Origin of the sequence: Streptosporangium sp. NPDC006930 (genome assembly GCF_040635605.1) — a bacterium.
GTDB lineage: Bacteria > Actinomycetota > Actinomycetes > Streptosporangiales > Streptosporangiaceae > Streptosporangium.
The window spans coordinates 115,344-173,014 of sequence record NZ_JBEYID010000006.1 but is presented as its reverse complement, the minus strand read 5'-3'; the positions used below and the strand labels follow the sequence as shown (position 1 = coordinate 173,014).

Here is a 57,671-nt window from a genome sequence, read left to right as displayed (position 1 = left end):
AGCACGAGCATCTTGCGGTTGGGCAGCCCGGTCAGCACGTCGTGCGTCGCCTGGTGGTCGCGGCGGACCGACATGGTGGCGGTGAAGTACACCGCCACCATCGGCGCCAGGAAAAGCGGCACCAGGGCCGGTGAGTGGTTCATCACCACCACGACGAGCGGGGCCAGGCCGAGCAGCCCCGTGTAGACGAGGCTCTGGTGGCCGATGGTGGTCCTGATCACCCGGTAGATCGACCTGCGCTCGTGCAGCGCCACCGCGCCGGAGACCAGCAGGGCCCGGACCACGAAGTACGCGAGCCCGGCCAGCCCGATCGCGAGCAGGTCGGAGCCCGTCGGCACCCAGGCGGTCACCGTGACGGCCCGGTCGCCGAACAGCCCGAGCACCAGCCCGGCCGCGCCGCAGGCCATCGTCACCTGCGCGATGTTGAACATGATCCGATGGATCGCCTTGCGGGTGACGGCCCCGTTGACAATCATGGCGACCGCCTGCAGCAGTACGGCGACCGGCAGGCCGTAGTGGAGCAGCGCGGCGAAGGTGAACATGGTCGACGGGTAGGTGCCCCCCACCGTCATCGACGACGACAGGACCACCGGCCGCAGCTCGCCCAGCACGATGAGGGCCGCGAGCATCCAGAACAGCGGGCTGCGGACGAGCTCCGCGCTCTCGGCCACGTTCGTGCCCAGCAGGGATACGACGAGCGCGGTGAACCCCATCGTGATGACGGCGGCGAGATAGGCCCACAGGGGCGTTCCCGGTCGCGGTCCGGTGTCGCGAGTGTCGATTGGGTCGGCCATGAGTAAAAAACCCCCATTAGTTCACTATGGGAGAGTACGGCCTACGGGCCACTTCGCGAAACCGATTGCGCACGTTCTGTCACTGACAATTCACACGTTTTTGAGACACAAGTCTGGGGTGACCCCTACTCCTCGGGCTTCACCGTGAGCTCCGACGCCGCCTCGGGCCCCTCGCTCAGCAGGACCCGCAGACCCGCCTCGTCGAGGATCGGCACACCGAGCTTGACCGCCTTGTCGAACTTGGAACCGGCGTTCTCCCCCACCACCACGAAGGAGGTCTTCTTCGACACCGACGCCGAGACCTTGCCGCCGCGGGCGGCCAGGGCCTCGCCCGCCTCGTCACGGGTGAAGTCGGTGAGTGTGCCGGTCACCACGAAGGTGAGACCGGCCAGGGTCTGCGGGAGCTGCTCGGCCGGGGGGTCGTCGACCATCCGGACTCCGGCCGCGGCCCACCTGTCGACGATCTCCCGATGCCAGTCGACCGTGAACCAGTCGTGAATCGCCGCGGCCACGCGCGGGCCGACGCCCTCGACGGCGGCGAGCTCCTCCTCCGACGCCTCCGCGATCGCGGGGATCGAGCGGAACTCGTCGGCGATCGCCTGGGCCGTCGGAGGGCCGACATGCCGGATGGAGAGCGCGACGAGCACCCGCCAGACCGGCTGGGTCTTCGCCTTCTCCAACTGCTCCAGCATCTTCTCCGCGTTCTTGCTCGGCTCGCCGCTCTGGTTGGCGAAGAAGGTGACGACCTTCGGCTCCCCGCTCTCCGCATCGGTTTTGGGCAGGCCGGTGTCGGGGTCGCGGACCACCGACCTGATCGGCAGCAGCCGCTCCATCGTCAGGTCGAACAGGTCGGCCTCGGTGCGGACCGGCGGCTCCTGCGGCGGCAACGGCTGGGTCAGCGCGGTGGCCGCCACGTAGCCCAGCCCTTCGACGTCGAACGCCCTGCGCCCGGCCGCGAAGAAGATGCGCTCGCGGAGCTGGGCGGGGCACGCCCTGGTGTTGGGGCAGCGCAGGTCGGCGTCGCCCTCCTTCTCGTACGCCAGCAGGGTGCCGCACTCCGGGCAGTGCTCCGGCATCACGAACTCGCGCTCGGCGCCGTCACGCAGGTCCACGACCGGGCCGACGATCTCGGGAATGACGTCGCCCGCCTTGCGCAGCACCACGGTGTCACCGATCAGCACGCCCTTGCGCGCCACCTCCGAGGCGTTGTGCAGCGTGGCCCGCTCGACCGTGGAACCCGCCACGACGATCGGCTCCATGACGCCGTACGGGGTGACCCTGCCGGTGCGGCCCACCGCGACCTGGATGTCGCGGAGCTTCGTGTTGACCTCCTCCGGCGGGTATTTGTAGGCGATCGCCCAGCGCGGGGCCCTGCTGGTCGAGCCCAGGTTGTTCTGCAGCTCGATGCGGTTGACCTTGACCACGACGCCGTCGATCTCGTAGGCCGGGTCGTGACGGTGCTCGCGGTAGAACTCGATGAAGGCGTTGATGCCGTCGAGATCGTCGACGACCCGGTAGAGGTCGCTGACCGGCAGGCCGAACCCCCCGAGCCGTTCGTAGATCTCCGACTGGGTGCGGGGGGCGGTGGCGCCCTCCCACCTGCCGACCCCGTGAACGATCATGTAGAGCGGCCGCTGGGCGGTGATGCGCGGGTCCTTCTGCCGCAGGGAGCCCGCCGCGGAGTTACGCGGGTTGGCGAACGGCGCCTTGCCCGCCTCGACCAGCTGCTCGTTGAGCTTCTCGAACTCCTCGACGGGGATGTAGACCTCGCCCCTCACCTCCACCACGTCGGGCACCTCGTCGCCGGTCAGGCGGTGGGGGATGTTGGCGATCGTGCGGACGTTGGCCGTCACGTCGTCGCCGACGCGGCCGTCACCCCTGGTCGCGCCCCTGGTGAGGCGCCCCTTCTCGTAGAGCAGCGCGATCGCCAGGCCGTCGATCTTCAGCTCGCACAGGTAGGGCGCGGGGTCGCGCTCGGCCAGCCGCTCGGCCCTCGCCCGCCAGGAGGCGAGGTCGTCGGCGTTGAAGGCGTTGTCGAGGCTCTCCATGCGCTGCAGGTGACTGACCGGGGTGAAGTCGCTGGAGATCGGCGCGCCGATCTTCTGGGTGGGCGAGTCGGGCGTGCGAAGGCTCGGGCTCCGCTCCTCCAGCTCGCGCAGCTCACGCATCCATCCGTCGTACTGCGCGTCGCTCACGGTCGGCGAGTCGAGCACGTGGTAACGCCAGTTGGCCTCCTCGACCAGCTCGGTCAGCTCCGCGTGCCGCTCCAGCGCCGACACCGGCACACCCTCGACCTCAGCGCCCATCGCCCGCTTCTCCCATCGTCGTGACCCGAGACAGTCGTGGCCCATGACAAACGTATCTTCGGGCACCGACAACGCGACCCCGTCATTGCTCCGAGTTGGACAAGCCCGCGCCGCTCCCGTCCGGGCGCCCGCGCGAGATCACTCGCCGGGGTCGTCCCGCAGCACGGCGGCGGCCTTGCGGCAGGTGGCCAGGGCCGCCCTGGCGTAGGCGGGCGAGGCCCCGGCCAGCCCGCAGGCGGGGGTGAGCACGACCTGCGAGGCGAGGGTCGAGGAGGGGAAGCCGAGGCGGTGCCAGAGCCCGACGGCGGGTTCGGCGACCGCGCCGACGTCCGGGATCGCGGAGTCCACGCCCGGTACGACACCGAGGAACAGGGCGGTCCCGGCCTCGACGGTCTCGCCGATCGCGTCCTCGTCGCGTCTCCTCATGAGGTGGGCGTCCAGCGAGACCCCTCCCACGCCCGCCGTGCGCAGGACCCCGAAGGGCACGCCGGGTGCGCAGCAGTGCACGACCGTGAACGTCTCCGCGGGGAGCACCGCCCCGAGCCGGTCGGCGACGATCTGGCGGTCGACGGCGGCGAGCCGCCCGAAGCCCGAGGCCGTCGGCACCGTACCCCGCAGGACGCCGGGCAGCCCGGGCTCGTCGATCTGCACCACGATCCGCGAGGCGCCCGGCACCCTGCCGCGCACGTCGGCGACGTGCGCGGCGAGCCCTTCCGCCAGGGATTCCACCAGGTCGCGCACCGCCCCCGGGTCGGCGAGCGTCTTGTCGCCGTACCGAAGCTCGATCGCCCCCGCCAGCGTCCACGGCCCGCACACCTGGATCTTGAAGGGCCCCTCGTATCCCTGGGCCACCTCCTCCAGTCCGTCGAGGTCGCGTACGAGATGGTCGCGGGCGCGCTTGAAGTCGCGCCCCGGCCGGTCGGCGAACCGCCAGCCGGACGGCTGCACCTCGACGGGCAGGTCCAGCAGGAGTGACGCGGTGCGCCCGATCATGTCGGCGCCGACACCGCGGGCCGGGAGTTCCGGCAGGTACGGCAGCGCGGGTGACTCCCCGAAGGCGACCCTGACCGCCTCGGCGTGATCCTCACCCGGATGCGACCCGATGCCGGTCGCGGTGGCCTCGCCCCATGGGTACTGGCTCAAGACTGCTCCTGGTTTCGCGTGGGGACGTGGGCGGGAACCCACCGGCGCCTGCTCGGCTCCCCCGCCCAGGCCAGCCTATGGCCGCCGGATCGCGCCTCCGGCCGTGGCGATCCCGCCGCACCGTGACGGCGTGCGATCAAGCTGAGTAGGGTGCTGCCCGGTATTCACCCTTTTCTGGGGCCTTATCGCTCCAGAAGCGTCTCGGTGCGGGGCCGTTTCGCTCGGGGGGCCGTTCGTGCTGGTTCGTTCTGGGGGCGTTTCGTGATCGGTCGGATGCTCGTCACGGTGCTGGTGCTGGCGGCGGTCGCCGCGCCACCGGCCGTGGCGAAGGGTACGGAGGCCAAGGGTACGGAGGCGGAGACCGCGGTGCGGACCACCTCGACAGCGGGGACGGCCTCGGCGGGCAGCGCGGGTACGGCGACCGCGGGGGGTGCTTCGACGGCGAGGGGCGGGGCGGGAACCTCGGGGACGTCCGCGCCCGCCAGGTGCAACCCCCGGCGCGGCACGACCAGCATCGGGGAGTCCTGGGCCCAGCGCAGGCTCAGCCTCCCCGAGGTGTGGGAGCTGACCAAGGGGGCCGGGGTGACCGTCGCGGTCGTCGACAGCGGGGTGGACACCAGGCATCCCCAGTTGAGGAGGGTCAGGTCGATCGACCTGACCGCGACCGGTGCCCGCGACTGTCTCGGCCACGGCACCGCGGTGGCGGGCATCATCGCGGCGGCCGAGATGAAGGGGGTGCCCTTCACCGGGGTCGCGCCGCAGGCGAAGCTGATCTCCATCAAGCAGACCTCGGACGGTACCGGCGACGTGGGCCGGCTGGCCGCGGCCATCGTGCGGGCCGCCGAACTGGGCGCCGACGTGATCAACGTGTCGGTCCAGGCGGGCGACCAGGCCGACCTGCGCGACGCGGTCGCCTACGCCCTCGCCATGGACGCGGTCGTGGTGGCCGCGGCCGGCAACGTGCAGAAGGAGGACGGCACCCCCGCGCCCGCCTACCCGGCCGCCTACGAGGGGGTCCTCTCGGTCGGGGCCGCCGGTCCCGACGGCGCGAGGGCCGACTCCTCCAACGCCGTCACCCCCGTCTCCGTCCTGGCTCCTGGCCGGAACGTGACGAGCACCTGGGCAGGGCGGACCTACCGCGAGGACCTGGAGGGGACCAGCTTCGCCGCCCCGTATGTGGCCGGGGTGGTCGCGCTGGTCCGGGCCCGCCACCCTGGACTGGACAACGTGCGGGTGCGGCGGCGCGTCGAGTTGACCGCCGACGGCGGCGCGGGGGCGGGCACCGGGGCGGGGATGGTCAACCCGCTGCTGGCGGTCTCGGCGATCCTGCCGTCCGAGCAGGTGGCGCTCGCGCCGCGCCTCGCCGCCCCGCTGCCGGGGAACGTGGTGCGGCCCGCGCCTCCCGAGGATTCCCGGGCAATCTCGATCTCGATCTGGGTCGCGCTGGGAGCGCTCGTCGTCGGCGTTCTGGTCACCGTGGCGGGCATCGCGATACCGATGGGGCGCCGCAGGGGTTGGCGACCAGGAACCATTGACCATCAAACGTAACGAACAGGACTAAAAATACGATCTGGTGCGACAAATTTGGTTGGATGGTGCCCGATTAGCTTAAAGCGGCTTTATTGACAGCTGTGCTGAAAGGAATGCAATGGGGCATTTGTACCCATTACTGGCTGAAGATCCCAAGCGCATCGGTGTGTACATCCTGGTCGGCCGGCTCGCCCAGGATCCAGGACACGCCGCCTACCTGGGACATCTTCCCGACGACGACATCATCCGCGTCATCCGCCTCCTCCCCGCCGAACCCGGGGCCCCCGCCCCCCGGACACGGGAGCGGATCACCAACGAACTGCACGCCGCCAAGCGCGCGTCCGGAGCCCACGCCGCGAGACTGCTGGAGGTCGGCTGGTTCGACGACCGCCCGTACGTGGTCCGCGAGCACATCGAGGGACCCACGCTGCGGCAGGCGGTGGCCGAGGGCGGGCCGCTCACCGGGGACGCGCTGGAGCGGTTCGCCGCCGGCACGCTCACCGCGCTGACCGCCCTCCACCTGTCCGGCCTCGCCCACGGGTCCCTCACCCCCGACACCGTGCTGCTCGGCCCGGACGGTCCCCGCGTCTTCGACATCGGGCTCGAACCCGTCACGGGCGAGCGGGAGCCGGACTACCGGGCCCCCGAGCACATTCGCGAGGAGGCCACCTCCGCGCCGGAGGCGAGCAAGCCCGCCGACCTCTTCGCCTGGGCGGCCACGGTCGTCCACGCCGCGACCGGGCGGCCGCCCTTCGGCGGGCTTCCCGAGAAGGTCCTGGAAGGACACGCGGACCTGACCGGCGTGCCCGCGGAGCTGAGGCCACTCCTCGCCTCCTGCCTGGACGGGCGGGCTCGGGAGCGCCCGGACGCCAAGGCCGCCATGCTGCGCCTGCTGGGCGAGCCGGAGGTCCCGGACGCGCCGGCTCCCCTCCCCGACATCGCCACCGGTCCCGCGACCCCCCCTCCTCCCGGCCCTGTCTCCGGCGTCCTGGGGCTCCCCGGCGTCCCCGGCACCGCCTCGGACATCGGAACGGAGATCGGGGCACCGGGTATCGGTGTGGGGGCGCGGCCGGGCACGGGGATCACGGGGGAAGACGACTCATCACGGGGCGAGAAGGTTCCCGGTGCCGCCGCACCGCGACAGGTGGAGCCCGCGACGTCGGTCTGGGGAGCTCCGCAGCTTCCCCAGGTCGCGTCGGCCGCTCCCGGAGCCTCGGACCCGGCACCCGCGAAGGCGGTCAAGGACCGTCCGAGGACGGGCAACTTCTCGATGGCGCTCGCCGCCTGCGTCGGTGTGATCGTCCTGCTCTCCGGGCTCGGGATCTGGGCCGCCGGACGGTACACCGCCCTGAGCGAGCAGCGGGCCTCCGCCGACGGCGCGCTCCCCGAGGTCTCGCTCGGGCTGGTGGACCGGTCACGGAACGAGCCGCAGGGGCAGGACCCCGTACAGAACACCGGCGAGAACCCCTCGGGCAAGGTGACCGTACCCTGGGGTACGACGCCAGAGCCCGAGGTCGCCGAGGTGGGGCCGCTGCAACTGCCGAGCGACGCCCCCGCCGAGCCGCCTCAGGTGCCGGACATCGGCATGTACACCAACCCTCCGCCCGTGCCGACGGCGCCGCTCACCGAGGCTCCGAACGTGCCCGGGGTGCCGAGCCCCACGGCCGGACTGCCCTCGGAGGCGGAGACGTCCGCCCCCGCGGCCCAGCCGACCCCGGCGCCGACACCGACCCCGTCGTTGACCGTCGAGCCGGAGGGACCCCCGACCGGAACGCCGACCCCTGAGCCGAGCCCCACCCCCACCCCGGCCCCGCCCGGCACCCCCGAACCGACGCCGACCGCGCCCCAGGCGACCCCCACCCTCACGCCGACCCATCCGGCCGCGAGGCCGACGTCGTCCCCGACCCCGCCGTCCCGGAAGCCCTCGCACACGGCACGGCCCTCGTGGACGTTCAGGCCCTCCCAGACGGCCAGGCCCTCGTGGACGTTCTCGCCCCCGAGTCCTTCGTCGTCCGCGCCGGCGCGGCGCGCCAACCCCCACACGCCGGAGAAGGTCTGCGGGCCGGGCTTCGTCGTGCAGCGGCAGTCCCCGTTCACGGGCGGGACGGTCTACCAGCTCTTCAACGCCGCCACGAAGAACACCTGCGTGGTCACCCTGAAGAACGAGAACGTGGGGGTCGCGTCCCCGCTCTGGGCCACCCTTGAGGTCCAGGGCAGCCGGGCCAAGACCGAACGAGGCAGCCACGAGTACTACATCGGCCCGATCATCGTCTCCGCCCAGGGCAAGTGCGTGCGCTTCGGCGGCGGTGGATCCGCCGGCTCCGCCTCCGTCGACTGGGGGAACTGCCGGTAATGCGCGGCCAGCGGGAGAGCATGCCGGGCATGTCCGACGAACCGTACTCGCCGACCGGGGATCCGGAGGCGGACCGGCTCCTCACGGTGATCGGGGAGCAGACGACCCGGATGGAGGAGGTCGGCCGGAGCCTGGCCGACGCCAGGGGCCACGGCCGGGCGGCCGACGGCCACGTGTCGGTGGAGGTGCTGGCCAGCGGCGCGCTGGCCGCCCTCCGCATCGACCCGCGTGCTCTCCGCCTGGGCTCCGAGGCCCTCGCGGAGGCGATCCTGGAGGCCTCGGGCGAGGCCGTCAGGGACGCGGCCGAACAGAGCGGCGCGCTGCTGAACTCCCTCCTGGAGGACCCCTTCAGGAACCAACCCCTCTGACCAGGTGACCGGTCGGCCCCGGTTCACCCTGGTCGTGGATCCGGCCCCGGGCTTTGTCCGGGGCCGGATCCATGAGGGGACCAGGGCAGGTCCGGCCGGACCGTGGCGGGGCCACGGCAGAGCCATGGCCGAACCGCGGCGGGACCATGGCAGGTCCGACCGAACCGCGGTCGAAACCAGCGGGACCACCGCAGGTCCGACCGAAACGCGGCGGGGCCACGGCGATGCCCGAACGAGGCCCGACGAGGCTACGGCCCCGCTCAGGCCGGTGGCTTGGCCGCGCGGGAGCCGTGCACGATCACCTTGGAGACCCACTGCTCCCAGGTTGGGAGGGCGGGATCCCCCTGGACCGTGTTGTCCGCCACGGTGTACGTCCCCGAGCCCACCAGCCGGGACATCAGGTTGCCCGCCGCGTCGTTGGGGAACGCCCTGCCCCATGGGCCGATCTTGGTCAGGTCGAAGGCGGCGTTGAAGGCCATGTTGCTGACGAAGCCCCGGCCGAACTGCTTGGTGTTCTCACCCTCTCCGGTGACGTCGTTGCCGGTGAGGTCCTTCTTCACCCCGGCGAGCTCGAAGATGCTCCACTGCAGCACCTGCTGGCCGCCCGCGTAGCCCACGCTGTCACCCAGGTAGTAGAACGAGTTATAGATGATCTTCTCGACACTGATCTTGAAGATCTTCATCTGCAGGATCGCGCGCCCCTTGAAGAACCTGTCCATGATCTGCTTCTGCACGGCCGCCCCGATGCCCGCCGTGGCCCAGCCCCAGGCCACCGTGTAGACCATGTTCATCCACGCCTGGACGGCGAGCACGATCAGCACGTACCGGGTGATCTCCACGGCCTGGGCGTAGTCGCGGCAGGCTTTCGCGATCGCCCGGCAGAACGTGGCGACCTCACCGGGATAGGGCCGGAAGGTGCCGGTCCACAGCGTGCTGAACTCCCGCACGGCCGCGCCGCCGTTGTTCTTCCAGACCTGCTCGGCGACACCGTTCGCGTCGGTGCCGGAGCCTTCGATGGTGTTGGCAAGGTTGTCCCAGATATCCGCTGCCGTGCGTAGCTTGTCCGGATCACCTTCCGGCCAGCCCACGCCGAGCATGGACGTGACGAACGCGGCGGCCCCGAGGGAGCCCGCCCCCATCGCGGTCTTGACCGGGTTGGCCTTGGCGAACGCCCCCACCGCCCCCAGGGGACCCGCGGGCAGGCCCAGGCCGCTCATTCGAGCTCGGCCTTGCCGCCGGGAGCACTGATCTCGGGGCCGACGACCGCCTTGACCATCTCCCCGACCGTCGCCCAGTTGGCCCCGGTGACGTTCTCGCCGACCAGACCCAGGTTGTCGCCGATCTTGCGGTAGCCGTTCCCGATGCCCTCGACATGGCTCTTCGCCTCGTCGCGGGCGGCGAGGTAGCCGGTGCCGCCCGCGGCACCCGCGAACTTCCGGCCGACCTCGTCGTTGCCCCAGAAGGCGCCCAGGGCGTCGAGGTCGGCCATCGCCTTGGCGAAGGCCGTGGCGAGCTCGTCGCTCTCGGTGTGAAAGTCTTCCTTACGTCTTTTCAGATCGGCCGGACTGATATCCGTCGGCTCCGGAGGAAATGACAAGAGAGCCCCCTGAACGTTACGCACGTTTTCGGGGTGAAACTATTCATCCATTGTTACGCGAGATGTTACGCGGAATGTTCTCCTTTGTTTCTTCCCGTTCACTTATCCGTATCGGGCTGTGAGACGAACGCGGTCTGGATGAGGCGCACACCGTTCCTCCGGTCGGAGAGATAGGCGCGTCCCGGCGGCAGCGCGTGGGGACGCACCCCGAACAGCACGCCCTCGTCCTTGTGGCCCGACATCATCACGGCCGGGGTGGCCATGTCCTTGAGCCGCTGGAGCACCGGGTCGAACATGGCGCGTCCCGCGCCGCCCATCGCGCGGGCCAGCACCAGGTGCAGGCCGATGTCGCGGGCCTGGGGCAGCAGATCGAGCAGCCCGCCGAGCGGGTTGGCGCCCGAGGCCACCACGTCGTAGTCGTCGACGACGATGTAGATGTCCGCCCCCTTCCACCAGCCGCGCGAACGCAGTTCCTCCGGCGAGAGGTTCGCCGGGGGGAGCCGCTTGATCAGCGAATCCCTGAGCTCGCCGATGAACTCGGTGGCGGCCGTCGAGGAGGCCGCGTACCCGATGCGGTGCTCGGTGTAGGCGGCGTCCAGTAGCGAGCGGCGGTAGTCGATCACGACGAGGCGGGCCTTCGAGGGCTCGTGGCGGGCCACGACCCCCTCGGCCACCAGGCGCAGCAGGTTGGACTTGCCGCTCTCGTTGTCGCCGATCACGACCAGGTGCGGATCCGCGTCGAAGTCGGCGAGCACCGGCGAGAGGGTGCTCTCGTCGATGCCCAGCGGGATGCGCGCACCGGTCTCCTCGGGGCCCGGCAGGCTCTCGGGCGCCAGGACGGCGGGCAGCAGCCGCACCCTGGGAGCGGGTGGACCCTGCCAGGCGGCGGCGACGGACTCGACCATCGCCCGGGTGGCGGTGGGCAGGTCCTCGCTCTGGTCGCCGCCGTCGACGCGGGGCAGCGCGCTCAGGAAGTGCAGGCCCTCGCGGGTGAGGCCGCGCCCCGGCACGCCCTCGGGAACGGCCATCGCGGTCCTGCGGTTCACCTCCGACTCGTAGGCGTCACCCAGCCTCAGCTCCACCCGGGAACCGAACAGGTCGCGGATGGAGGGCCGGAACTCCGACCACTTGTTGGTCGCGGCGACCACGTGGATGCCGTAGCCGAGACCTCGGGCGGCCAGCTCGGTGATCGTGGGCTCCAGCGACTCGAACTCCTGGCGGACCGTGAGCCAGCCGTCGACCACGAGGAACACGTCCCCGAAACCGCCGGGATCCACGGTCCCCGCGGCGAGCAGGCGCCGGTAGGCGGCGATCGAGTCGACGCCCAGCTCGGCGAACTCCCGCTCCCGCCGCGCGAGCAGCGCGGTGACCTCGGCGACGGTACGGCGGACCCGGTCGGTGTCCATCCGGTTGGCCACCCCGCCGACGTGCGGCAGGCCCTCCAGCGAGGCGAGCGCGCCGCCGCCGAAGTCCAGGCAGTAGAACTGCACCTCGGCGGGGGTGTGGGTGAGGGCGAGACCGGCGATCAGCGTACGAAGCACGGTGCTCTTGCCGCTCTGCGGCCCCCCTGCCACGGCCAGATGCCCGGCGGCACCCGACAGGTCGAGCCAGTACGGGTCGCGCCGCTGCTCGAAGGGGCGGTCGACGACGCCGAGCAGCGCGTGCAGCCCTCCGCGCCCCTGCCAGTGCGCGGTCGTCAGCCCGTGCCGCGGGGTGACGGACAGCGGCGGCAGGAGCTGGTCCAGCGAGGGCGGCTCGGCCAGCGGCGGCAGCCAGATCCGGTGCGCGGGCGGACCCTGCCCGCCCAGCCTGCGGACCACGACGTCGAGCAGCGTGTCGCGCCCCGTGGCGACGCTCTCCGGTTCCTCCTCCGGCTCGGCCTGGAGGGGAGGCGCGATGTAGGCGGGACCGTAGGGGACGATCTGCCGCCCCTCGGCGCGCTCGCGCCGCACGACCCGTCGCTCGGGGGTGTAGGGCCCGGAGACGTACGCGGCCTTGAAACGGACCATCCCCGTGGTGTCGAACTTCAGGAAGGCGTTGCCCGGCGCCGAGGGCAGCTCGTAGGCGTCGGTCACGCCGAGGACCACCCTGCTCTCCATCGCCGAGAAGGTCCGCAGGCCGATCCGGTACGACAGGTGGGTGTCCAGGCCGCGCAGCCTGCCCTCCTCCAGCCGCTGCGAGGCCAGCAGCAGGTGAACCCCCAGGGACCTGCCGAGGCGGCCGATCATCACGAAGAGCTCGATGAACTCGGGCTTGGCCGACAGAAGCTCGCTGAACTCGTCCAGCACCACGAAGAGCGTGGGCATCGGGCTCAGGTCGGCCCCCTGCTCCCTGGCCTGCTCGTAGTCGCGCAGCGAGGCGTAGTTTCCCGCGGCGCGGAGCAGTTCCTGGCGCCGTACCATCTCGCCGTGCAGGGCGGCGTGCATGCGGTCGACGAGCGGCAGCTCGTCGGCGAGGTTGGTGATGACGGCCGAGACGTGCGGCAGGGAGTCCATGCCCAGGAAGGTCGCGCCGCCCTTGAAGTCGACGAGCACGAAGTTCAGGACCTCCGACGAGTGCGCGACGGCCAGTCCGAGCACCAGCGTGCGCAGCAGCTCGCTCTTTCCCGAGCCGGTGGCGCCGATGACGAGGCCGTGCGGGCCCATGCCGCCCTGCGCGGACTCCTTGATGTCCAGCTCGACCGGGCGCCCGTCGGTACCGACGCCGATCGGCACCCGCAGCCGGTTGCGCGGCGCCCTGGGACGCCAGAGCAGCGCCGGGTCCAGCCCCGCGGGGTCGCCGAGTCCCAGCAGCTCGGCCAGCGTGGTGTCGGCGGCGAGCGCGTCGCCGCCCCCGGCTCCGGCCGGTGAGCCGCGCAGCGGGGCGAGCCGCCTGGCGAGCCCGTCCGCCTGCAGGTACGAGAACCTGTCGGGCCTGCCGAGCGGGGTGACGACCTCCTTGCCCGCCTGGTCGGTGGTGACCCGGCTGAACAGGTCCTCGGTGACGCGCAGCCTGAGCATCGTCTTCTCGCCCGCCGGCGTGGTGGTGCCGTCGAGGTCGATGAGGGTGACCCCCTCGATCGCGTCCGCGCCCAGCGGGGAGTCCTGCGGGACGTGCCCGCCGTCGATGATCACGATGTGGTACGGGAGCGCGTCGGGGGAGATGCCCGGCTTGAACCGTGCCCGGTTCTTGAAGTCGGCGCCCAGCAGCCTGTCCAGCTCGCCCAGGTCCTCGGTCATGAGGCGGACGGGCCCCGCCGCGTCGGTCTCGTGCGGGTGGAGGGCGTGCGGGAGCCACTTGACCCACTCCCAGTGGGCCATCCACTCCCTGGACGCGCACACCGCGATCCTGAGCTCGTCCGGCGAGTGGAAGACGGCGAGCTGGCCGACGAGCGCCCTGACCATGTCGCGGACGGCCGCCTCGGGACCGGTGAGCCTCACCCTGGCGAAGGAGTGCAGGGAGATGGCGATGGGCAGGTCGGCCACCGTCGAATGGGCTCGGACGAAGCGGCGCAGCGCCCCGGCGGACATGGCGTCCAGGTCCTCGACCGGCTTGGACTCCGGTGGTATGAGCTGGATCGCGAGGCGCTGGGAGCCGGTGCCCACCCTGACGGCGCCGAAGTCGGCGTCCGAGGGGCGCCGCTCCCACAGGCGGGCGCTCAGCGCGATCGCCCAGAGGGCGTCGGGGGCGGGGCCGTTCCAGTCGAGCGCCTCGCGCTGCCTGGCGGCCGCGCGCCTCACCTTGGCGCGGGTCTGGGACAGGTAGCGGAAGTAGTCGCGGCGCTGGCCGTTGATCCGCTGCTTGCGCTCCCCGCCCGCCCTGCCCATCTGACCGACGGTCATACCGACCATGGAGAGCGCGAACATGCCGCTCGCCACGTACATGATCGGGTTTCCGCCGCCGCCCCCGGCGAACATCAGCCCCATCGCGGCGCCGCCCGCCACCATCGGCAGGTACATGAGCACCTGCGTGAACCCCGCCGAGGTGGTCTCCGGGATCTCCGGCGGCGACTCCAGGAGGATCTCGCCCCGCGGTGGTGCCGGAGGTGGGCGCCGCTCGGGACGCCGGACGACCACTATGCCCACTTCGCCCCCGATGTGAGTTAAGCAAATATCGTGCAGTCCGGATCACCTTGACGCGCTCCCCTGCCTGAAGGCCGGGGATTCAGCCCGCGCCGCGCGTTCACGCGGCACCTCTGAGGCTTCCTGCTTCGTCGACCTGAGCCACCGCGAGCGGTGGTCTTACCGGGCCTCCACAGTCGTTTAGCGTCTCCGCCCGCCCGGCGGCGACTCGAACACATTACCGCATCGCCCCTGATCTGACGGCGAAACCACTCAGGTCAGGGCACGCTCGCACCCTAGCGGGCACTCCCGCGCGAGCCTTCGCCTCCGGCCTGAAGGCCGGAGCACTGGCCCGCATTCCGGTAGCTCACCACCCCGCCGGGTGCCGGATGATCGCGGAGGTGGCTAGCATGCGCCCTGTGAACCAGGTGACCGCAATCTCCCTGTGCCGCATCACCGTCGTCACCCCGCGCCGCCGGGTCGACCTGGCGGTGCCCTCGGACCTCCCCCTCTCCCATCTGCTGCCCGACCTGCTCGCCGCCACCGGCGAGAGCGCCGAGGAGGTCGCGCCGGTCGGAGGATGGGGACTCCAGCGGATCGGCGCGGCACCCATGCCCTCTGGCGCGGGCCTGAACGAGCTGGGCATCAGGGACGGCGAGGTCCTCTACCTGCTGCCCCGCTCGTCCCAGCTGCCCGAGGCGGTCTTCGACGACGTCGCCGACACCGTGGCGACCGGCGTCAAGGAAAGGACCGGGCGCTGGCGGCCCGCGCACACCAGGGGCGTGGGGCTGGGCACCGCGGCGCTGTCGATGGTCGCCGCGGCCGTGGTGCTCGCGGTGAGCGGCCCTCCCTGGGGCCCGGTCGTCGCCTTCGCCGGAGCGTGCGCGATCCTCGCCGTCGTGGCGGGCGCCGCGCTCTCCAGAGCCCTGGGCGACGGACGTGCCGGCGCGATCATCGGCTACACCGCGCTGCCCCACGCCTTCCTCGCCGGGGCCTGCGCGCCCGCTCCCCCCGCCGGCTCCGCCGCCTTCGGAGCGCCCAACCTGCTCGCCGGGTTCGCGGTGACCGCGCTGGTCGCCACCGTGACCGGCTGGGTCGTCGCCGAGGGCCTGCCCAACTTCTTCGGCGTCGGACTGGCCGCGGTCATCGGGACGATCTGTTCGGCGATCGTCATGTTCACCGGGGCGCCCGCCGCCGGTGTGGCCGCGGTGGCCGCCGCGGTGACCCTCGCCTGCGCACCGCTCATCCCGACGACGTCCTTCCGGCTGGCGCGGCTCCCGCTGCCCGCGCTGCCCGCCAACGCCGAGGAGTTGCGCGCCGACACCGACGACATCGACGGCGCGGACATCCGGCGCCGCGCGACGGAGGCCGAACGGTTCGCGACCGGCCTCACCGCGGGCGTCGCCCTGGTGGCACTGGGCACGCTGCCCGCCCTGCTCACCGCGAGCGGGTGGACCGCCCCCGCGACGCTGGTCACGCTCTCGCTCGCACTGCTGATGCGCGCCCGCGTCTTCCAGGGGACCGGTCAGCGTCTCTGGCTGCTCGGCTCGGGGCTGACCGGGCTGCTCGCACTCATCCTGGGCGTGGCGTTCACCACGCCCGGCTCGGCTCCGGCGGTCACGATCGGCCTGGTGTGCGCGACGGCGGTGGCGGGCGGGATGGCGCTCCTCCTCCCCCAGCGGCGGCCCTCCCCGTTCTGGGGTCGCGCCGGGGACATCCTGGAGTTCTGCCTGATCCTCGCCCTGATCCCGCTCGCGCTCGGGGTGATGGACGTGTACGCGGCCATCAGGGGTTTGTCGGGCTGACCGGCGGTAGCGCATCCCGACCGCGAGCTCGCCGACAGTGGTAAACGCCAGATACCAGCACCGTTCACCATTCGCGCCCTTTGCACTGATCGTCGATCACGCTTCTATGCTGTCGGCGACCGCGCACCCGGCGAGGCGGAGGTGGGATGCAGACCCGTCGTGATCTCTATCAGGCGCACAAGCTGATGACCCAGCGCCTGGGCATGGCCCTGCTCCAGGGCGAGCCCGACGTGCCGGAGTCGCCGATGCGCAGGCAGAACGTCGCGACGTTCTGCGGCATCCTGGTCGCGGTGCTGGTGGCGGTGGCGTTCGGCGTCTACGGGCTGCTGCGCCCCGGCGGCGCCACCGCGCTCACCGAGCCGGGGACGGTGATCGTCGAGGAGGAGTCGGGCGCGACCTTCGTCTACAGCGCGACGCGGGGGCAGATGATCCCGGTCGCCAACGTGACCTCGGCCAGGCTGCTGCTCGGCGGCGGGCAGGGGGTGAAGGTCCGCACGGTTACCACGGCATCACTCGCGAGCTTCCCCCGTGGGCTCCTGGTCGGCATTCCCGGCGCCCCCGAGTCGCTGCCGCCCCGCGAGCGGCTCGTCCGCGCCCCCTGGTCGGCCTGCGTGGTCGAGGGCGTGGACACCGCGGGGACGCCTACCCCGCACACCTCGCTCGTCGGCGGCTTCGCGGTCGGCGGCACCCCGCTCGGGCAGGACACCGCGATGGTCGTGCAGGAGGGTTCGCAGACCTGGCTGCTCTGGTCGGACCGGCGGATGCGGGTGCCGCAGAAGAGCCTGCGGGCGCTGACCGAGGAGCAGCCCCGGCAGGTCCCCGCGGCCTGGCTCAACGCGCTGCCCATCGGCCCCGACTTCAGCGCCCCGGCGCTCGCGGCCCGCGGCAGGGTGATGCGTGGCCCCGACGGGGGGCGCTCCGCCGCGGGCCGGATCTACACCGTGCGGGCCACGTCGGGGGACACCGCCAAGTGGTACGTCCTGCTCCCCGACGGCCTGGCCGCGCTCACCCCCGCCCAGGCCGAACTCCTGCTCCAGGACCCGGCGAGCAAGAGGGCGTACGGCAGGGCGCCGGTGCGCGCCGTGGAGATCGACGCCGCGACCGCGAACGGGATGCGGCGCTCGGCCACCCGCTTCGATCCCGCGGGGCTTCCCGCCACCATGCCCCGGGTCATCGCCCCCGATCCCGCCTCGCCGGTGTGCGCGGTCTACGCCGAGACCGAGCGCGGATCGACGCGGGCGCGGCTCACCGTCGGCAGCACCACGCGCATTCCCGCGCCGCCGGCGGGCCGCTTCGACCAGGACTCGGTGGACCAGGTCGTGCTCCCACCGGGCACCGCGTCGCTGGTGGGCGTGCTGCCGGGGAACGGCAGGCTGGACGCGGTCACCTCGGTCTTCCTCGTCAGCGACCAGGGGCGACGGCACGCGATCACCGCGACGGAGTCGCTGGCGAGCCTCGGCTACACGGCGGCGGACGTCGCGCCGCTGCCGGCGCACATCGTGCATCTGATCCCGCAGGGACCCGCGCTCAGCCGGACGGCGGCGGGAGTCCCGGTGCCCGTGGGACAACCGTGATCCCCGTTACCAACGGTACATCTGTTCGTTACAGGTGAGAGATGCGATGGTTGTCCACTTTGTAATGATCGAAAGACCCATGTCAGTCGAACACCATGGAGGTGTCACGTGGTTCAGAGGACCACCGCGTACCATTCGCGGCTTGGCGAAGCGTCACAGAAGACCGACGACGCCAAGGGCACGATCAACCAGATCAAAACCCAGCTCGAGGGCCACAGGGGCGAGCTGCGCTCCGGCTGGGACGGCCAGTCCGCGGTCTCCTTCGACGGCGTGTTCAACGCCTGGAGCACCGAGATGACCAACATCCTGCGCGAGCTTGAGGGCCTGTCGATCAAGCTCAAGAACATCCAGAAGAACTACGAGACGGCCCAGGAGAACCAGACCGCCGTCTCGCAGCGGCTCGGGGCCGACATCAACAGCTGACAGCTCAGAAACGGGGATCACCATGGCTAGCGACTTTGACCGCACTCTTGTCGACTTCGGCCAGATGGACCGCTCTGCCGCGGACTTCGCGCGGCAGTGGCAGATGTTGGAAGGGACCCTCCAGAACCTGGAAGGGGACCTCGACCGGTTGCTCGGCGACTGGGAGGGCGACGCCCGCACGGCCTACTACGGCGCCCGCGCCCAGTGGGACGCCGCGTCCGGCCGGATGGCCGCACTGCTCCAGCGTCTCGGTGGCGTCATCGAGATCGGCAGGGAGAACTTCGCGACGACCGAGAAGGTCAACGTCACGATGTTCGACGGACGCTGACCCCACGCTGACCCCACGAACGGGGCGGGTCACGGCGCTGCCGCGACCCACGTCACCGGGGAGAACCAACCGGGTCGCGGCGCTGCCGCGGCCCCTTCAGTAACGGGGAGAGAGGCATGTTACCTCCCGAAGACAGAGTCGCGCCCCCCTGGCCGGGCCTCGACAAGGACCGCCCGGCCGTCGAGATCAAGCGCGACCGGATCAAGCAGCTCCTCAAGGCCCTTGAGGAGGACGTCGCGCGCCTTGAGGGCTCGAACGAGGGCGCCCTGCAGGACATGCGGGCCATGACCAACCTGACCGAGGCCCACTTCGGCACCTGGGACACCGCCAAGGACGTCGCCAGGACCGCGGGCAAGGCCCACATGAAGGTCGGCACGGTCTACCAGGACACCATCGTCAAATACCGGGCCGCGATCGAGTTGCTGCGCGTCGCCGCCTACAACTACCAGGACGCCGAGCAGGCCAGCACCACGAACAAGGCGAGCTGAGGCGATGGGCAACGACCACGCGCTTCACCACATCAAGTTCGACGGTGAGGGCCCCCCTGGGATCGGCAGCCGTGGCCACTACAGCGGCTACAGCGCCGAAGAGATCAAGATGATGTTGCAGAACACCAACCCGCGGGCCATCGAGGACGCGGGCCACGCCTACAGTTCCGCCGCGTCCACACTGCGCGCCAGCCACACCCTCATCCGGCAGATCGCCGGAGAACTCGCCCAGGTCTGGAGCGGTGACGCCTCGATCGAGGCGCAGAACGCGCTCCAACTGGTCCACAAGACGGTCAACGAGCTGTCCACCCGCTGCGGCCAGCTCGGGCCACCACTGACCCACTACGGCAGGGAGGTCCTTCCCAAGTACATCGAGTACGCCAACAGCAGGCCCTCGATGGGGTTCCTCGACGGGGTCGACTTCCTTCCGGGAGACGACATCGCCGTCGGGAAGGTCGGTAACACGTACCTCTTCACCAACAAGTCGACGAACGACTTCGCCCGCGAGGACCTGATGGCCCTCAACCAGGAGCTGGTCAACCTCTACGACCGCATTCCCGCGACCGTGGAGAAGGACCTGCCCCAGCTGAGCGGCGCGGTCGACCCCGCGCTCACCAACCAGAACTACCCCGGCGGCCTGGGAGGCTACCCGGGAGGTGGGGGTTACGCCGGGGGCGGTGGCATACCCGGCGGCTACGGCGGGGGCGGCGTCGGAGGGCTGCCCGGTTTCTCGGGCGGTTATCCGGGAGGCCCGGGGAGCGGCTATCCGAGTGGGAGCGACTATCCCGGCGTCTCCAACCCCTCCATCCCGGCCTATCCCGGCGGTCCCGGCGCGGGCGCTCCGGGTACGGGTCTCCCAGGCACGGGTGCTCCCGGTCCGGGTGTTCCCGGTCCGGGTGTTCCCGGCACGGGCCTGCCGGGCAACGGCAACCTTCCGCCCGGGTACACCGACCCGACACTTCCGAACCCGAACGACCCGCGCGCGGGCTTGGATCCGAATGATCCTCGCAACACCAAACTGGCCGGTTTCGAGCCCACAGTGCCCGGCGGCCCCGGCACCGGCACCGGACTCGGTCCTGGCACGGGAGTCGGTCCCGGAACCGGGCTCGGCCCCGGAACCGGTCTGCCCCCCTACACCGGGGGCGGTGGCGGAGGCGCGGGTCCCACCGCGTTCGGCCAGAACGGTCCGGCGGGGCCGAGTTCCTGGGTCGGCAACGGCGGCACCACCGGGGCCGGCGGCGGTCTCGGAGGCGTCGGTGGTGTCGGCGGCCCGAGGGCCGACGGCCGTGGCGGCATGGGCGGCATGCCGTTCATGCCGATGAGTGGCGCGGCGGGCCAGGGAGACCAGGACCGCGAACGCTCCACCTGGCTCACCGAGGACGAGGACGTGTGGGGTGGTGACCGCGGTACCGCACCGCCCGTGATCAACTGATCGGACCGCGCGGGGGGCACCGTCTTCCCGGCAGCCCTCCGCGCGCGTCTCGTCCTCCCTCCCCGAGGGGCCGTGATCTCGGCTCCTCATAGAGTGAGGGGATGAGACTCACGAAATTCGGGCACGCGTGTGTCCGACTGGAGAAGAACGACTCCGTCCTCGTGATCGACCCGGGCTCCTTCAGTGAGGAGTCCGCGCTCGACGGGGCACAGGCCGTGCTCATCACCCATGAGCACTTCGACCACGTGGACGCCGACCGACTGCGCCGGGCCGCCGAGGCCAACCCGTCCCTGGAGGTCTGGACGAACGAGGGCGTGGCCGCCACGCTCACCGACGTTCCCGCCAAGATCCAGGTGGTACGGCACGGCGACGCCTTCGACACGGCCGGTTTCGGAGTGAAGGCCGTCGGTGAGTGGCACGCCCCCAACCACCCGGACCTGCCGATCGTGCGCAACGTCGGCTTCCTGGTGGACGAGGAGGTCTTCTACCCGGGCGACGCGTTCACCCTTCCGGGTGTCGAGGTGCCCACGCTCCTGGTGCCGACCAACGCGCCGTGGATGAAGGCGTCGGAGATGGTCGAGTATCTCCGCCAGGTCCGTCCGGCCCGCGCCTTCTCCACCCACGACGGCCTGATCAACGACATCGGGCTCCGGTTGGTCGACATGTGGCTGGAGATGGAGTCGGACAAACAGAAGGCCGACATGCGCCGCCTCAAGCCCGGCGAGTCGGTCACCCTGCCGTAGGAATCCCTCGGCAGGAGAGCCGCTCTCCCACCGGGCTCGCGGGGACGTGACGCTGCCGGCCCGGTAGGCGAACCCGCGCCGGTTCCGCACGCCGGGCTCGCGAGGACGTGACCGCCGAGGACACGCCCGCGCGACGGCCCGGAACGCGGATCGAAGAACGCGCCCTCAGGGAACGCGCTCGGAGAACGGGCTCGGAGAACGGGCTCGGAGAGCGCACTCCGGAGAACGCGCTCAGGAGGCCGAGGCGATGGTGGCCGAGCCGATCACGGTGTCGCCGAGATACAGCACGGCCGCCTGCCCCGCCGCGACCCCGGTGGCCGGGGCGTCCAGCGTGATGTGGACCTCCCCGCCGGAGAGCTGGGCACGGCAGCCGTACACCTCGCCGTGGGCGCGGAGCTGGACCGTGCAGGCCAGTGGCTCGCGCGGCTCGTCCACCGGGCCGTTCCAGACCGGCCGCTCCGCGACGATGGCCGTGACCTGGAGGGACGAACGCGGGCCGACGGTGACGGTGTTGGAGACCGGCTCGATGGAGAGCACGTAGCGCGGGCGGCCGTCGGGGGCCGGGCGGTCGATGCGCAGGCCCTTGCGCTGGCCGATCGTGAAGCCGTAGGCACCCTCGTGGCCACCCACGACCTCGCCGGACTCGTCGACGATCGGGCCGTGCTCCGCGCCGAGGCGGTCGGCGAGGAAGCCTCGGGTGTCGCCGTCGGCGATGAAACAGATGTCGTGACTGTCGGGCTTGTCGGCCACCATGAGGCCACGCCGCGCGGCCTCCTCGCGGACCTGGGCCTTGGTGGAGTCACCCAGTGGGAAGATCGCGTGAGAGAGCTGCTCCCTGGTGAGCACGCCCAGGACGTACGACTGGTCCTTGCCCTGGTCGGGGCTGCGGCTCAGGACACCGTCCGTGATCCGCGCGTGGTGCCCGGTGGCCACCGCGTCGAAACCCAGCGCGAGGGCCCGGTCGAGCACCGCCTCGAACTTGATCTTCTCGTTGCAGCGCAGGCACGGGTTGGGCGTGCGCCCGGCGGCGTACTCGCTGACGAAGTCTTCGACCACGTCTCGGTGGAACCGCTCGGCCATGTCCCATATGTAGAAGGGGATGCCGATCACGTCGGCGGCCCTGCGGGCGTCTCGCGAGTCCTCGACCGTACAGCACCCGCGGGCGCCGGTCCGATAGGACTGAGGGTTGGCGGAGAGGGCGAGGTGGACACCGGTGACGTCATGGCCCGCCTCGGCGATGCGGGCGGCCGCCACTGCGGAGTCGACGCCACCGGACATGGCGGCAAGCACACGAAGACTCATAACCTCTTGAGCCTACCCGCGTCGGGCGCCCACCCCCGTCGGATCAGGAGGCCCCCGGGCCATGATCCGGCTCGCGCCCGGCCGAGGGACCGGGAGCCCCGGAAACACGAACCGCTTCCGCCCGAGATTCGGCGCGCGGTCCGTACGACGGGCACCCGTACGGCATGGATCAGCTCATCCCCGCACGACGGGCGCGCTCGACGACGAGGCCGATGACCTCGATCAGCCGGTCCACGTCCTCCTCGGTCGAGGTGTGCCCCAGGGAGAAGCGCAGCGAGCCGCGCGCCCTCACCCCGTCGGCGCCCATCGCGAGCAGCACGTGGGAGGGCTGGGCCACCCCGGCCGAGCAGGCCGAACCGGTCGAGCACTCCACGCCCTTGGCGTCCAGCAGCATGAGCAGGGCGTCGCCCTCGCAGCCGGGGAAGGAGAAGTGGGCGTTGCCGGGCAGGCGGCTCACCGGGTCGCCGTTGAGGATCACGCCGGGCACCGCCTGGCGGACCCTGCGGATGAGGTCGTCGCGGAGCCCGGTCAGCCGGGCGGAGGTCTCGGCCTGCCGGGCCACCGCGGCCCGCACCGCCGTGGCGAAGCCGGCGACGGAGGGGGCGTCGAGCGTGCCGGAGCGGATGTCGCGCTCCTGGCCGCCGCCGTGCAGCACCGGCATCGGGTCGACGCCCCTGGCGAGCAGCAGGGCGCCGACGCCCATCGGGCCGCCGACCTTGTGCCCGGAGATCGTCAGAGCGTCGACCCCCGAGCCGGCGAAGTCCAGGGGAAGCTGGCCGACGGCCTGGACCGCGTCGGTGTGGAAGGGGATGCCGTGCTCTCGGGCGATCGCGGCGAGCTCGTGGACCGGCTGGATGGTGCCGACCTCGTTGTTGGCCCACATCACGCTGACCAGGGCGACGCTCGCCGGGTCACGCTCGATGGCGTCGCGGAGGGTCTGCGGGTGCACCCGGCCGAACTCGTCGACGTCGAGCAGTTCGACGGTCGCGCCCTGGTGATCGCTCAGCCAGTGCGCGGGGTCCAGGGCGGCGTGGTGTTCCACCGCGCTGATCAGGATCCTGTCGGCGCCCCCGGCGCGACGGGCCCAGTACAGGCCCTTCACGGCGAGGTTGTCGGCCTCGGTGCCGCCCGCCGTGAAGACGACCTCGCTGGGCCTGGCGCCGAGCGCGGCGGCGATGGTCTCCCTCGACTCCTCGACGACCTGGCGGGTGCGGCGGCCGGCGGCGTGCAGGGACGACGCATTGCCGACCCGGCCGAATTGGGCTGTCATCGCCTCGATCGCCTCGGGAAGCATCGGCGTGGTCGCCGCGTGATCGAGATAGGCGGGCTTCACGACCGCATTCCCCTCCCCCACTCGCTGTCAACCTTCCAAGGGTATCCGCGCCCGCCCGGGACCCGATCCCCGAGTTGACCACTAAACCGTCCAGACGGTACAGTAACCGCCATGAGACGGGAAGAGCTGTTGGACGCGGCAGAGAATCTGCTCTGCGACCAGGGCTCTCAGGCGCTCACCCTGGCGACCGTCGCCGAGCGCGCCGGATGCAGCAAGGGCGGTCTGCTCTATCACTTCGGCACGAAGGAAGCCCTGATCAAGGGCATGGTCGAGCGGCTGATCGAGGAGTTCGACGAGCTCATCGCGGCGCAGGGGCACGACACCTACACCAAGAACTATCTGGCGGCCACGTTCGCCGCCGTGCAGAGCGGCAGGCTGCGGCGCTGGGCCGTGGTGACGGGAGCCTCCGGCAATCTCTATCTTCTGGCGCCGCTGCGGGTGGCGATGGCCCGATGGCACCGCGAGGGGCTCGACCGCGAGCCCGACCCGGGGGCCGCGCAGATCGTGCGCCTGGCCTGCGAGGGACTGTGGGACGTGGCGAGCCACGACCCCGATCTCTACGACGCCGAGCACTTCGAAGGGCTGAAACAGCGCCTTCTCGCCCTGTTGCCCGCCTGAGCACCCCCGCTCACCTGATCATCCTGGCGCCGTGACGCGCCGGCCGGTGGGCATCCGTTCCGATCATTCACCCGAGCAGGTAGGCCCTTAAAGATTGGTGGTCGCTTTCGCGTGCGAAAGCGACCGTCTTCGGCATGCCCGCTCCCCGGTTTGTCAAAACATTTATTGAAGGGATTAAGTCATGACCCGCGACCTGAGAGCGGCCCGAACCGGGGCGGTTCTCACATTCGTGCTCGCCGGGCTGCTGTGCGGATCGATGACCGTTCGCATTCCGGCGCTCTCCGACAAACTCGGCCTGTCCGAGGCGTCGGTGGGCGTCACCCTCCTCGTGTGGGGGCTGGGAGCGCTCATCACCATGCAGTCGATGCGCGGGGTGATGGCACGCTTCGGCAGCCGGAGCATCCTGCGGGTCGCGGCTCCCCTGACCGCGATCACCCTGGCGCTGCTCGCGGTGGCGCCTTCGTTCCCCCTCGCCCTGGTCGCGAGCGGCCTGTTCGGCATGGCGTTCGGCGCGGTGGACGTCGCGATGAACGCGCAGGGTTCGGCGGTCGAGCGCGCCTACGACCGTCCGCTGATGAACGGCATGCACGCCGGCTGGTGCGTGGGGGCGATCTCGGCGGGCCTGCTGGGCACCGTGGCAATCATGGCGGGACTCTCGTTCACGGTCCACCTCGCCCTGGTCGCGCTGCTCGCGCTCCCCGTGACGGCCTTCGTCAGCCGCTCCTACCTGCCCGACCCTCCGGCGACCTCGGGCCACTCGGCCGAGGGCCGGAGCACGGCGAGGCGCCGGATGCCTCCGGTGGTCTACCTCCTCGGCGTGATCGCCTTCTGCGCGTTCATGGTGGAGGGTACGGTCGCCGACTGGAACGGCCTGTACCTGCGCAACGTGCTGGGTGCGCCGGAGGCGCTCGCCGCCCTGGGCTATCCGATCTTCGAGGCGGGCATGCTCGCCGGACGTCTCACCGGCGACCGGGTCCGGATCCGCTTCGGGGCCCGCGGCATGATGGTCGCCTCGGGTCTGGCCACCGCCGCGACCTTCGCCGTGGTCATCACGGCCCCCACGGCGCCGATCGCCCTGTCGGCGATGCTGTTCGTGGGCGTGGCCGTGGCGACGGTCTCGCCGATGGCGATGTCCCTGGCGGGCGGCGCGACCGGCGATCCCGGACCCGCCATCGCCCAGACCGGTGCGATGGGCTACGCGGGACTGCTGCTCGGCCCAGTGATCATCGGTTTCCTCTCCGATCTGGTCACGCTCAGGGTGGGCCTCGGCATCGCCGTGGTGCTCGGCGTCCTGATCGCCGTCGCGGCGTGGTTCCTGCCCCGCTCCCGCGCGGTCACCGTCGCGCTGGAGACCCCCAGGCGCGAGCTGTCCATGGCGGCCTGAACTCGCCGAGGGGCACCGCACGCGACGTGCGGTGCCCCTCCCGTCTTCCTGCCTGTCGTACGCGGGTGACCCGAGCGGGTCACTTGCGCTTGGTGACCTCCTCGGTCAGCTGCGGGACGATCTGGTGCAGGTCGCCCACGACGCCGTAGTCGGCGAGCTCGAAGATCGGCGCCTCGGGGTCCTTGTTGATCGCGACGATCGTCTTCGCGGTCTGCATGCCGGCCCGGTGCTGGATCGCCCCGGAGATGCCCGCCGCGATGTACAGCTGCGGCGAGACGGTCTTGCCGGTCTGGCCGACCTGGAACTGGTGCGGGTACCAGCCGGCGTCGGTGGCGGCGCGGGAGGCGCCGACGGCCGCGCCGAGCGAGTCGGCCAGCTCCTCGATGATGGAGAACTTCTCCGCGGAGCCGACGCCCCGGCCACCGGAGACCACGATCGCGGCCTCGGTGAGCTCCGGGCGAGCGCCCTTCTCCTCCTTGACCCGCTCCACGATCCTGGCGCCCTTGGCGGCGTCGGACACGGTGAAGGTGACGTGCTCCTCGGCGCCCGCGCCCGCGGCGGCCTCGACGGGAGTGGCGTTGGGGCGCACCGCGACGATCGGGATGCCCTTGGTCACGCGCGAGCGGACGTTGATGCCGCCGCCGAAGATGGACTGGTCGGCGACCAGGCCGTCCTCGATGCCGACGACGTCGGTGAGCACACCGGAGTCGATCTTGATGGCGAGTCGGCCGGCGATCTCCTTCGCCTCGGCCGTCGCGGCGACGAGCACCGCGACCGGCGACTTCTCGCCCACCAGGTGGGCGAGCAGCTCCGCCTTGGGGGCCACGACGTAGTCGCTCACCTCGGCGGAGTCGGCCACGTAGATCTTCTCCGCGCCGTACTCGGCCAGCCTGGCCTTGGCCTCGGGAGAGTAACCCGCGCCCGTCCAGACCGCCGCCGGGGTGCCCAGCTTCCTGGCGAGCGTCAGCAGCTCAAGGGTGACCTTCTTGACCTGGCCCTCGACGTGTTCGACCAGAACGAGAATCTCGGACATTTCACCTAACCCCCGTTCTCAGACGAACTTCTTCGACGCGAGGAAGTCGGCGGCCTTCACGCCACCGTCGCCCTCGTCCTTGACGACCGTGCCCGCCGCGCGAGGCGGGGCGACCGCGAACTCGGCGACCTCGCTCCAGGAGTTCGCCAGGCCCACCTGGGAGGCGTCGATCTCGGCGTCGGCGACGCCGAGCTTCTCGACCGGCTTCTTCTTCGCGGCCATGATGCCCTTGAAGGACGGGTAGCGCGGCTCGTTGATCTTCTCCACGACGGAGACGACGGCGGGCAGCGAGGCCTCGACCTTGTCATAGCCGTAGTCGGTGACGCGCTGGATGGAGATGGCGCTCCCGTCGACCTGCACCTGGTTGGCGAAGGTGAGCTGCGGCACGCCGAGGCGCTCGGCCAGCATCGCGGCGAGGACGCCTGTGCGGGCGTCCGTCGACTCCGAGCCGAGCACGACCAGATCGAAACCGATCTTCTTGAGGGTCTGTGCCAGGGCGTGTGAGGTGCCCAGGGCGTCCGAGCCGTGCAGCGCGTCGTCCACCAGGTGGACGGCCTTGTCGGCGCCCATGGCCAGAGCCTTGCGGATGGTGTCGCTCGCCTTGGCGGGGCCCATGGTGAGGACGGTCACCTCACCGCCGTGGGCCTCTTTCAGGCGCAGTGCCTCCTCGACCGCGTATTCGCACAGCTCGTTGATGACGCCGTCGGCGGCGTCGCGGTCGAGCGTATTGTCATCGGACCTCAGCTTGCGCTCGGTCGCCGTGTCGGGGACCTGCTTCACGCAGACGACGATGTTCATGGCCGGTGGCCGACCTCCCGTGTTCGCGTACGCCACCGCGTCGCTGCGGTTGACGCCGAATGCGGTACGTGCACGCGGGGTACGTGCACGCGCTGCCAAGACTGCCAAATGCTCTCGGGCGGCGTGGCAGTGGGTTGCCCGGTCGGTACGTGCCCGCCCCGGCCCCCCTCAATTATGTTACCCACGAGTAGCTTAGGCGCAAACCGCCAGGTTGCACGGCTCACATCGGGCAGCCGTAACCTTCCCCGAGGAACACTCCCCTACCATACCGAGCTATGTTCCGGTGTTCGCGGGCGGGTTCCACACAGCGGGACAGCCCTCGCCCGCTCAGCTCGCCACCAGGATCCCGACCAGGACGAAGACGACGGTGCCCAGCACCAGTGCCAGGGTGAGCGTACTGAAGAACGTGCTCAAAACCGCTCCCAGCGCGACGGCCCCGGCCCCCGCCGCCAGGTCGAGGATCATGCGCCCGCGGTCGCGACGGGCGAACAGGGCGATGCCCCCGTCGACGAGCATCACCGAGCCGTACCCGGTGAGCAGCAGCAGCGCCACCTCTGGCAGCGGTTCCCTCGCGGTCGCGGCCAGCAGGGAGACGAACAGACCGGTGCCGACGACCCAGCGACGGTGCAGGACCACCCTGCGGCGCGCGAAGGCCTCCTCCGGCGAGGGCCTGCCCGCCGCCCGGCGCGGCTCCCCCGGCCGCCACTCCCGGGTGCTGAGATCCTGCATCCCGGTGTCCGCGGGCCGCCTGCTCTCCGGCACGGAGACGTCCCCGTGCCGGGCCTCGGCGTCAGGAAGGTCCGCCTCCACGAACGGCGGAGGGTCACGGAACCCGACCCTCCGCCGCCGCACACCCTTGCCCCGGACGCTCTTCCTCGCGCCGGCTTCCTCGTGGCGGTGTCCGGCCGGTCGGACGACCGGCGTACCGTCCAGCCACTCCACGATCATGTCCGCGGACGGCCGGTCGGCGGGAACGCGCAGCAGGCACCTGCCGAGCGTCGGCTCCAGCCATCCGGGAACGCCGTCGAGGTCGGGAGGATGGTGGACGACGCGGTAGCCGACCGCCGACGCCGGCCCCGTGCCGTAGGGGTGCCGCCCGGTGGCCGCGTACGCCAGCGTCGCCCCGAGGGCGAAGACGTCGGCCTCGGGACCGGCCTCGGCGCCCTCCAGCACCTCGGGCGCCAGATAGCCGGGGGTGCCGAGCACGGCCCCCGAGGCGGTGACCGAGGGCGAGTCGAGCGCGGAGGCGATGCCGAAGTCGATCACGACCGGTTCGCCGTCGGTCAGGATCACGTTGGCGGGCTTGAGGTCGCGGTGCACCACTCCGGCGGCGTGCACGGTGGCGAGGGCCTCGGCCAGGCCGCGCGCCAGGCGTACGAGATCGTCGCCGCCGACGGGCCCGTCGGCGGCGACCACCGCGCTGAGGGGACGACCCTGCACATAACGGGTGACCAGATAGGGGCGGGGCCCCTCCAGGGAGGCGTCCAGGACCTCGGCGACCCGAGGCCCCTGGACCAGCCGCATGGTCTCCACCTCGCGGGCCAGCCTGGTCAGGGCCGTCTCGTCCGCCGCTACGTGGGGGTGCAGGATCTTGACCGCCACCGTGCGTCCACCCGGATCCAGCGCCAGATGGACCTCGCCGAAACCTCCGGCGCCCAGCCTCGACAACAGGCGGTAAGGGCCAAGACGTTCACCGTCAGCCGCGACCATGCGACTCCTTCCGGCCGGTCACCTCCATCGTGCAGCAGAGAGGGCGATCGCGCACCGGTCACCGGCCGGAAAAACCCGCCGATGGCCCCGTTGCCTGCGGAACGTGCCGTTATCTCCAGAAGGTGAGGAAGCCGAGGCCGAGGCTGGTCATCAGGTCGTCGAAGAGACCCCCGACGAGGTCGAGCGCGCCCATCGTGCCCTCGTTCGCCGTCTGCCGCCACTGGGCCGTGAGGTCTTTGACCACCTCGGTGGGGGGCTGCCACGGCGAGAAGGAGGGGACCACGCTCCACGCCGTCATGACCGCGAAGAACGCCAGCGTGCCCAGCACGATCGTGGTCACCATGCCCGCGCCGGGGCTGCGGATGACCCCGCTCAGCGCGCGGGCGACGGCCTTGCGCGGCTTGCCGCCACCGGGCAGGACGAACAGCCCCGCCACGAAGGCACCCGCGGCGTAGGCGGCCGCGAAGTTCTTGTTCATGTCTCCGGCGTAGACGAGGAAGCCCCACACGCACATGCCGAACATCGCGGACAGCACCGCGCTGACGAGCGTCCCGAACGCGGACCTGATCAACGCCCACGGGGTGCCGAGCACCGCGAGCAGCGGGTCGCTCGCACTGCTGCCCCGGATGGAGCGGCGCTGGGCCAGTTCGCCGAAGAGGTGCTCGCCCACCCGCAGGCAGAGCGCGGCGGCCAGCGCGAAGACGCTCACCACCACGGGCAGCATGCAGGCGAGCGCCACCAGGATCGTGAGCAGCAGCGCCGCGGCGAGCGGATGGCTCGCACGGTAGCGCTCCTGCGGAGGGGTGCGGGGCGCGGGCCGGTCCTGGGTCGGGGCCTCGCGCCGCGCCTGGACCGGCGGCGGGTAGGGCCGCGCCTGGCCGGTGGGCGGCGGCGCCGGATACCCGGCCACCCGCTGGTCGGGGAAGGGCGGCGGTGCGGCCGCCCTGGCCTGCGCCGAGGGCGGCGCGGGGACGTAGGGCGGCGGCTTGGAAGCCGGGACGTAAGGGGGCGGTGCCGTCGTGGCGGATCCCTGGCCCTGTTCCTGCCTGGTCTCCTGCCTCGGCCTGCGCTCGCGCCGCTCCGGCTTGGCGTACTCGACCGGCGGGAGCAGGTCGGCGTAACCGCTGTCCTGCGGCAGCACGCGGGTGCCCTGCGGAGGCGGGGGCGGCGGCGGGGCGCCGTCCAGGACCCTGGTGCCGTCGGTGTTGAGAACCTTCGTCCCGCCGTCGAGGACGGCGGTGGGCGGCGTCTCGTGGAAGGCCGTCACCCTCGGGTCGAGGGCGCGGGCCATCCTGTGCAGCTCCATCGCGGACGGCCTCGCGGTGGGGTCGACGGCGAGGGCCCGCCTGAGCCAGCCCCGCAGCCACGCGGGGGCCAGATCGACGTTGGCCCGGCCCTCCATGATGTTGAAGCAGACGACCTCGAAGCTGCCCGTGCCGAACGGCGGCTTGCCGGTCGCACCGAAGAAGACCGTCGAGGCCAGCGCGTGCACGTCGGCCGCCTGGGTGATCTCGGAGTCGCGGATGATCTCCGGAGCGAGATAGCCGGGGGTGCCGACGAACATGCCGGTCTGGGTGAGCCGGGTCGCGTTGACCAGGTGCGCGATACCGAAGTCGATGACGAGCGGGTCACCGTTGACGATCATCACGTTGGACGGCTTGAAGTCGCGGTGGATGACGTCGGCGGCGTGGATGGCCACCAGCGCCGCGCACATGCCCTGCGCCAGCCGGATGAGCTGGTCCGCGGGGAGCGGACCGTCCTCCAGGACGGTCTCCTCCAGCGTGCGGCCAGGGGCGAACCTGGTCACGATGTAGGGCTGCCTCGCCGTCAGCTCGGCGTCGAGCACCTCGGCGACGTGCGGGCTGCGCACCCGCCGCATGGTCTCCACCTCGCGGGTGAGCCGGTCGCGGGCCTTGAGGTCGGCGGCCACGTGCGGGTGCAGGACCTTGACGGCCACCTCGCGCCCGTCCTCGTCGAGCCCGAGGTGGACGACGCCCATGCCGCCCTCGCCGATCTTCCTGAGCAGGCGGTACGGGCCCAGCCGCTCGGGCGCCCGCGTGTCGCCGGTCATCACGCCGCCTTCTTTCGTAGGTGTTCCAGTTCGGTCACCACCGTCCCGACGTCGACCGGCGTCCACACCGCCCGTCGTGCCGCTTCCCCCACGGTGCCGATCGCCAGGAAGACCATCAGCCCCGCCACCACCGCCAGCCCCGCGGCGGCGATCATGGCCGCGCCGCGCGACGGCAGCAGTGATGCCAGCGTACGTCTCATCTGGCGGCTGGGGCCTTCGACACCGGGTCCGGCGCAGACGGTCCAGAGCGCGACGGCCACGCCCCAACTCAGCGCGTTGGTCTCCGGCATGTCCCTGACCAGCACGGCGAGCAGGAGCGTCACCGGCAGGCCGAGGATGAGCGCGTACGGCACGAGGGCGACGGTGATGCCGATCGACTTCAGGAGCGCGGCCGGCTGGCCGAGCACCCGCAGGACGTCGGCGGCCGCCTCGCCCGCGCCCCTTCTGGCGTTGAGCGCGGGCTGGGCGATGTCGGCGGCGCGCAGCAGGATCGCCACCGGGATGACCAGCGCGGCGACGATCACCGGGGCGATGACCGCCGCGACCGTCATGATGACCAGCATCAGCACGCCCGCCACCCCGTACGCCTTGGAGCGCTGCAACGCGTGACCCGGGCGCTGGCCGGGGTGGAGCGCCGCCGGAACGGGCTGCTGGGGCTGCTGGTTGTGCTGTGCGTGCTGGTGGGCGTGCTGCTGGTGCTGCGGCTGGGGGTGCGGATAGGGGTAGGGCGGCGGCGTGGGGGTGCGGACCTGCGGGGTCTGCTGCTGGTCGGGCGGTGCCTGCCGCTGCGGGTAGGGCGGCGAGGTCCGGCCGCCCGGCAGCGGCGACCGGCCCTGCCGGCCGTGCTGGACCTGCTGGCCGTGCTGACCCGCCTGCGCCTGCCGGCCGGGCTGGCCGGGCTGGCCGGGCTGGCCGGGCTGGCCGGGCTGGTTGGTGTACTGGCGGATGTACTCCTGCAGGTCCTGGGGGCGGACCCGCTGGGTGGGGATGTCCCCGTCGGAGACCGGCGCGGTGGCGCCCTGGTCGTGGACGGCGGGAGTGGACGGACCGGGCACCGTTCCGGGGACGACGCCCGGGGTGCGGGTGGGGACGTCCTCGGGGGCGAGCATGCCGGTGGGCAGGTCGTGCGCGGCCTGCTGGGCCGCCGCGGCCTGGCGCAGCTCCTCGGACGTCACCCTGCGGGTGGGCCACGGGTCGGGCTGCTCCGCACCGAGCAGCGAGACGTACTCGTGGGGCTGGGCCACGGGCGTGGGAGGCCACGAGGTGGGCTGCGGGACCGCGGGACGTGACGCCACCGGGGTCGGCACGTCACCGGGCTCGACGGCGGCACCCTGACGGCCGGGAACGTGCGGGACCGGGGACCCGGATCCCGTGGAACCCTGACCTTGCCGGGCCGCCTGACGACCGTGATCACCCTGACCCGGCAGCCCGCCCTGACCGGACCGCGCGCCGGGGGCGCCGGACGTGCCGGGGACACCGAAGGCTCCGGGACGTCCGGAGGTGCCCGAGGCACCGGGGAAGCCGGACGTGCCGGGCGTACGGGAGCCGGGGGCGGGGTCGTCGAACTCCGCGACCGTGGTGATCTCGTCGGGCACCCGGGGCCTGCCGGAGGTGGGCAGCAGTCGTCCCACCCGCTCCGCCAGCTCGGCGGCCGACGGCCGTCTCGCCGGGTCGCGCTGGAGGGCGGCCCGCAGGACCGGCTGGAGCGCCTGCGGAACGGCGTCGACGTTCGCCTTGCCCGCGGTGATGTTGTAGAAGATCATCTCCAGCGTGCCCTTGCCGAAGGGCGGCTGGCCGGTGGCGGCGAAGACCAGGGTCCCCGCCCAGGCGTGCACGTCGACCTCCGGCCCGGCCTCGTGCCCCTCGATGATCTCGGGGGCGAGATAGCCGGGGGTGCCGATGAACATGCCGGTCTGGGTGAGCCGGGTGGCGTCGACCGCCTGCGCGATGCCGAAGTCGATGAGAACCGGCTCGCCGTCCAGGATGAGAATGTTGCCCGGCTTCAGGTCGCGGTGGATCACCCCGACCGAATGGACGGCGGCCAGCGCCGACGCCACCCCGTGCGCGACCCGCAGCAGCGCGGGCAGCTCCATGGGGCCGTCCTGCTTGATCACCTCGTCCAGCGGACTGCCCGCGACGTATCGCGTCACGATGTACGGGCGGTGACCGGTCACGTCGGCGTCGATGACCTCCGCGATGTATTCGCTGCGCACCCGCCGCATCGTCTCGACCTCGCGCGAAAGACGGCGACGCGCGACGTCGTCGCCCGCCACCTCCGCACGGAGGACCTTCACCGCCACCTGCCGGCCCTGCGGGTCGACGGCTAGGTGAACCACGCCCATACCGCCCTCGCCGAGCCGCCTCAGCAGCCGGTAAGGGCCCAATCGGTCGTCCTGATTCATGGCATGAAGCACCATATCGGCTTAGATCCCGCCCACGAGATGAACCATCGGGCCACATTTCCCGATTGAATAACGTTCACAGAACCTCGACGGTTTCCCGATTTCCTCTCCCACTTAATCTCATTTTCGCGTCAGTTCGCCAGGTGAAGAACTCGCGCCGTCTTCAACCCCGCCAGCAGGGAGCCGGATACGGCGAGCTTGGAGCGGCGGACACCGCTGCCGATCACGACCCCCGGGTGGGCCGCCACCGCCTCGTCGACGAGCACCGGCCAGTCCTCGGGCAGCCCGAGCGGGGTGATCCCGCCGTACTCCATCCCGGTCAGCGTGACCGCGTCGTCCATCGGCGCGAACGAGATCTTCCGCGCATCCAGGTGGCGCCGGATCACCCCGTTCACGTCGGCCCTCGTGGTGGCGAGCACCATGCACGCCGCGTAGCGGGTCTCCCCCGCGCGCCTGGCCGCCACGATCACGCAGTTGGCCGACTCGTCCATGCCCACCCCGTAGCGCTCGCAGAAGGCCGCCGTGTCGGCGAGCTCCGGGTCGATCTCGGCGACGGTTATCCCGGCGAGCCCACCGACTCCGCCGCCGAACCCGCCAAGCTCGCCGACGGCCCGCGCCACCGGCTCGGCCAGCAGGTCAGGCCGCTCGGCGGCACTCGTCCAGTCCAACGTCCCGATCGTCATCGCCGTCTCGTCTCCCTAGGAATTCCCCTGGAAATTCTCCCGCACCGAAGACTTTACGACCGTGCGGTGACACTCAGGAGGTCGTCTGGAGCACCCGGTGGTGCAGATCGGTGACCGCTCTCCTCGCGGACTCCATCGCACCGGCCTGCCAGGCGGTGAGATGGGTGAGCCAGTCTCCGGCGAAGTGGACCCGGCCCGCGGGGCGCTGCAGCAGGGCGAACGCGCCCTCGTAGGAGGGCCAGCTCGCCCAGCCGCCCTCGATGTGCGGCTGGCGCCCCCAGGAGATCGAGACGCTGGAGCGCAGCTCGGCGCGGTACTTCTCCCCGTGGATCTTCTTGCCCTGGGTGAGCGCGCGGTTGCGGCGCTCGCGGTGGGAGAGGCCGGTGTACACGTCGGCGTTCTCATCTCTGTTGTAGTAGCCGACCACCAGGCCGCCGCGGGAGTGGTAGCCGTGGGAGGGGTACCAGATGTGAGTGATGTCCAGGTCCGTCTCGGTGGCACCGCCGTAGATGTGGTCGTCGATCTCCCACCAGCGTCTCCCGTACTCCAGCCCGATCTTGCCCGCGGAGACGGGTACGGGGGTGCGGAGGGCTGCGGTGATCGGGGTGCCGAGGTTGTGCGGCAGGCGCGCGAGCAGGTGGGGCGGCAGGGCCGCGACGCAGTAGTCGGCGCGGACGACGCCGTCCTCGGTGCCGCTCCGGTGGGTGATCTCCACGCCGTCGGGCAGGTTCTTGATCCCGGTCACCCGGGTGCCCGTCCTGATCCGGTCGCGGCCGACCGCGTCGGCGAGCGCGACGACAATCGCGTCCATGCCGCCCACCGGCTGGAACATGGGCATCACCTGGTCGTAGCCGAAGTCCATGGTGACGTATCTGCCGGTGCCCGCGGCGAGCACCTCGCGCAGCGAGGAGGCCGCGTCCACGGGCACGCCCTCGCTCACCCCCGGGTAGGTCTCGAACCCGCGCCGCGTGGAGTCCCGCCGGTAGGCGAGGTCGGGGCCGAGGTCGCCGAAGCGCCGCAGGAACTCCTCCAGCCGCTCGCGGTCGTCCGCGGTGAGACGCCGGTTCAGCGCGCCCGCGTTGCTCGCCTTGGCGAGCAGTTCCGCGACGTAGCCGTACATGTCGGCGCGGGCCGCGCGCGCCCTGGCCGGGGCGGTCATGCCCTGGGTATAGACGTACGCGGAGGCGTTGTTGTTGACGAAGATCTCAACGGGTACGCCCAGCTCGCGGCAGTAGTCCATGGTGACCATCCAGGGCGCGATCCGCGCGGCCCCCGCGTTGAAGTAGATGCCCTCCCCGAACGCCGCGGTCTGCGTCTCACCGCCCAGCTCGTCTAGCCGGTCGCCCGCGCGCAGCGTGAGGGTCCTGCCACCCACCCGGCCGGACGCCTCCAGGATCGTGCAGTCGTACCCGGCCTTGCCCAGCTCGTAGGCGCAGGTCAGCCCGGCGACGCCCGCACCGAGGACGACCACCTTGGCCGCTGCCCTGCCGGTGAGGGAGAAGTCGGAGCGCTGCGGTGGCGTGAAGTCCCTGTCCTGGGACTCCGGGGCGAGACCGAGCGCACCCATCGCCGCGAACATCGCCCCGGCGCCCCCGGCGGCGCCCACACCGACCAGCAGCGCCCTGCGCGTCAGGCCCGCTCCGGCGGGTGGCGCGGTCTTCGCGGCGGCGGGCACCGCGGAGGAGGTGTCGGGCCGCTCGGGACCCGTCTCGTCACTCATGGGGGTTGTCACAGCACATCGGGCACCGTCGGGTCGAAGGGGTTCGCCGGGGCGAAGAGGGGCGTCAGGACGAGGGGGTCGCCAGGGCGAGGGGAGTCGTCGGGTGGGTGGGAGTCATCAGGGCGAAGGGGGCCACCAAGGTGAGGGGAATCGCGCGTCGCAGGTTATCCGGATCGGGGGATCCAGGTGGCGAAAGGGGAGCGAAAAGGGCGGCGAGCGGTCATCGGAAGGGTCACCCGTACGCGCCGCTGCCGCAGGCCACATGGCCGCCGATCATCGCGAAGATCCCGAGGAGGGCCATGATCTGCGAGAAGTCGTCGGTGGTGAACTCCGTGTGCCGGGGGCCCGCCGCCGTCACACCGGGGATGATCGCGCATCCGGCGGCGATCGCGGTGGAGTTCCACTCGACACCGAGGACGAACGGCGGCTCGGGGGCGCACAGGCGGAAGTCGGCGACCCGGTCGAGCGCGCGGGCCGTCGCCTCGCGGATCCGGGCTTGGGCGACGGCGGGCGGCAGGAGTTCGGCGGCGAACCTGTCGATGCCCTTCTTGACCGCGACGGTCTCCACGTCGCCGAGCAGCTCCCTCGCCTCCTCGCAGACGGCTTCGTCCCCGGTCACCAGGACCACCGGCACGCCGAGCGTCCCCGCGAAGGAGGCGACGAGACGGGTCTCCCCGCAGACCTCGCCGTTGAGGTAGATGTTGTGGATCTCCTTGCCCATCCAGGTGTGGTTGAGCACCCCGTGCTGGACGCCGGCCCGCGCGTGGTAGCCGGCGAAGCAGGCCGCCCGGTGGCTCGCGTCGAGCCCCTGCCCCATCCGCAGCGGCTTGCCGGGACCCCGCAGGAGGGTCGCCCGCTCGTCGAGCAGGTCGATCCTGAGGTTCTTCGTCGAGCCGTGGGCGTCGTTGACGCGCACGGCGGTGGCACCGGCGTCGAACGCCCCCGCGACGACCGCGTTCGCGTCGCCGGTCATCAGCTCGCAGCCGCGCTCGTAGCCCCGGCCTCCGGCGTGCATCTCCTCGGGGTCGGTAAGTCCGGTGACGCCTTCCATGTCGACCGAGACGTAGACCTTCACGGCATCCCCCACGTCTCGACGCGGCGCGCCTCGTCCTCGCTCATGAAACCGATCTCCCCGTCCACGAAGTCGTGAACCTGCTTGCGCCACGGTTCGGGAATCTCCGCGATCGCGGGCGGGTAGCAACGGTCCAGCCAGGCGGTGGAGGACTCGGTCGCGCGCAGGTGCCGCGCCGCCGCGGCGAAGACCGTGTCCTCGATGCCGGGCACCCTGGCGCAGCCGTACTCGATCATCTCCTGCCCGCCGTACGGGGGCGGTTGCTGCCACTTGCGGGCGACCGGGCGGCCCACGGTGATCGTGGTACGGAGCGGACGGCGCTCGACGGCGGCCTGGATGAGCTCCTTGTACAGGCACTTGCCGCAGGTCCCGCAGGGACCGCCCACCCCGCGCAGGCACCAGCGGAGCTGTTCGCGCAGCTCGGAGCCGAGGGCGAGCCGCATCGTGACGGCCTCGCTCACGCCGCCCACCGGGAGCACGAGGTGCAGCCCGGCTGCGGCGAACGCCCGGCCCCAGGCGCCGTGCGGGGCCCACATCAGGTTGTCGGGCGTGTATCGGTGCACGTAGCGGGCGCCCCCCAGCCAGCGCGACCCCAGCTCGTAGCCCAGGGCGAGGCCCCCCAGGTCGAGCTCGTCGGCCATCAGCAGCGCGCCCACGGCGACCGCGTGATGCTCGGGGTAGCCGGGACGAGGCTCGGCGAGGGTGAACTCCAGGTCGGAGCGGACGACGGTGAGCTCGCGGCCGGTCTTCTCCGCCAGCGAGGCCAGGACGTCGGATCGGTAGTGGGTCCACCGGTTGGGCACGCGCGGGTGGGAGACCCGCTGGAAGTGCACGAACGGCGCGTCGGGCAGCATCGCGGCCACCGCGACCGAGTCGGCCCCGCCGCTGTAGGAGATCGCGAGTCTGCCGCCGGATCGCGTCCCGGTAGTCCCGGTGGGACCGGCCTCGACCCCCCAGCCCTCGCCGATCGCCCCGGCGAGTTCCGGCGAGATCGGCCGGTCGAAGGTGACGCGGCGCCGGGTCCACGGCGCGATCACGGTCCACGCGGCGAGGGCGAGCAGGTCGGGGTGGATGTCACGCGGTGCCCGTGGCAGCTCGGCCCTGAAGGTGTTCGTGGCCAGTTTCAGTGCCTGGCCGTCGGCGCAGTGGCCGGTGACGTCGTCCTCGGGGTCCAGCCGGAACACCAGGTGCCAGGTGTCGCCGTCGGCCGTCCAGGCCACTCTCACGCGCCGCTCCCCCTCCCGGCGATCCCCACGCCTCCCGCGCCTTTCGCACCTTCTGGTGCCCCTGCGGTCCCGGAGGTCCCGGTGGCGCGGTCCACGGCCTGCCAGAGCAGCACCTCGTTCCTGAGCACGCCGTCCAGCGCGACCGCGGTCTCCTGGGCCAGCCGGTGGGCGTCGTCCCAGCGCCCGGCCCGCACCGGGTCGAGTTTGACCCCGGCCACCCGCGCCCGCAGCTCGACGACCTCCGCGCGCAGCGCGGTGACCTCCCTGGCCAGCGTCTGCACCTCCCAGAGCGCGTCCTTCACGTCCTGCCTGTGGTCGGCCCTGGAGATGTACCGAGAGTCGAACCAGCCGAGAACCGCCCGCCGCAGCGGAGCGGGCACCAGCGCACGCTTCACCAACCGCACCATAATCCGGCACGATACCGGCAATTCTTGATCAGCTAGGACCTATCCCATCAAGCCCGGCCGACCTCACCGGACAGGTCAGCGGCCGGTGAACTTCGCCGTGGACCTCTCGGCGAAGGCGCGCATGCCGATCCCGGCGTCGTCGGTGGCGAACAGGCCGGAGAACTGCAGGCGCTCGATCTCCAGACCGGTGTCGAGATCGGTCTCCAGGCCGCGGTCCACGGCCTGCTTGGCGGCACGCAGCGCCAGGGCGGGGCCTCCCACGAACCGGGCGGCGTAGGCGAGGGCCTCGGTGTACACGTCGTCGTCGGGTACGACCCGGTCCACCAGGCCGATGCCCAGCGCCTCGGCCGCGGACACGTGACGCCCGGTGAAGATGAGGTCCTTCGCCCTGGCCGGGCCGACCAGCCGGGGCAGCCGCTGGGTGCCTCCGGCGCCGGGGATGATGCCGAGCAGGATCTCGGGCTGACCCAGCTTGGCCGACTCCCCGGCGATCCTGACGTCCGCGCACAGGGCGAGCTCGCAGCCGCCGCCGAGCGCGTAGCCGGTCACGGCCGCGACGACGGGCTTGCCGATCCTCGCGACGGCGGTGAAGCAGTCCTGCAGGACCCGCGAGTGGACCGCCATGTCGGCGTACGACATGGCGGTCATCTCCTTGATGTCGGCGCCGGCCGCGAAGACCTTCCCCCCGTAGACGACCACGGCGTACACGTCGTCGTCGGCGTCCACCTGCCGGGCGCACTCGGCGATCTCCAACTGGACCTGCCGGTTGAGCGCGTTCATCTTCGGCCGGTCGAGCCTGATCGTCGCGACCCCGTCGGCCGTCTCAACCCGCACGAACTCACCCATGGACGTCCTTCCGCCTGCCGGGATCCCCTTCGGTCCCCGTACCGCGATCCACCATAGGGCGCGTCTCAGTTGACGGGCATGGCCAGGTCCCTGCTCTCCCCCGCGCTCCTGCCCGGGTGCTCCGCCGCCCGCCTTGGCAGCCCGGCGATCGTCCTGCGGTAGATCGCCTCGTACGCGCGGGCCATCACCTCCACGCCGAAGAAGCGCTCCACCCGGGCACGGCAGGCACGCGGGTCGAGCACGTCCACCGCCTCCACGGCGGCGGGGAGCTCGCAGGGATCGCTCCTGATGAATCCGGTCAGCCCGTCCACGACCACCTCGGGCACGGCGCCCCTGCAGAGGGCGACCACGGGGGTGCCGCAGGCCATCGCCTCGATCATGACCATGCCGAACGGCTCCTCCCAGAGGATCGGGAAGATCAGGCACCTCGCCGCCGCCAGCAGTTCGTGTTTGCGCGCGGTGCCGGCCTCACCCACGTACTCGGCGTCGGGGCCGAGCCTGGGTTTGACGTACTCGTCGAAGTAGTCGCACTCGACCTTCTCGGTGAGCTTTCCCGCGAGCAGGATGCGCCGCCCCGCCGCACGGGCGGCGTCGATGGCGAGGTGGGCGCCCTTGTCCTCGTTGAACCGGCCCAGCCACAGCACCCAGTCCTCCTTGTGCTCCCTGAAGGGGAAGGCCGTGACATCGACCCCGTTGTGGACCGCCCCCGCCCAGTTCAGGTCGGGGGCGATGCGCCGCTGGGCCTCGGAGATGGCGACCATCGACACGGTGGCGCCGAGCACCCGGTAGTACTCGCCGAACTCGCCCCCCACATCCCCGTGGCAGGTGATCACCGTCGGGACGACCCGCGCGGGCGCGGTCAGCGGCCCGGCGAGGGAGTGGTCGTGGATCACGTCCACGACGAGCCCGGAGGTCATCGCGTACGCCCTCGCCGCGTGCAGGATCTCCGGCAGCGGCTCGCCGATCCGCTCGGAGGGCGCCCGCCCGTAGGTGCTCAGGAAACGCGCGCGGGTCCCCGCCCTGCCTGCACCGACCAGCGTGATGTCGTGCCCGCGCCGGGTCAGCCCGTCGACGAGACCGGCCACCATCGACTCGATGCCCCCGTAGCCCCGGGGCGGCACGTCGTACCAGGGCGGCGCGACCATCAGGACGCGCATGCCGTCGGACCATCCGGGAGCGATTCTCGAAGAAACCATGGCCACCTCACCTGAAGAGACACGGAACCTGAAAGCTGGACGGACTCGGAACCCGAAAGGACGCGGGAGGAACGATCAGTGGACCCGCCCCGCGGCGGTGAGCGGGCCGCACGACTCGTCGATCAAGGTGATCCCCTCCGGCAGCCCCGACATGGTGGCGCCGTCAGGGCCGACCTCGATCGTGACCCTGGTGCCCGCGAGCGGCAGTCCCTGGATCCGCAGGCCCTCCAGCCCGACGGGATCCAGCCACACCCGCCCGTAGGGGATCCACGGCTCGAAGCGCAGCAGACTCCTGACCAGCTGGATGGGGCTCGCCGCGGCCCACGCCTGCGGGGAGCAGGAGGTGGGGTAGGGCACCGGCCAGCCGAACTCGGCCCGGTCGAATCCGCAGAACAGTTCGGGCAGCCGCCAGCCGAAGACCTCGGCCGCGTCCAGCAGGCTGAGGGCGATCCGCTGGGCCTCTCCCGTGAAGCCGTAGCGCATCAGGCCGGCCGCGATCAGGGCGTTGTCGTGTGGCCAGACCGAGCCGTTGTGGTAGCTCATCGGGTTGTAGGCGCCCATGGTGGTGGCGAGGGTCCGCACCCCGTAGCCGGTGAACATCTCCGGTGAGAGCAGCCTCTCGGCGACGTGGGAGGCCCGGCTCTCGTCGACGATGCCGGTCCACAGGCAGTGGCCCATGTTGGAGGCGAGGCTGTCGATGGCGCGCCCCGCGCCATCGAGGCCGATGGCGTAGTAGCCCCGGTCCGGCAGCCAGAAGCGCTCGTTGAAGGCGTCCCTGATGCGTTCCGCATGGGCCGTCCACCGCTCCTCCAGGGCGCTGTCACCCGCCTGGTGGGCGAAGTGGGCACGGGCGATGTAGGCGGCGTAGACGTAGCCCTGGACCTCGGCCAGCGCTATGGGCGGGTTGGCCAGGGTGCCGTCGGCGAAGTTGACGCCGTCAAAGGAGTCCTTCCACCCCTGGTTGATCAGCCCGTGGTCGGTCTTGCGCCGGTAGGACAGGAACGGGTCGGCGGATCTGCGGATCCAGTCGAGGGCGGCGTCGACGTTCGGCGTGAGCTCCTCGACGGCCTCCCCGTACACGCCCCACCGGCGCAGCTCGCCCGTGACCATCACGAACAGCGGGGTCGAGTCCACCGAGCCGTAGTAGGCGCGGCCCGCGTGCGGCGAGGCACCGGTCCGCGTGCCGAAACGGAGCTCATGCAGGATCTTGCCGGGCTCCTCCTCGGTCAGCGGGTCGTCGACGGTGCCCTGCAGCCTGGCCAGGCGTCTCAGGGTGCCCAGTGCCAGGCACGGGTCCATCGGAAGGGCCATCCACGAGGTGAGCAGCGAGTCGCGGCCGAACAGGGTCATGAACCACGGCGCGCCCGCGGCGATCGTCGGCGGCTCGTCCGGCATGCCGGCCCCGAAGAGCCGCAGCGCGCCGAGGTCCGCCTTGGAGCGTTCCAGCACCTGGGTCAGGACACGGTCGGAGGTGACGATGATCGGGCTGAGACGCTCCCAGTCGGCACGGCGCCTGGCGGGCTCCGCGTGCTCCAGGGGGCGGTGGGTGGAGAACCACGCGGGCGACTCCTCGCCCTCCAGGATCGGGTTGACCTGCAGGCTGACGGTCCACTCACCCCGCGCGGGCACGACGACGCGGAAGATGAGCACACCGGGCACGGCGAACGGCGGCGGCTCGGCCACCACCCTGGTGCCGCGCGAGCGGCAGGAGGAGACGATCAGCAGTCCCGTCCTGTCGGCCGTCATCTCCACGTCGGTCACGTGCCGGATCCGGCCGGCCTTCACCTCGAACAGGTCGGCCACGTCGGAGGCGACGTGGATGTCGACGACGCATCCGGCGGGCTCGCCGGACAGGTTGCGCAGGGTGAGGTCCTCGCGCAGGCCGCCCCCGACGTAGCGGTCCCTGAGCACGAGCAGACTGCTCTCGGCCCGCCCGGGGCGGGGGGCCGCCCTGCCGAGGAACATCGCGTGGTAGGGCTCGGCGGGGAGGACCCTGAGTGCCTCCACGGCCATCTCGTCCACCCTCAGCTCCCAGCGCGACAGGATCCGGGTGTCGGCGTGATAGACCCCCTGCGCCCCGCCGGGGAGGATGTCACCGTTACGGGCGCACACGCAGAAGGAGCCGCCCTCGACCAGCGTGACCGCGGTGTTACCCAGTGCGCCCGGCTGGCCCTTCAACGTCCATGCGTCCACTACTCTCCCCCGAGTGCGCTAGATGTCGGTTATCTACCCATCCCCCTCGCAAACAAGAAAGAACTACAGAAAAGACGCATATAGCCGCATTTTGCACTTTAAGAGGAATTTTGTCCGAATCGCCGTGACGTTGGCGCCGGAGGCCGGCGACCGGCCCCTCCGCGCGACTCCCGCCGCGGTCCCCTCCGCGTGGCCCGCGGCACCGACCTCCGCGGGCCACGCGCCGCCGGGCCGCCGTACGATCAGGCGCGCTCCGGGGTCACGGCGCCGGGAACCTCTGCTGGGCGCCAGGTCGAGTGCCCGAACCATACCCACCTCACCACGCGCGGCGGCCGAACGAGAACACTTCTCGGCCATCCGTGTCGGGTACGACCGTTCAAGCGCGATTCACCCCTGATTCATGCGCGACTCATACACCACCGTTCACCGGACCGAAACGTTCAGCGGCTCGCACACTCGCCGGGCCAGGCCGTTCAGCGAGCCGAACGCCCACCTGCCGGACCGCTCACCTGCCGGACCGTTCAGCGGGCCGAACGCTCAGCGGGCCGGAACGCTCAGCGGGCCGGAACGCGAAAACCTCCGTGGTCCTCCCTGTTCTCAGGGAGGACCACGGAGGTCCCGTCACCCGGCGAGCGCCGGGTGATCACGCGGTCAGCGCAGGGTGCCGTTGGTCATGCCGACGGGCTCCTCCGGCACCGCGACCAGGCCGAGCTCCGAGGTCGAGGCCACCAGCGGATGGTCGGGAACGACCCGGACGGTGTAACCGAAGGGCCCGGTGCGGTCGAGGGGGACGGTCCCGGCGAAGACGGCCCTGCCGTCGTCGCCCTCGGTCTCGACGACCAGGTCCGTGTAGGAAGGGTCCGCGAGGTCGTCGTGGTCTCCGACCCTGCCGTAGGCCGCCTGGACCCGGATGTCCCCGGGCTCCAGCTCGCCGAGCGCGATGGTGGCCTTCAGCTCCAGGGAGGTCCCGAGTTCCGGGGTGCTGTCGCCCAGGCCCGTGGCCTCCACATGCTCGACCCGCACGCCCGGCCAGGCCCTGCCGACCTTGAGCTTCCACGCCGCGAAACCCTTCGCCTGCTCGTACCCCTCACCGGAGAGGGCACGGGCGGATTTGGCCGCCGGGGCGTAGAGGTCGACCACGTAGTCGCTGAGCATCCGCCCCGCGAGCACCTTGGGGCCGAGCGAGGCCAGGGTGTGCCGCACCATCTCCAGCCAGCGCCGGGGCAGCCCGTCGGCCCGGTCGTAGAAGCGGTCGGCGACCTCGTGCTCGATCAGGTCGTACAGCGCGGCGGCCTCAAGCTCGTCGCGGCGGTCGGGGTCGGCGACGCCGTCGGCGGTGGGGATCGCCCAGCCGTTGGTGCCGTCGTACCACTCGTCCCACCAGCCGTCGCGGATGGACAGGTTGAGCCCGCCGTTGAGCGCGGCCTTCATCCCCGAGGTGCCGCACGCCTCCAGCGGGCGCAGCGGGTTGTTCATCCACACGTCGCAGCCCTGGACGAGCAGCTGGCCCAGGGCCATGTCGTAGTCGGGCAGGAAGACGATGCGGTGCCGCACGTCCTCGGAGTCGGCGAACTTCACGATCTGCTGGATGAGCTTCTTGCCGCCCTCGTCGGCCGGGTGCGCCTTGCCCGCGATCACGATCTGCACCGGCCTCGCGGGGTCGAGCAGCAGCGCGCGGAGCCGGTCGGGGTCGGACAGCATCAGGGTGAGCCGCTTGTACGAGGGCACCCGGCGGGCGAAGCCGATGGTGAGCACCTCGGGGTCGAGGGCGTCGTCGATCCAGCCGAGCTCGGCCGGCGAGGCGCCCCGGTTGATCCACGACTGGCGGAGCCGCGCGCGGGCCGCGACGACCAGCTTCTCGCGCAGCCGTCCCCTGATGCCCCAGACGTCGCCGTCGGAGACCTTGGCGATGCTCTCCCAGCCCTGGGCCCGGTCGACCAGGGTGGGCAGCTCCTTACCGGCGAGCTCCATGATCTCCCGGCCGACCCAGGTGGGGGCGTGCACGCCGTTGGTGATGAACCCGATCGGGACCTCTTCTGTGTCGAAGCCCGGCCACAGGCTCTTGAACATCTCCCGGCTCACGGCGCCGTGCAGCTCGGAGACGCCGTTGACCCGCTGGGCCAGCCGCATGCCCATCGCGGCCATGTTGAACTTGCCCGGCTCCTCCTCGGCGCCCAGCGCGAGGATGCGGTCGACGGGGACCGTGGGCCACGCGTTGTCGCCGCCGAACTGGCGTCCGATCATCTCGGCGGGGAAGCGGTCGATCCCGGCGGGCACGGGGGTGTGCGTGGTGAAGACGGTCCCGGCCCTCACCGCCTCCAGCGCCTCGTCGAAGGAGAGCCTCGCCTCGGTGAGCTCGCGGATGCGCTCCAGGCCGAGGAAGCCCGCGTGGCCCTCGTTGGTGTGGAACACCTCGGGCTCGGCGTGCCCGGTGACCCTGCAGTACGCGCGGATGGCGCGGACGCCGCCGACGCCGAGCAGCAGCTCCTGCAGCAGCCGGTGGTCGCCGCCGCCGCCGTACAGGCGGTCGGTGACGTCACGGGCGGCGTTGTCGTTCTCGGCCACGTCGGAGTCGAGCAGCAGCAGCGGCACCCTGCCGACCTGGAGCACCCAGACCTGGGCGTGCAGCGTGCGCTGCTCGGGAAGACTGATCTTGATGCGTACCGGGGTGCCGTCCTCCTCCCGCAGGAGGGTGAGCGGCAGGCCGCCGGGGTCGAGGGAGGGGTAGTGCTCCAGCTGCCAGCCCTCGGGCGAGAGCGACTGGGTGAAGTAGCCGTGGCGGTACAGCAGGCCGACGGCGAGGATGGGCACGCCGAGGTCGCTGGCGGCCTTGAGGTGGTCTCCGGCGAGGATCCCGAGCCCGCCCGAATACTGCGGCAGGGCGGCGGCGATGCCGTACTCGGGAGAGAAATAGGCGATGGCCTCGGGCGCCTCGGAGATGGTCTGGTACCACCGGGGCGCGGTCATGTACTCGCGGAGGTCGTCGGCGGCGTCGGCGAGCCGCCTCAGGAAGCGGCGGTCGGCGGCGAGCTCACGGAGCCTGTCGGCCTCGACCGCGCCCAGCAGGGCGACGGGGTCGTACCCGACGCGTCCCCAGATGGCCGGATCGACCTCACCGAACAGATCCAATGTCTCGGGGTGCCACGACCAGCGCAGATTGAGGACGAGCTCGCCGAGGGAGGCCAGCTCCGGCGGCAGGACGGTGCGGACGGTAAACCTACGGATTGCTCTCACGCTGCCAGACCCTAGTTACTCAGCGCCACGAGGGCGACCTCAACACTCACGGGTCTCCCCCTCACCGCTATCAATCCACCCCAAACACATCAAAGAGAGGTGATCGACTGTTAGGACAACTCGCGGAAGAGTAAGAGGTCCCGCACTCTATCCATCGGCAGGCATGAAGATGGACTATTGGGGCACCGGAGATACGAGCCAGAATGTACTCCCTCGGGAACCGGCCGTCCCAGCAGGGCGGGGTCTTGGCCTGCCACGAGACCGACCGCCCCGTGATGCTTGCACAAACGAAGATCCTTCCTTGCTTACTTCCCGGCGGCACCGGGCGTGCCGCCGCTACCTTGAGACGCGATGATCGGACGAATCCCAATTCAGGACATCCACCCCACGGTCGACTGCGGGCGCCGCCCCGCCAAGGCCGCCGCGGGTGAGACCTTCGAGATCTCCGCGACCGTGTTCCGCGAGGGACACGACGCGGTCGCGGCAGGGGTCGTGTTCACCGGCCCCGACGGCGGGCGCGGCCCCCTGTTGCCCATGGGCGAGCTCGCCCCCGGCACCGACCGGTGGGGCGTGGAGGTGACGCTGCCCACCGAGGGTGAGTGGCGCTTCCGGGTGGAGGCGTGGGGCGATCCCCTGGCCACCTGGTTGCACGACGCGGGCATCAAGATCCCTCGGGGCCTGGACGCCGACCTGATGTGCGAGGAGGGCGCCCGGCTCTTCGACCGCGCGGCGAGAGCGGTGCGGGCCGCCGACTGCGGGCCCGCGACCGGTACGACGGCGACCGGCGGGCCGGTGAGCGGCAGGACCCCCGCGGCGAGGACGGCGAGGCGCGCCAAGGAGGCGCAGCAGCACGTCTGCGGGCACCGGGCCGCGCTCCAGTCGGTCGCGGCCAGACTGCGCGACACCGAGATCGACCCGCGCGCCCGGTTCACCGTCGCCCAGCTTCCCGAGACCGCGGCGCTGCTGCGCGCCCACCCGCTGCGTGACCTGGTGACGAGGTCGGCTCCGCGCACGGTCCTGGTGCACCGCCGCAGGGCGCTGTTCGGGTCGTGGTACGAGTTCTTCCCGCGCTCCGAGGGCGCGATCATCGAGCAGGGCGTCGCCCCCAAGTCCGGGACCTTCCAGACCGCCGCCAAGCGGCTGCCCGCCGTGGCGAAGATGGGCTTCGACGTCGTCTACCTGCCACCGATCCACCCGATCGGGCACAGTTTCCGCAAGGGGCGCAACAACACCCTGACGCCCGAGCCGTACGACCCCGGCTCGCCCTGGGCGATCGGCTCGGAGGAGGGCGGCCACGACGCCATCCACCCCGACCTGGGCACGTTCGAGGACTTCGACGCCTTCGTGGCCAAGACCCGCGAGCTGGGCATGGAGATCGCCATCGACCTCGCCCTGCAGTGCGCGCCCGACCACCCGTGGGTCAAGGAGCACCCGGAGTGGTTCAACATCCGCGCCGACGGCTCGATCGCGTACGCGGAGAACCCGCCGAAGAAGTACCAGGACATCTACCCGCTGAACTTCGACAAGGACCCCAAGGGGATCTACGAGGAGATCAGGCGGGTCGTGCGGCTCTGGATGGACCACGGGGTGCGGATCTTCCGGGTGGACAACCCGCACACCAAGCCGGTCTCCTTCTGGGAGAAGCTGCTGGCCGACATCCACGCCACCGATCCCGACGTGTTGTTCCTCGCGGAGGCGTTCACCCGCCCCGCGATGATGCGGATGCTGGCCAAGGTCGGCTTCCACCAGTCGTACACGTACTACACGTGGAAGAACTCGCGCACGGACGTCGAGTCGTACCTGGGCGAGCTGTCCCATGAGACGTCGCACTACATGCGGCCGAACGTGTTCGTCAATACTCCGGACATTCTCCATGAATACCTTCAGCACGGGGGAGTCCCGGCATTTCATATCAGAGCAGTGCTCGCGGCCACGGCGATGCCGACGTGGGGCGTGTACGCGGGATATGAACTTGCGGAGAATGTACCGGTTCGACCGGGTAGTGAAGAATACCTAGATAGTGAGAAATATCAGTACAAACCCCGCAATTGGGTTGAGGCTGAGCGGGAAGGCCGTAGCCTGGCCCCGTTCATCACGCAACTCAACTTGTTCCGAAGAGCACACCCGGCGCTCCAGGAACTGCGTAATCTACGTTTTCACAGCGTCAACCACCCGGATGTGATCTGCTTTTCCAAGCGGTTGCCCGGCGCCTATGACACGGCCACACGACGGCACGGCATGGGCGACGTTGTCCTCGTCGTCGTGAACCTGGATCCGCACAACACCCACGAGGCGACGGTGTCGCTGGACATGCCCGCCCTCGGTCTCGACTGGCAAGCCGAGTTCGTCGTGGACGACGAACTTTCGGGCGAGTCGTATCGCTGGCGGCAGGACAACTACGTGCGCCTCGATCCCCACATCCACCCAGCGCACGTCTTCACTCTGCGTGCCGCGGCGGCGAACCAGCGGTGAGCCGGCCGGGTACGCGTATACCGGCAGAACAGCGGGGAGTCCACTGGTGAGTCAGCTACCTGAACCAATTCCGAACACCTTCGACGAGGAAAAACCGCGCGACCCGTACTGGTTCAAGCGTGCCGTCTTCTACGAGGTTCTCATCCGGGGGTTCGCCGATTCCAACGGCGACGGCACCGGAGACATCCGCGGTCTCATCCAGAAACTGGACTACCTCCAGTGGCTCGGTGTCGACTGCCTCTGGCTGCTTCCGCTGTACGAGTCGCCGTTGCGTGACGGCGGCTACGACATCGCCGACTTCATGAAGATCCTTCCTGACTTCGGCGACCTCGGAGACTTCGTGAAACTCGTCGACGAGGCGCACAAGCGCGGCATGCGGGTCATCGCCGACCTGGTGATGAACCACACCAGCGACCAGCACCCGTGGTTCCAGGCCTCCCGCCACGACCCCGAGGGGCCGTTCGGCGACTTCTACGTCTGGAACGACAACGACGAGCTCTACAAGGACGCCCGGATCATCTTCATCGACACCGAGACGTCCAACTGGTCCCACGACCCCGTCCGTGGCCAGTACTACTGGCACCGTTTCTTCTCGCACCAGCCGGACCTCAACTACGAGAACCCGGACGTGCAGGACGCGATGCTGGAGGTGCTGCGCTTCTGGCTGGACCTGGGCATCGACGGTTTCCGCATGGACGCCATCCCGTACCTCTTCGAGCAGGACGGCACCAACTGCGAGAACCTGCCCAGGACCCACGAATATCTGAAGCGGGTCAGGGCGGAGATCGACCGGCTCTACCCCGACCGGGTGCTGCTCGCCGAGGCCAACCAGTGGCCCGCCGACGTGGTCGAGTACTTCGGCGACGCCGCCACCGGCGGCGACGAGTGCCACATGGCGTTCCACTTCCCGCTGATGCCGCGCATCTTCATGGCGGTGAGGCGGGAGTCGCGCTACCCCATCTCCGAGATCATGGCCCAGACGCCGAAGATCCCGGAGAACTGCCAGTGGGGCATCTTCCTGCGCAACCACGACGAGCTCACGCTTGAGATGGTGACGGACGACGAGCGCGACTACATGTACTCGGAGTACGCCAAGGACCCCCGGATGCGGGCCAACGTCGGCATCCGGCGGCGGCTCGCCCCGCTGCTGGAGAACGATCGCAACCAGATTGAGCTTTTCACGGCGTTGCTGCTCTCCCTTCCGGGATCTCCCGTGCTGTACTACGGCGATGAGATCGGGATGGGGGACAACATCTGGCTGGGCGACCGCGACGGTGTCCGTACCCCCATGCAGTGGAGCCCCGACCGCAACGCGGGATTCTCCGACTGCGACCCGGGCCGTCTGTATCTCCCGGTCATCATGGACCCGATCTACGGCTACCAGGCGCTCAACGTCGAGGCGCAGCAGCGCAGCGCGGGCTCGCTGCTGCACTGGACCAAGCGGATGATCGACATCCGCAAGCGGCACCCGGTCTTCGGCCTCGGCGAGTTCACCGAGCTGAACTCGTCCAACCCGAGCGTTCTCGCCTTCGTGCGCGAGCTCGGCGACGACCGGATGCTGTGCGTCAACAACCTGTCCCGGTTCCCGCAGCCGGTGGAGCTCGACCTGCGCCGCTTCGAGGGATCGGTCCCCGTGGAGACGATGGGCGGAGTTCCTTTTCCATCGATTGGCGAGCTTCCGTATCTTTTGACGCTTCCTGGGCATGGGTTCTACTGGTTCACCCTGCCACCCGCATCTCAGGAGGCGTAAAGCCGTGTTGACGGAGCTCCTTACCGGCTGGATCACCCATCAACGATGGTTCGCCGGTAAGGGGCGCCCAATCGACGATCTCGTCGTCGACTCGGACGTGGAGCTGTCACCACGCCTGCGCCATCTGATCATCTCCGTTCACCAGTCGGGGGCACGCGACCGCTACCAGTTGCTGCTCGGCAGCGAGGCGCCGGAGTGGGCCCGCTTCAAACCGGCCCACATCGGCGACGGCTACTACGACGCCGCCTACGACGCCGACCTCACCGCCGCCCTGCTCGAAGGCATGGCCGAAGGCCGCGACCTCGGTGCCCTCCGCTTCCGCCACCTCGAAGGGGTGGAGATCGACACCTCCAAGCGCAGCCTGGTCCTCGGCGCCGAGCAGTCCAACACCTCGCTGGTGTACGGCGAAACCTACATCTGCAAGCTGTTCCGCCGCCTGACCGCCGGGGTGAACCCCGAACTGGAGATCGTCACCGCCCTCGCCCTCCGCGACGGCACGCACATCGCCCAGCCGTACGGCTGGATCGAGACCGACCTCGACGGCGAGACCACCACGCTGGCGATGACCCAGGAGTTCCTGACGAACGCCAACGACGGCTGGGCCCTCGCCCTGGCCAGCGTCCGCGACCTGTACGGCTCCCTCGAACCCTCGGCCTCCGACGCGGGCGGCGACTTCAGCTCGGAGGCCTACCGCCTCGGCGTGACCACCGCCACCGTCCACCTGGAGATGGCCGCCGCCTTCCCGACCGACGTGATCGAGTCGCAGGAGGTCAAGCGGATGGTCGAGGAGTTCCGCCGCCGCCTGAACGTCGCGGTGGAGGAGGTGCCCGCGCTCGGCGAGCACGCCCACGTCGCCGAGGAGGCCTACCAGCGGGTCTCGGACGTGGCCGGGGAGATGCCCGTCCAGCGGGTCCACGGCGACTACCACCTCGGCCAGGTGATGCGCACCAACAACGACTGGATCATCCTCGACTTCGAGGGCGAGCCCGGCCAGCCCATCGCCGAGCGCCGCGCCCTGTCCTCCCCGCTGCGTGACGTGGCCGGGATGCTCCGCTCCTTCGACTACGCCGCCCGCCACCTGCTCGCCGACCACCCCAACCCCGACGAGCTCCACCCCCGCGCGGTGGAGTGGGCCGAACTCAACCGCTCCTCCTTCCTCGCCGGCTACTCCGCAGGAGGCGGCCACCTGCGCGCCGAGGACGCCGTCCTGCTGCGCGCCCTGGAACTCGACAAGGCCGCGTACGAGGTGGTCTACGAGTCCCGCAACCGGCCGACCTGGCTGCACATCCCGATGTCGGCCTTCCAACCGGGCCGCTAGGAGCTGTTCGGGGTTCGCTGGGCCGCACCTCGACTATGGTGGAGTCCACGGCGCTGGGGGCGCCTCCGGGTTCGCGGGCAGGACAGAGTCCACCTCACCGCAGCACAGCACTCAGTACGCCGACGATCTCCTATCGGCCCGGTACGCGGACCACCGGCTCGCCAGGGAGACGTCATGCCCCAGCTTCCCGACCGCCCCGACCTCGCCCAGCTGCGCCGCCAGGCCAAAGAGCTACTACGCGCGGCCCAAGCCGGCCAGGACGCCGCGAGTGCGCGCCTCGCCTCCATCACCGAGACTCCAACGCTGAACGCTGCCCAGCTGGCGATCGCCCGCAGCTACGGTTTTGCCGGCTGGGCGAAGCTGAAGACCGAGGTCGAGCGGCGCGACATTCTCAACCAGCGGGACCTGGCCCGGCTGCGGGCGCTGCTGGCCGCACACCCCGAGCAGGCGAAGCAGAGCCTGCGCAACTGGTGCGACCACCCCCGCGGGGCCAGCCCACTCGGCTACATCGCGATGCTGCGCTTCGACGCCACCCGTCGCGGCCTCGACGGGCCGCTGCCCCGCACCGGCGCCACCGCCCGCGCGCTGATCGAGGCCGGCGCGCCCGTGGACGGCGAGCCCGGCGAGCCGGAGACCCCCCTGATCACCGCGGCCAGCTACGGTGACGCCGAGGTCGCCGCCGTCCTCATCGAAGCGGGAGCCGACCTGGAGGCCACCGCCGCACCGCACGCGGGCGGCGTCCCGGGCGGCACCGCGCTGCTGCACGCGGCCGTCTTCGGCATGACCGACGTCCTGGACGTCCTGCTGGCGGCCGGCGCCCGTATCACCGGGCTCAGCGAGGCCGCCGCGGCCGGAGACGTGGAGGACTGGCTGCGGGCCGACACCCCGCCGGACGACCGCGTCCGCGCGCTGGCGATGGCCGCTGACCACCAGCGGCTGACGGTGATCGACCAGCTGCTGGAGGCGGGCACCCCGATCGACGCCGAAGACCTCCTCTACCGGCGCCAGGCGCTGCGCCTGGCCGCCTGCAACGGCCGAGCGGCCAGCGTGGAGCACCTGCTGCGGCGCGGCGCCGACCCGCACCTGCGCGACCCGGTCGAGCACCGCACGGCGCTGGAATGGTGCCGCCACTCCCGCCCGCACCCCGGCGCCGGCCCCGGCCATCACCAGGCCGAAGCCCTGCTGGAGGCCGCCCAGCACCACCGGCACGAGAAGTAGGACGATGGCGACCCGGGACCCGTCTCCGCGCCTCCAGCCGGCCGGTGTGACGAGACGGTCGGCGTCCCGCCCGCGAAGTCGGAGCCCGCGGAGGATGTTTCCGCAGGTTGGCCGGGATGCTTAACCCACGCACGGCATTCCTGTACGACGCTCTTACATCGCCTGTGGAACCCTCGGCGTGAAGCGGATGTCGAAGATCGGGCAGGATGTTCAGGTGCCAGCAGACAGCGGGAGATCCACAGGGCGACGTCCCGGCCGGGTGATCGCCATGGCGGTGGCCGTCGCGACGGCGCTGGTGGCGGCGGGGTGCTCCTCCACCGACACCGCCGACGAGGCGGTCCCCGTCGTACGGCAGTCCGCCACCCCACCCGCGGTGCTCGACACCGCGATCGGGAAGGCGCCGCCGGTCGACCCCGGGTGGCCCCGCTGGGGGCTCACCCACACGGGGGTGAGCGCCAACAACGTCACCGAGCAGTTCGAGCGGGTCGTGGCCGGGACGCTCGCCAGAACCCCGATGCTGCAGAACCAGCACATCATGGGATTCGGAGCGCTCAACCCCCAGCCCCGCCCGAAAGAGTTCTACTGGGAGGACCTCGACAGCAGGACGAACCTCATGAGGCTGTCCGGCGGCACGCAGATCATGACGCTCTGCTGCGCCCCCGACTGGATGAAGGGCGGACCAGAGGGCCCGACCACGGACGTGGGCTGGAGCGAGCACCTGGAGGACGCCCCCTACCCCAAGCACTTCGACGACTTCGCCAAGCTGTCGGCGGCCGTCGCCACCAAGTATCGCGACGTCAAGTACTTCATGGTCTGGAACGAGTTCAAGGGCTTCTGGAAGGACCACTCCAAGCCCGCGGACTTCAAGGGATACACCGAGCTCTACAACAAGGTCTACGACGCGGTGAAGGCGGTCCGGCCCGACGCCATGGTCGGCGGTCCCTATCTCGGCTTCGACAGCAACAGGACAGGAAAATCCGAGCTGCGGGGGCCGTGGGGGGTCGTCAACCAGAACGCCCTGGACGCCTTCGAATACTGGTTCAAGAACAAGAAGGGCGCCGACTTCGTCGTGGTCGACGGCGCCTCGCTCACCGACGCCCACGAGATGCTGCCCGACGCGTTCGGCGCGCTGGGCAAGTTCAGCGCGGTCACCACCTGGCTGCGCGAGAAGACCGGCGACATGCCGGTCTGGTGGTCGGAGTGGTACTTCGTTCCCGAGGACAAGACCACCTGGCCCGAGCCGATGCGGCTCGCCGTCCAGGCCGCCTCGATGATCGAGTTCGCGAAGAGCGGTGCCGCCACGGCGCTGTACTGGAATCCGCAGACCAAGGAGGGCGCCTGCCAGGGGTGCATGTGGGACCCGCGGACCGGCGCCGAACTGCCGACCGGCAAACTCATCGCCGACTTCACCACCTGGTTCCCCGCCGGAGCCGAACTGGAGCCCGTCACCTCCTCCGACCCCGGCGTCCGGGTGCTCGCGCAGCCTCGGCGGCTGCTGATGGTCAACACCGTCGACGCGAAGATCACCACGACCGTGGACGGCAGGTCGTTCACCCTGCTCCCCCACGAGATCAAGTGGAGCGACCGCTAGTACTGTCATGCTCATTCGGCGTAGTTGTGCCGGCGCACGGTGGGATACCGGGCATGCAGGGTTTCGATGTCCAGGAAACCAGTCGCCCATCGATGATCGATCAGAGTCCGAACCGGACCGACACCTGAGAGCCCAGCTGATGTCACCTACGCGACGTCGGGCCGTGTCATCAGCGGCGACCGCAAATGCAACGCCAGACCAGGTCCGGTCAGGGGCACGATGTTCCACGTCGCGACCGCTGTGCCCGCGTCGGCGTCGACCACCAGCCGGACCCGGTGCGGGGTGGTGATGAGGTAAAGGTCGGCGACGAACGTGTCGCCCTGCCAGGCGCCGGCCGCGACGACGGGGCGGCCGAGCGGTGAGCTTTCCCGCCATCGGCCGTGGCCGACCTCGACGTCGAGGGACGACCCGATTCCCAGGAGCCACCCACCGTCCACGGGATGGACGGTCACCGTGGTCGCATCGGGCAGGGCCGAGTCTTCGGCGGAGGCGTCGAGCCTCGCCCTGACAGAACGCTCCGGGGCGGCCGAGCCCGGCACTGGCGCGAGTGACAGCCCCCGCAGCCGATCGGTGAGGATCTCATCGTCGCGGGTGCTTCCCGCGCCGTCCATGCCGGGCAGCAGGCACTCCCACAAGGCGTCGAACACGGCTTGTGCCTGCGTATTGGCGCCAGTCACGACGACCACGAGATCGTGCGACGGGACGACCACGCAGAGCTGGCCGAAGGAGCCGTCACCGTGGTAACCGTGACGCGACATCCAGAACTGGTAGCCGTAACCGCGAAGGTAGTCGGCGTTCCCCGACCCGTCTTCGAATGGCAGGGTGTCAATGTGCCGTCTGGTCGCGAGCCGCACCCATTCGCGCGGGACGAGCCGCCGATCGCCCCACAGGCCGCCGCGCAGCAGCAGTTCGCCGAAGGCGGCGACGGCCTCGGTCGTGAGATGCAGCCCGTGGAATCCGAAGGCGGCACCACTGGCCACCCGGTCCCATTCGGCGTGCTCGACGCCCATCGGCGCGAAAAGGCGCTCATCGAGAAATTCCGGCAGGCCGCGGCCGGTGACCCGTTCCACCATCCGGGCCAGGACGAAGGTGGTCGGGTTGTCGTAGGCGTGCCGTGTTCCCTCGGCTTCGGGAAACGGTACGCGCAAGAAGCCCTTCACCAGGTCGTGCGGTTCCAGTCGCCAGGCCTCGGCGAGGCTGTCGGTGCGGTGTCCGGTCGTCATGGACAGCAGGTGGTGAACGGTGAGGCGGCGTGCCTGCTCGGAGATGTCGGCCGGGACGTGGTCGGGCAACACCTCCACCACCCGATCGTCCAGCGAGAGCAGACCGTCGGCGATCGCGAGCCCCACGGCGACCGAGGTGAACGACTTGGTCAGCGAGTAGAGAAGGTGCGGGCGCTCGGCCGAGTACGGTGCCCACCAGCCTTCGGCGACGACGTGACCGCGGCGTACGACCATGATGGAGTGACACTCAACGGATCGTGCCTCTAGCCGGTCCAGCAACGCGGTGATCGAACGGGATGACATCCCCGAGGCGGCCGGTGTCGACCGTGGCAGCAAGACGCGTTGAGCAGGCATCCCGGCACCCTAACAAGGCTCCATAAACCATTGCATCTTATATAAGGCCAGGTCATTCGTCTGGAACTGGGCCGCCCCGGCAAAGTTGGAGACTGGATCGCTTGGGTCTCGATCGCCAGGCCGGTGCCGGCGGTTGATCGGTGGAACGTCTCCTCGTACTCGGCCGGAGGAACGTTCCCGCGGTGACGTTTTCTCAGTGAGTTTCAATTGATCCGGCGATGCTCGAAGTGGACAAGGACGAGGGCGGCGCGCACGAGGTCGCCGAGCCGGCTAGACGAGGTCAAGATCGATGACTGGCTCGGCGCTCCCGGCGGCCCCGCCCGTCTGGGCCGCCCACCCAAACTGACCGATGCCGAACTGCTCACCGTGGCCCTCGCCCAGGCCCTGCTCGGTATCCGCTCCTAGCCTTCGGACGTCGCCCGGAGCACCGGCGGCCGGACACATTCCGTATCGTCAGCGGACCTTACGGAAGAACGTCCGGACGTCGTCGACCAGCAGGTCGGGGGCCTCCATCGCGGCGAAGTGGCCGCCCCGGTCGAACTCCGACCAGTGGATCACGTTGTGCTCGCGTTCGGCGACACGCCGGATCCCGCCGTCGCCGGGGAAGACCGCGACCCCGTGCGCGATCTCCGAACGCTCGACCGGCGTCCCCCACTGTGCCGAGCCCTCCTTGTAGAGCCGGGCGGACGAGGCGGCGGTGCGGGTCAGCCAGTAGATCGTCACGTCGGTGAGCATCTGGTCACGGTCGACCGCCTCCTCAGGCAGGTCGTGCGCGGGGTCGGTCCACTCCTTGAACTTCTCCACGATCCAGGCCAGCTGGGCGGCGGGGGAATCGTGCAGGCCGAAGGCGACGGTCTGCGGCCGGGTGGCCTGGAGGATCGCGTAGCCGGAGCGGTCGTTGTCGGCGTAGATCATCATGCGGGCCTGCTCGGTCTCGGTGAGGCCCTCCATCTCGGCCGGGTCGAAGGTCGGGAAGCCGAGCGCGCCGTTGACGTGCACGCCGACCACCCGGTCGGGAGCGACGCGGCCGAGCTCCGGGGAGACGACCGAGCCACTGTCGCCGCCCTGGGCGCCGTAGCGCTCGTATCCGAGGCGGCTCATCAGCTCGGCCCACGCGCGAGCGACCCGGTGCAGGTCCCAGCCGGTCTCGCGGGTCGGGCCGGAGAAGGCGAAGCCGGGTATGGACGGGGCGACGACGTGGAAGGCGTCGGCGGGGTCGCCGCCGTGTGCGCGGGGGTCGGTGAGCGGGCCGATCACCTTCGTGAACTCGACGATCGAGCCGGGCCAGCCGTGGGTGAGGACGAGCGGCAGCGCGTCCGGCTCGGGGGACCGCACGTGCAGGAAGTGGATGTTCTGGCCGTCGATCTCGGTGGTGAACTGCGGGTACTCGTTGAGCGCCGCCTCGTGCTTTCGCCAGTCGTACCCGCTGCGCCAGTACTCGGCCAGTTCCCGCACGTACGAGACCGGGATGCCGTACGACCAGCCGACGCCGGGCAGCTCGTCGGGCCAGAGGGTGCGCGCCAGCCGGTCGTGCAGGTCGTCGAGCGCGGACTGCGGGATATCGATGCGAAACGGAGCGATCTCCGTGGTGAA

General features: G+C 70.9%; 42 protein-coding genes (2 of these 42 cut by a window edge). 18 read left to right on the top strand and 24 right to left on the bottom strand.

Annotation, left to right across the window (positions count from 1 at the left end; genetic code table 11):
• The 3 genes from ABZ664_RS13195 to ABZ664_RS13185 all read right to left on the bottom strand — a co-directional run.
• Nucleotides 1-794, bottom strand: the 5' end (the start) of a protein-coding gene (locus tag ABZ664_RS13195) for an EAL domain-containing protein (protein WP_362507702.1). The gene continues 1,288 nt to the left of window position 1, outside the view; only the first 794 of its 2,082 coding nucleotides appear in the window; the start codon lies at nucleotides 792-794; the stop codon falls past the left edge of the window.
• A gap of 125 nt (nucleotides 795-919) precedes the next feature.
• Nucleotides 920-3,100 carry an NAD-dependent DNA ligase LigA gene (gene ligA, locus ABZ664_RS13190; RefSeq protein ID WP_362507699.1) on the bottom strand — a complete coding sequence of 727 codons (2,181 nt, stop codon included), beginning with the start codon at nucleotides 3,098-3,100 and terminating at the stop codon, nucleotides 920-922.
• Nucleotides 3,101-3,238: 138 nt separating this feature from the next.
• On the bottom strand, nucleotides 3,239-4,243 hold the full coding sequence (locus ABZ664_RS13185; protein WP_362507696.1) for a methionine synthase: 1,005 nt from the start codon (nucleotides 4,241-4,243) through the stop codon (nucleotides 3,239-3,241).
• Nucleotides 4,244-4,504: 261 nt separating this feature from the next.
• Here ABZ664_RS13185 and ABZ664_RS13180 point away from each other — a divergent pair, with 261 nt between their 5' ends.
• The 3 genes from ABZ664_RS13180 (at nucleotide 4,505) to ABZ664_RS13170 (ending at nucleotide 8,494) form a co-directional block, all read left to right on the top strand.
• Nucleotides 4,505-5,791, top strand: coding sequence for a S8 family serine peptidase (locus tag ABZ664_RS13180; RefSeq protein WP_362507693.1), 1,287 nt, complete (start codon nucleotides 4,505-4,507; stop codon nucleotides 5,789-5,791).
• A gap of 100 nt (nucleotides 5,792-5,891) precedes the next feature.
• On the top strand, nucleotides 5,892-8,126 hold the full coding sequence (locus ABZ664_RS13175; RefSeq protein WP_362507690.1) for a serine/threonine protein kinase: 2,235 nt from the start codon (nucleotides 5,892-5,894) through the stop codon (nucleotides 8,124-8,126).
• A gap of 29 nt (nucleotides 8,127-8,155) precedes the next feature.
• The gene (locus ABZ664_RS13170) at nucleotides 8,156-8,494 is read left to right on the top strand and encodes a YbaB/EbfC family nucleoid-associated protein (protein WP_362507687.1); all 339 of its coding nucleotides are present in this window, start codon (nucleotides 8,156-8,158) and stop codon (nucleotides 8,492-8,494) included.
• Between the two features lie 260 nt (nucleotides 8,495-8,754).
• On the opposite strand, the gene ABZ664_RS13165 is transcribed toward ABZ664_RS13170, so the two are convergent.
• The 3 genes from ABZ664_RS13165 to eccCa all read right to left on the bottom strand — a co-directional run bounded on the left by ABZ664_RS13165 (nucleotide 8,755) and on the right by eccCa (nucleotide 14,155).
• Nucleotides 8,755-9,711, bottom strand: a complete 957-nt coding sequence (locus ABZ664_RS13165; protein WP_362507684.1) for a hypothetical protein — start codon at nucleotides 9,709-9,711, stop codon at nucleotides 8,755-8,757.
• A complete protein-coding gene (locus ABZ664_RS13160; RefSeq protein ID WP_362507681.1) occupies nucleotides 9,708-10,091 on the bottom strand; it encodes a hypothetical protein in 384 nt (127 codons plus the stop codon). The genes ABZ664_RS13165 and ABZ664_RS13160 overlap by 4 nt, the downstream gene beginning before the upstream one ends.
• Nucleotides 10,092-10,189: 98 nt before the next feature.
• Nucleotides 10,190-14,155, bottom strand: a complete 3,966-nt coding sequence (eccCa, locus tag ABZ664_RS13155) for a type VII secretion protein EccCa (protein ID WP_362507678.1) — start codon at nucleotides 14,153-14,155, stop codon at nucleotides 10,190-10,192.
• Nucleotides 14,156-14,550: 395 nt separating this feature from the next.
• On the opposite strand from eccCa, the gene eccD reads away from it, so the two are divergent.
• The 7 genes from eccD (at nucleotide 14,551) to ABZ664_RS13120 (ending at nucleotide 20,924) form a co-directional block, all read left to right on the top strand.
• On the top strand, nucleotides 14,551-15,936 hold the full coding sequence (gene eccD / locus ABZ664_RS13150; RefSeq protein WP_362507675.1) for a type VII secretion integral membrane protein EccD: 1,386 nt from the start codon (nucleotides 14,551-14,553) through the stop codon (nucleotides 15,934-15,936).
• Between the two features lie 146 nt (nucleotides 15,937-16,082).
• Entirely contained in the window at nucleotides 16,083-17,510 is a 1,428-nt protein-coding gene (eccB, locus tag ABZ664_RS13145) for a type VII secretion protein EccB (RefSeq protein WP_362507673.1), read from the top strand.
• A gap of 108 nt (nucleotides 17,511-17,618) precedes the next feature.
• On the top strand, nucleotides 17,619-17,933 hold the full coding sequence (locus ABZ664_RS13140; RefSeq protein WP_362507670.1) for a WXG100 family type VII secretion target: 315 nt from the start codon (nucleotides 17,619-17,621) through the stop codon (nucleotides 17,931-17,933).
• A 22-nt stretch (nucleotides 17,934-17,955) separates the two neighbouring features.
• The gene (locus tag ABZ664_RS13135; protein ID WP_362507667.1) at nucleotides 17,956-18,261 is read left to right on the top strand and encodes a WXG100 family type VII secretion target; all 306 of its coding nucleotides are present in this window, start codon (nucleotides 17,956-17,958) and stop codon (nucleotides 18,259-18,261) included.
• Nucleotides 18,262-18,377: 116 nt separating this feature from the next.
• A complete protein-coding gene (locus ABZ664_RS13130; protein ID WP_362507664.1) occupies nucleotides 18,378-18,749 on the top strand; it encodes a hypothetical protein in 372 nt (123 codons plus the stop codon).
• A gap of 4 nt (nucleotides 18,750-18,753) precedes the next feature.
• Nucleotides 18,754-20,181 (top strand): WXG100 family type VII secretion target, encoded by a 1,428-nt coding sequence (locus tag ABZ664_RS13125; RefSeq protein ID WP_362507661.1) that lies wholly within the window; start codon nucleotides 18,754-18,756, stop codon nucleotides 20,179-20,181.
• Nucleotides 20,182-20,282: 101 nt separating this feature from the next.
• On the top strand, nucleotides 20,283-20,924 hold the full coding sequence (locus ABZ664_RS13120; protein WP_362507658.1) for an MBL fold metallo-hydrolase: 642 nt from the start codon (nucleotides 20,283-20,285) through the stop codon (nucleotides 20,922-20,924).
• Between the two features lie 231 nt (nucleotides 20,925-21,155).
• On the opposite strand, the gene mnmA is transcribed toward ABZ664_RS13120, so the two are convergent.
• Nucleotides 21,156-22,226 carry a tRNA 2-thiouridine(34) synthase MnmA gene (mnmA, locus tag ABZ664_RS13115; RefSeq protein ID WP_362507655.1) on the bottom strand — a complete coding sequence of 357 codons (1,071 nt, stop codon included), beginning with the start codon at nucleotides 22,224-22,226 and terminating at the stop codon, nucleotides 21,156-21,158.
• Between the two features lie 169 nt (nucleotides 22,227-22,395).
• On the bottom strand, nucleotides 22,396-23,559 hold the full coding sequence (locus ABZ664_RS13110; protein ID WP_362507652.1) for a cysteine desulfurase family protein: 1,164 nt from the start codon (nucleotides 23,557-23,559) through the stop codon (nucleotides 22,396-22,398).
• 111 nt (nucleotides 23,560-23,670) lie between these two features.
• Here ABZ664_RS13110 and ABZ664_RS13105 point away from each other — a divergent pair, with 111 nt between their 5' ends.
• Both ABZ664_RS13105 and ABZ664_RS13100 read left to right on the top strand, forming a co-directional pair.
• Nucleotides 23,671-24,177: a TetR/AcrR family transcriptional regulator gene (locus ABZ664_RS13105; protein WP_362507649.1), complete on the top strand. Its 507-nt coding sequence runs from the start codon at nucleotides 23,671-23,673 to the stop codon at nucleotides 24,175-24,177.
• Between the two features lie 181 nt (nucleotides 24,178-24,358).
• On the top strand, nucleotides 24,359-25,561 hold the full coding sequence (locus ABZ664_RS13100) for an MFS transporter (protein WP_362507646.1): 1,203 nt from the start codon (nucleotides 24,359-24,361) through the stop codon (nucleotides 25,559-25,561).
• A gap of 79 nt (nucleotides 25,562-25,640) precedes the next feature.
• Here ABZ664_RS13100 and ABZ664_RS13095 read toward each other — a convergent pair whose 3' ends face one another.
• The 14 genes from ABZ664_RS13095 to glgP all read right to left on the bottom strand — a co-directional run bounded on the left by ABZ664_RS13095 (nucleotide 25,641) and on the right by glgP (nucleotide 46,152).
• Nucleotides 25,641-26,594 carry an electron transfer flavoprotein subunit alpha/FixB family protein gene (locus tag ABZ664_RS13095; protein ID WP_362507643.1) on the bottom strand — a complete coding sequence of 318 codons (954 nt, stop codon included), beginning with the start codon at nucleotides 26,592-26,594 and terminating at the stop codon, nucleotides 25,641-25,643.
• An 18-nt stretch (nucleotides 26,595-26,612) separates the two neighbouring features.
• Nucleotides 26,613-27,392, bottom strand: coding sequence for an electron transfer flavoprotein subunit beta/FixA family protein (locus tag ABZ664_RS13090; RefSeq protein WP_362507640.1), 780 nt, complete (start codon nucleotides 27,390-27,392; stop codon nucleotides 26,613-26,615).
• Between the two features lie 327 nt (nucleotides 27,393-27,719).
• A complete protein-coding gene (locus tag ABZ664_RS13085) occupies nucleotides 27,720-29,102 on the bottom strand; it encodes a serine/threonine-protein kinase (RefSeq protein ID WP_362507637.1) in 1,383 nt (460 codons plus the stop codon).
• Between the two features lie 109 nt (nucleotides 29,103-29,211).
• Entirely contained in the window at nucleotides 29,212-31,173 is a 1,962-nt protein-coding gene (locus ABZ664_RS13080) for a serine/threonine-protein kinase (RefSeq protein ID WP_362507634.1), read from the bottom strand.
• Nucleotides 31,173-33,575 carry a protein kinase gene (locus ABZ664_RS13075; RefSeq protein WP_362507631.1) on the bottom strand — a complete coding sequence of 801 codons (2,403 nt, stop codon included), beginning with the start codon at nucleotides 33,573-33,575 and terminating at the stop codon, nucleotides 31,173-31,175. Before ABZ664_RS13075 ends, ABZ664_RS13080 begins: the two co-directional genes overlap by 1 nt.
• A gap of 131 nt (nucleotides 33,576-33,706) precedes the next feature.
• Entirely contained in the window at nucleotides 33,707-34,258 is a 552-nt protein-coding gene (locus ABZ664_RS13070) for a YbaK/EbsC family protein (protein ID WP_362507628.1), read from the bottom strand.
• A 73-nt stretch (nucleotides 34,259-34,331) separates the two neighbouring features.
• Complete coding sequence (locus ABZ664_RS13065; RefSeq protein ID WP_362507626.1) at nucleotides 34,332-35,978, bottom strand: FAD-dependent oxidoreductase; 1,647 nt, start codon at nucleotides 35,976-35,978, stop codon at nucleotides 34,332-34,334.
• A 232-nt stretch (nucleotides 35,979-36,210) separates the two neighbouring features.
• The gene (locus ABZ664_RS13060; RefSeq protein WP_362507623.1) at nucleotides 36,211-37,065 is read right to left on the bottom strand and encodes a M55 family metallopeptidase; all 855 of its coding nucleotides are present in this window, start codon (nucleotides 37,063-37,065) and stop codon (nucleotides 36,211-36,213) included.
• Nucleotides 37,050-38,276, bottom strand: a complete 1,227-nt coding sequence (locus ABZ664_RS13055) for a DUF6395 domain-containing protein (RefSeq protein ID WP_362507620.1) — start codon at nucleotides 38,274-38,276, stop codon at nucleotides 37,050-37,052. The genes ABZ664_RS13060 and ABZ664_RS13055 overlap by 16 nt, the downstream gene beginning before the upstream one ends.
• Nucleotides 38,273-38,671 (bottom strand): hypothetical protein, encoded by a 399-nt coding sequence (locus tag ABZ664_RS13050; protein WP_362507617.1) that lies wholly within the window; start codon nucleotides 38,669-38,671, stop codon nucleotides 38,273-38,275. Before ABZ664_RS13050 ends, ABZ664_RS13055 begins: the two co-directional genes overlap by 4 nt.
• 87 nt (nucleotides 38,672-38,758) lie before the next feature.
• Entirely contained in the window at nucleotides 38,759-39,529 is a 771-nt protein-coding gene (locus ABZ664_RS13045; RefSeq protein ID WP_362507614.1) for an enoyl-CoA hydratase-related protein, read from the bottom strand.
• 65 nt (nucleotides 39,530-39,594) lie between these two features.
• Entirely contained in the window at nucleotides 39,595-40,725 is a 1,131-nt protein-coding gene (locus ABZ664_RS13040; protein WP_362507611.1) for a glycosyltransferase family 4 protein, read from the bottom strand.
• A 75-nt stretch (nucleotides 40,726-40,800) separates the two neighbouring features.
• The gene (locus tag ABZ664_RS13035) at nucleotides 40,801-42,918 is read right to left on the bottom strand and encodes a glycogen debranching N-terminal domain-containing protein (RefSeq protein WP_362507608.1); all 2,118 of its coding nucleotides are present in this window, start codon (nucleotides 42,916-42,918) and stop codon (nucleotides 40,801-40,803) included.
• Between the two features lie 651 nt (nucleotides 42,919-43,569).
• The gene (gene glgP / locus ABZ664_RS13030; protein ID WP_362507605.1) at nucleotides 43,570-46,152 is read right to left on the bottom strand and encodes an alpha-glucan family phosphorylase; all 2,583 of its coding nucleotides are present in this window, start codon (nucleotides 46,150-46,152) and stop codon (nucleotides 43,570-43,572) included.
• Nucleotides 46,153-46,503: 351 nt separating this feature from the next.
• Between glgP and ABZ664_RS13025 the strand changes: the two genes are divergently transcribed.
• From ABZ664_RS13025 to ABZ664_RS13005, 5 genes are all read left to right on the top strand, one after another.
• Entirely contained in the window at nucleotides 46,504-48,624 is a 2,121-nt protein-coding gene (locus ABZ664_RS13025) for an alpha-1,4-glucan--maltose-1-phosphate maltosyltransferase (protein ID WP_362507602.1), read from the top strand.
• A gap of 46 nt (nucleotides 48,625-48,670) precedes the next feature.
• Nucleotides 48,671-50,374, top strand: a complete 1,704-nt coding sequence (gene treS, locus ABZ664_RS13020) for a maltose alpha-D-glucosyltransferase (protein WP_362507599.1) — start codon at nucleotides 48,671-48,673, stop codon at nucleotides 50,372-50,374.
• 4 nt (nucleotides 50,375-50,378) lie between these two features.
• Nucleotides 50,379-51,692, top strand: a complete 1,314-nt coding sequence (locus ABZ664_RS13015; RefSeq protein ID WP_362507596.1) for a phosphotransferase — start codon at nucleotides 50,379-50,381, stop codon at nucleotides 51,690-51,692.
• 174 nt (nucleotides 51,693-51,866) lie between these two features.
• Complete coding sequence (locus tag ABZ664_RS13010; protein WP_362507593.1) at nucleotides 51,867-52,910, top strand: ankyrin repeat domain-containing protein; 1,044 nt, start codon at nucleotides 51,867-51,869, stop codon at nucleotides 52,908-52,910.
• A gap of 214 nt (nucleotides 52,911-53,124) precedes the next feature.
• Nucleotides 53,125-54,501, top strand: a complete 1,377-nt coding sequence (locus ABZ664_RS13005; RefSeq protein WP_362507590.1) for a xylan 1,4-beta-xylosidase — start codon at nucleotides 53,125-53,127, stop codon at nucleotides 54,499-54,501.
• Between the two features lie 146 nt (nucleotides 54,502-54,647).
• Here the strand turns inward: ABZ664_RS13005 and ABZ664_RS13000 are convergent, their stop codons facing one another.
• Entirely contained in the window at nucleotides 54,648-56,027 is a 1,380-nt protein-coding gene (locus tag ABZ664_RS13000) for a serine hydrolase domain-containing protein (RefSeq protein ID WP_362508252.1), read from the bottom strand.
• A gap of 258 nt (nucleotides 56,028-56,285) precedes the next feature.
• Between ABZ664_RS13000 and ABZ664_RS12995 the strand changes: the two genes are divergently transcribed.
• On the top strand, nucleotides 56,286-56,483 hold the full coding sequence (locus tag ABZ664_RS12995; protein WP_362507587.1) for a hypothetical protein: 198 nt from the start codon (nucleotides 56,286-56,288) through the stop codon (nucleotides 56,481-56,483).
• 48 nt (nucleotides 56,484-56,531) lie between these two features.
• Here ABZ664_RS12995 and ABZ664_RS12990 read toward each other — a convergent pair whose 3' ends face one another.
• Nucleotides 56,532-57,671, bottom strand: the 3' portion of a protein-coding gene (locus tag ABZ664_RS12990) for an epoxide hydrolase family protein (protein WP_362507584.1). The gene runs 6 nt beyond the window's last position; 1,140 of the gene's 1,146 nt are visible here — the last part of the coding sequence; its start codon lies off the right edge, out of view; its stop codon occupies nucleotides 56,532-56,534.

Bases quoted from the DNA above. Each gene is read 5' to 3' on its own strand.
- ligA (WP_362507699.1), bottom strand. From the start codon at position 3,100: ATGGGCGCTGAGGTCGAGGGTGTGCCGGTGTCGGCGCTGGAGCGGCAC.
- ABZ664_RS13175 (WP_362507690.1), top strand. From the start codon at position 5,892: ATGGGGCATTTGTACCCATTACTGGCTGAAGATCCCAAGCGCATCGGT.
- ABZ664_RS13170 (WP_362507687.1), top strand. From the start codon at position 8,156: ATGTCCGACGAACCGTACTCGCCGACCGGGGATCCGGAGGCGGACCGG.
- ABZ664_RS13165 (WP_362507684.1), bottom strand. From the start codon at position 9,711: ATGAGCGGCCTGGGCCTGCCCGCGGGTCCCCTGGGGGCGGTGGGGGCG.
- eccB (WP_362507673.1), top strand. From the start codon at position 16,083: ATGCAGACCCGTCGTGATCTCTATCAGGCGCACAAGCTGATGACCCAG.
- ABZ664_RS13135 (WP_362507667.1), top strand. From the start codon at position 17,956: ATGGCTAGCGACTTTGACCGCACTCTTGTCGACTTCGGCCAGATGGAC.
- ABZ664_RS13130 (WP_362507664.1), top strand. From the start codon at position 18,378: ATGTTACCTCCCGAAGACAGAGTCGCGCCCCCCTGGCCGGGCCTCGAC.
- ABZ664_RS13125 (WP_362507661.1), top strand. From the start codon at position 18,754: ATGGGCAACGACCACGCGCTTCACCACATCAAGTTCGACGGTGAGGGC.
- ABZ664_RS13120 (WP_362507658.1), top strand. From the start codon at position 20,283: ATGAGACTCACGAAATTCGGGCACGCGTGTGTCCGACTGGAGAAGAAC.
- mnmA (WP_362507655.1), bottom strand. From the start codon at position 22,226: ATGAGTCTTCGTGTGCTTGCCGCCATGTCCGGTGGCGTCGACTCCGCA.
- ABZ664_RS13105 (WP_362507649.1), top strand. From the start codon at position 23,671: ATGAGACGGGAAGAGCTGTTGGACGCGGCAGAGAATCTGCTCTGCGAC.
- ABZ664_RS13100 (WP_362507646.1), top strand. From the start codon at position 24,359: ATGACCCGCGACCTGAGAGCGGCCCGAACCGGGGCGGTTCTCACATTC.
- ABZ664_RS13095 (WP_362507643.1), bottom strand. From the start codon at position 26,594: ATGTCCGAGATTCTCGTTCTGGTCGAACACGTCGAGGGCCAGGTCAAG.
- ABZ664_RS13090 (WP_362507640.1), bottom strand. From the start codon at position 27,392: ATGAACATCGTCGTCTGCGTGAAGCAGGTCCCCGACACGGCGACCGAG.
- ABZ664_RS13085 (WP_362507637.1), bottom strand. From the start codon at position 29,102: ATGGTCGCGGCTGACGGTGAACGTCTTGGCCCTTACCGCCTGTTGTCG.
- ABZ664_RS13080 (WP_362507634.1), bottom strand. From the start codon at position 31,173: ATGACCGGCGACACGCGGGCGCCCGAGCGGCTGGGCCCGTACCGCCTG.
- ABZ664_RS13075 (WP_362507631.1), bottom strand. From the start codon at position 33,575: ATGAATCAGGACGACCGATTGGGCCCTTACCGGCTGCTGAGGCGGCTC.
- ABZ664_RS13070 (WP_362507628.1), bottom strand. From the start codon at position 34,258: ATGACGATCGGGACGTTGGACTGGACGAGTGCCGCCGAGCGGCCTGAC.
- ABZ664_RS13065 (WP_362507626.1), bottom strand. From the start codon at position 35,978: ATGAGTGACGAGACGGGTCCCGAGCGGCCCGACACCTCCTCCGCGGTG.
- ABZ664_RS13045 (WP_362507614.1), bottom strand. From the start codon at position 39,529: ATGGGTGAGTTCGTGCGGGTTGAGACGGCCGACGGGGTCGCGACGATC.
- ABZ664_RS13040 (WP_362507611.1), bottom strand. From the start codon at position 40,725: ATGGTTTCTTCGAGAATCGCTCCCGGATGGTCCGACGGCATGCGCGTC.
- ABZ664_RS13025 (WP_362507602.1), top strand. From the start codon at position 46,504: ATGATCGGACGAATCCCAATTCAGGACATCCACCCCACGGTCGACTGC.
- ABZ664_RS13010 (WP_362507593.1), top strand. From the start codon at position 51,867: ATGCCCCAGCTTCCCGACCGCCCCGACCTCGCCCAGCTGCGCCGCCAG.
- ABZ664_RS13000 (WP_362508252.1), bottom strand. From the start codon at position 56,027: ATGTCATCCCGTTCGATCACCGCGTTGCTGGACCGGCTAGAGGCACGA.